The sequence below is a fragment of the Cognatishimia sp. SS12 genome (assembly GCF_028369055.1).
Classification (GTDB): domain Bacteria; phylum Pseudomonadota; class Alphaproteobacteria; order Rhodobacterales; family Rhodobacteraceae; genus Cognatishimia.
Genome location: NZ_JAQNCZ010000002.1, coordinates 280,969 through 335,509, shown reverse-complemented (window position 1 = coordinate 335,509; position 54,541 = coordinate 280,969). Strand labels below are relative to the sequence as shown.

Annotated in this window: 65 protein-coding genes and 1 tRNA gene (2 of these 66 running past the window's edge); 42 read left to right on the top strand and 24 right to left on the bottom strand. The window is 57.5% G+C overall.

What is annotated here, in order from left to right; translation table 11 throughout:
* Positions 1–104 carry the beginning of a phosphoserine transaminase gene (locus tag N6L24_RS06275; protein ID WP_271843806.1) on the bottom strand. It extends 1,036 nt beyond the left edge of the window, so the window shows 104 of its 1,140 coding nt (coding positions 1–104); it begins with the start codon at positions 102–104; its stop codon lies off the left edge, out of view.
* A 228-nt stretch (positions 105–332) separates the two neighbouring features.
* On the opposite strand from N6L24_RS06275, the gene serB reads away from it, so the two are divergent.
* The 5 genes from serB to N6L24_RS06250 all read left to right on the top strand — a co-directional run bounded on the left by serB (position 333) and on the right by N6L24_RS06250 (position 4,493).
* Positions 333–1,208, top strand: a complete 876-nt coding sequence (gene serB, locus N6L24_RS06270) for a phosphoserine phosphatase SerB (RefSeq protein WP_271843805.1) — start codon at positions 333–335, stop codon at positions 1,206–1,208.
* A gap of 2 nt (positions 1,209–1,210) precedes the next feature.
* Complete coding sequence (locus N6L24_RS06265; RefSeq protein ID WP_271843804.1) at positions 1,211–1,993, top strand: TSUP family transporter; 783 nt, start codon at positions 1,211–1,213, stop codon at positions 1,991–1,993.
* Positions 1,994–2,077: 84 nt separating this feature from the next.
* Complete coding sequence (locus N6L24_RS06260) at positions 2,078–3,142, top strand: bifunctional transcriptional activator/DNA repair enzyme AdaA (RefSeq protein ID WP_271843803.1); 1,065 nt, start codon at positions 2,078–2,080, stop codon at positions 3,140–3,142.
* The gene (locus tag N6L24_RS06255) at positions 3,139–3,903 is read left to right on the top strand and encodes an isocitrate lyase/PEP mutase family protein (protein ID WP_271843802.1); all 765 of its coding nucleotides are present in this window, start codon (positions 3,139–3,141) and stop codon (positions 3,901–3,903) included. Before N6L24_RS06260 ends, N6L24_RS06255 begins: the two co-directional genes overlap by 4 nt.
* Positions 3,904–3,959: 56 nt before the next feature.
* The gene (locus N6L24_RS06250) at positions 3,960–4,493 is read left to right on the top strand and encodes a DUF2478 domain-containing protein (protein WP_271843801.1); all 534 of its coding nucleotides are present in this window, start codon (positions 3,960–3,962) and stop codon (positions 4,491–4,493) included.
* Here N6L24_RS06250 and N6L24_RS06245 read toward each other — a convergent pair.
* Genes N6L24_RS06245 through N6L24_RS06235 form a run of 3 tightly spaced genes read right to left on the bottom strand, consistent with a single transcriptional unit; the run spans position 4,447 to position 6,465 of the window.
* Entirely contained in the window at positions 4,447–5,244 is a 798-nt protein-coding gene (locus N6L24_RS06245) for an iron chelate uptake ABC transporter family permease subunit (RefSeq protein WP_271843800.1), read from the bottom strand. The two genes, N6L24_RS06250 and N6L24_RS06245, sit on opposite strands and share 47 nt — an antisense overlap.
* Positions 5,237–5,977, bottom strand: coding sequence for a metal ABC transporter ATP-binding protein (locus N6L24_RS06240; protein ID WP_271843799.1), 741 nt, complete (start codon positions 5,975–5,977; stop codon positions 5,237–5,239). Before N6L24_RS06240 ends, N6L24_RS06245 begins: the two co-directional genes overlap by 8 nt.
* A gap of 2 nt (positions 5,978–5,979) precedes the next feature.
* Positions 5,980–6,465, bottom strand: coding sequence for a transcriptional repressor (locus N6L24_RS06235; protein ID WP_271843798.1), 486 nt, complete (start codon positions 6,463–6,465; stop codon positions 5,980–5,982).
* A gap of 86 nt (positions 6,466–6,551) precedes the next feature.
* On the opposite strand from N6L24_RS06235, the gene N6L24_RS06230 reads away from it, so the two are divergent.
* The 5 genes from N6L24_RS06230 to N6L24_RS06210 all read left to right on the top strand — a co-directional run bounded on the left by N6L24_RS06230 (position 6,552) and on the right by N6L24_RS06210 (position 13,389).
* Positions 6,552–7,595, top strand: a complete 1,044-nt coding sequence (locus tag N6L24_RS06230; protein ID WP_271843797.1) for a zinc ABC transporter substrate-binding protein — start codon at positions 6,552–6,554, stop codon at positions 7,593–7,595.
* 89 nt (positions 7,596–7,684) lie between these two features.
* Positions 7,685–8,737, top strand: a complete 1,053-nt coding sequence (locus N6L24_RS06225) for a glycosyltransferase family 2 protein (RefSeq protein ID WP_271843796.1) — start codon at positions 7,685–7,687, stop codon at positions 8,735–8,737.
* Positions 8,738–8,771: 34 nt separating this feature from the next.
* Positions 8,772–11,006 (top strand): glycosyltransferase family 2 protein, encoded by a 2,235-nt coding sequence (locus tag N6L24_RS06220; protein WP_271843795.1) that lies wholly within the window; start codon positions 8,772–8,774, stop codon positions 11,004–11,006.
* A gap of 59 nt (positions 11,007–11,065) precedes the next feature.
* Entirely contained in the window at positions 11,066–12,064 is a 999-nt protein-coding gene (locus tag N6L24_RS06215; protein ID WP_271843794.1) for a hypothetical protein, read from the top strand.
* Between the two features lie 485 nt (positions 12,065–12,549).
* Positions 12,550–13,389 carry a class I SAM-dependent methyltransferase gene (locus N6L24_RS06210; protein ID WP_271843793.1) on the top strand — a complete coding sequence of 280 codons (840 nt, stop codon included), beginning with the start codon at positions 12,550–12,552 and terminating at the stop codon, positions 13,387–13,389.
* On the opposite strand, the gene N6L24_RS06205 is transcribed toward N6L24_RS06210, so the two are convergent.
* The 3 genes from N6L24_RS06205 to N6L24_RS06195 all read right to left on the bottom strand — a co-directional run bounded on the left by N6L24_RS06205 (position 13,386) and on the right by N6L24_RS06195 (position 15,103).
* A complete protein-coding gene (locus tag N6L24_RS06205; RefSeq protein ID WP_271843792.1) occupies positions 13,386–14,405 on the bottom strand; it encodes a LacI family DNA-binding transcriptional regulator in 1,020 nt (339 codons plus the stop codon). The genes N6L24_RS06210 and N6L24_RS06205 overlap by 4 nt on opposite strands.
* Before the next feature lie 171 nt (positions 14,406–14,576).
* Positions 14,577–14,696 (bottom strand): entericidin A/B family lipoprotein, encoded by a 120-nt coding sequence (locus N6L24_RS06200; protein WP_271843791.1) that lies wholly within the window; start codon positions 14,694–14,696, stop codon positions 14,577–14,579.
* A 173-nt stretch (positions 14,697–14,869) separates the two neighbouring features.
* Entirely contained in the window at positions 14,870–15,103 is a 234-nt protein-coding gene (locus N6L24_RS06195; RefSeq protein WP_271843790.1) for a hypothetical protein, read from the bottom strand.
* A gap of 165 nt (positions 15,104–15,268) precedes the next feature.
* On the opposite strand from N6L24_RS06195, the gene N6L24_RS06190 reads away from it, so the two are divergent.
* Positions 15,269–15,457, top strand: a complete 189-nt coding sequence (locus N6L24_RS06190; protein WP_271843972.1) for a PLD nuclease N-terminal domain-containing protein — start codon at positions 15,269–15,271, stop codon at positions 15,455–15,457.
* A 167-nt stretch (positions 15,458–15,624) separates the two neighbouring features.
* Here N6L24_RS06190 and N6L24_RS06185 read toward each other — a convergent pair whose 3' ends face one another.
* Entirely contained in the window at positions 15,625–16,122 is a 498-nt protein-coding gene (locus N6L24_RS06185; protein WP_271843789.1) for a Dps family protein, read from the bottom strand.
* A 694-nt stretch (positions 16,123–16,816) separates the two neighbouring features.
* Positions 16,817–17,629, bottom strand: a complete 813-nt coding sequence (locus N6L24_RS06180; protein ID WP_271843788.1) for a response regulator — start codon at positions 17,627–17,629, stop codon at positions 16,817–16,819.
* Positions 17,630–17,718: 89 nt separating this feature from the next.
* On the opposite strand from N6L24_RS06180, the gene N6L24_RS06175 reads away from it, so the two are divergent.
* The 12 genes from N6L24_RS06175 (at position 17,719) to N6L24_RS06120 (ending at position 24,307) form a co-directional block, all read left to right on the top strand.
* Positions 17,719–17,898: a NepR family anti-sigma factor gene (locus tag N6L24_RS06175; RefSeq protein ID WP_271843787.1), complete on the top strand. Its 180-nt coding sequence runs from the start codon at positions 17,719–17,721 to the stop codon at positions 17,896–17,898.
* A complete protein-coding gene (locus tag N6L24_RS06170) occupies positions 17,888–18,436 on the top strand; it encodes an RNA polymerase sigma factor (RefSeq protein ID WP_271843786.1) in 549 nt (182 codons plus the stop codon). Before N6L24_RS06175 ends, N6L24_RS06170 begins: the two co-directional genes overlap by 11 nt.
* Positions 18,437–18,592: 156 nt before the next feature.
* Positions 18,593–19,168: a PRC-barrel domain-containing protein gene (locus N6L24_RS06165; protein WP_334312315.1), complete on the top strand. Its 576-nt coding sequence runs from the start codon at positions 18,593–18,595 to the stop codon at positions 19,166–19,168.
* A gap of 145 nt (positions 19,169–19,313) precedes the next feature.
* Entirely contained in the window at positions 19,314–20,039 is a 726-nt protein-coding gene (locus tag N6L24_RS06160; RefSeq protein WP_271843785.1) for a Crp/Fnr family transcriptional regulator, read from the top strand.
* Between the two features lie 268 nt (positions 20,040–20,307).
* Positions 20,308–20,556, top strand: a complete 249-nt coding sequence (locus N6L24_RS06155; RefSeq protein ID WP_271843784.1) for a hypothetical protein — start codon at positions 20,308–20,310, stop codon at positions 20,554–20,556.
* Between the two features lie 180 nt (positions 20,557–20,736).
* Positions 20,737–20,898 (top strand): DUF1328 domain-containing protein, encoded by a 162-nt coding sequence (locus N6L24_RS06150; protein ID WP_271843783.1) that lies wholly within the window; start codon positions 20,737–20,739, stop codon positions 20,896–20,898.
* 48 nt (positions 20,899–20,946) lie between these two features.
* On the top strand, positions 20,947–21,225 hold the full coding sequence (locus tag N6L24_RS06145; protein ID WP_271843782.1) for a hypothetical protein: 279 nt from the start codon (positions 20,947–20,949) through the stop codon (positions 21,223–21,225).
* Between the two features lie 151 nt (positions 21,226–21,376).
* Positions 21,377–21,562, top strand: a complete 186-nt coding sequence (locus N6L24_RS06140) for a PLDc N-terminal domain-containing protein (RefSeq protein ID WP_271843781.1) — start codon at positions 21,377–21,379, stop codon at positions 21,560–21,562.
* 123 nt (positions 21,563–21,685) lie between these two features.
* On the top strand, positions 21,686–22,120 hold the full coding sequence (locus tag N6L24_RS06135) for a hypothetical protein (protein WP_271843780.1): 435 nt from the start codon (positions 21,686–21,688) through the stop codon (positions 22,118–22,120).
* Positions 22,107–22,502, top strand: coding sequence for a phage holin family protein (locus tag N6L24_RS06130; RefSeq protein WP_271843779.1), 396 nt, complete (start codon positions 22,107–22,109; stop codon positions 22,500–22,502). Before N6L24_RS06135 ends, N6L24_RS06130 begins: the two co-directional genes overlap by 14 nt.
* A complete protein-coding gene (locus N6L24_RS06125; RefSeq protein ID WP_271843778.1) occupies positions 22,495–23,259 on the top strand; it encodes a hypothetical protein in 765 nt (254 codons plus the stop codon). The genes N6L24_RS06130 and N6L24_RS06125 overlap by 8 nt, the downstream gene beginning before the upstream one ends.
* A 4-nt stretch (positions 23,260–23,263) precedes the next feature.
* Complete coding sequence (locus N6L24_RS06120) at positions 23,264–24,307, top strand: AI-2E family transporter (protein ID WP_271843777.1); 1,044 nt, start codon at positions 23,264–23,266, stop codon at positions 24,305–24,307.
* Here the strand turns inward: N6L24_RS06120 and N6L24_RS06115 are convergent, their stop codons facing one another.
* On the bottom strand, positions 24,308–25,654 hold the full coding sequence (locus N6L24_RS06115) for a mechanosensitive ion channel domain-containing protein (protein WP_271843776.1): 1,347 nt from the start codon (positions 25,652–25,654) through the stop codon (positions 24,308–24,310). It lies immediately after the preceding gene.
* 288 nt (positions 25,655–25,942) lie between these two features.
* On the opposite strand from N6L24_RS06115, the gene N6L24_RS06110 reads away from it, so the two are divergent.
* The 8 genes from N6L24_RS06110 to N6L24_RS06075 all read left to right on the top strand — a co-directional run bounded on the left by N6L24_RS06110 (position 25,943) and on the right by N6L24_RS06075 (position 32,089).
* Positions 25,943–26,308 (top strand): hypothetical protein, encoded by a 366-nt coding sequence (locus N6L24_RS06110; protein ID WP_271843775.1) that lies wholly within the window; start codon positions 25,943–25,945, stop codon positions 26,306–26,308.
* Between the two features lie 250 nt (positions 26,309–26,558).
* Positions 26,559–28,181 carry a sensor histidine kinase gene (locus N6L24_RS06105; protein ID WP_271843774.1) on the top strand — a complete coding sequence of 541 codons (1,623 nt, stop codon included), beginning with the start codon at positions 26,559–26,561 and terminating at the stop codon, positions 28,179–28,181.
* 17 nt (positions 28,182–28,198) lie between these two features.
* On the top strand, positions 28,199–29,644 hold the full coding sequence (locus N6L24_RS06100) for a phospholipase D family protein (protein ID WP_271843773.1): 1,446 nt from the start codon (positions 28,199–28,201) through the stop codon (positions 29,642–29,644).
* 76 nt (positions 29,645–29,720) lie between these two features.
* A complete protein-coding gene (locus N6L24_RS06095; protein ID WP_271843772.1) occupies positions 29,721–30,581 on the top strand; it encodes a YihY/virulence factor BrkB family protein in 861 nt (286 codons plus the stop codon).
* A 43-nt stretch (positions 30,582–30,624) separates the two neighbouring features.
* On the top strand, positions 30,625–30,837 hold the full coding sequence (locus tag N6L24_RS06090) for a hypothetical protein (protein ID WP_271843771.1): 213 nt from the start codon (positions 30,625–30,627) through the stop codon (positions 30,835–30,837).
* The gene (locus N6L24_RS06085; protein WP_271843770.1) at positions 30,827–31,291 is read left to right on the top strand and encodes a host attachment family protein; all 465 of its coding nucleotides are present in this window, start codon (positions 30,827–30,829) and stop codon (positions 31,289–31,291) included. Before N6L24_RS06090 ends, N6L24_RS06085 begins: the two co-directional genes overlap by 11 nt.
* 83 nt (positions 31,292–31,374) lie before the next feature.
* A complete protein-coding gene (locus tag N6L24_RS06080; protein ID WP_271843769.1) occupies positions 31,375–31,572 on the top strand; it encodes a CsbD family protein in 198 nt (65 codons plus the stop codon).
* 1 nt (position 31,573) lies between these two features.
* Positions 31,574–32,089: a pyridoxamine 5'-phosphate oxidase family protein gene (locus tag N6L24_RS06075; protein ID WP_271843768.1), complete on the top strand. Its 516-nt coding sequence runs from the start codon at positions 31,574–31,576 to the stop codon at positions 32,087–32,089.
* A 75-nt stretch (positions 32,090–32,164) separates the two neighbouring features.
* On the opposite strand, the gene N6L24_RS06070 is transcribed toward N6L24_RS06075, so the two are convergent.
* The 10 genes from N6L24_RS06070 to N6L24_RS06025 form a co-directional block, all read right to left on the bottom strand.
* Positions 32,165–34,753 (bottom strand): HWE histidine kinase domain-containing protein, encoded by a 2,589-nt coding sequence (locus tag N6L24_RS06070; protein WP_271843767.1) that lies wholly within the window; start codon positions 34,751–34,753, stop codon positions 32,165–32,167.
* The gene (locus N6L24_RS06065) at positions 34,708–35,268 is read right to left on the bottom strand and encodes a hypothetical protein (protein ID WP_271843766.1); all 561 of its coding nucleotides are present in this window, start codon (positions 35,266–35,268) and stop codon (positions 34,708–34,710) included. The genes N6L24_RS06070 and N6L24_RS06065 overlap by 46 nt, the downstream gene beginning before the upstream one ends.
* A gap of 237 nt (positions 35,269–35,505) precedes the next feature.
* Positions 35,506–36,321 (bottom strand): Pnap_2097 family protein, encoded by an 816-nt coding sequence (locus tag N6L24_RS06060; protein WP_271843765.1) that lies wholly within the window; start codon positions 36,319–36,321, stop codon positions 35,506–35,508.
* Positions 36,318–37,574 carry an MSMEG_0569 family flavin-dependent oxidoreductase gene (locus N6L24_RS06055; protein WP_271843764.1) on the bottom strand — a complete coding sequence of 419 codons (1,257 nt, stop codon included), beginning with the start codon at positions 37,572–37,574 and terminating at the stop codon, positions 36,318–36,320. The genes N6L24_RS06060 and N6L24_RS06055 overlap by 4 nt, the downstream gene beginning before the upstream one ends.
* Positions 37,575–37,584: 10 nt before the next feature.
* Positions 37,585–37,863, bottom strand: a complete 279-nt coding sequence (locus N6L24_RS06050; protein ID WP_271843763.1) for an MSMEG_0570 family nitrogen starvation response protein — start codon at positions 37,861–37,863, stop codon at positions 37,585–37,587.
* Positions 37,856–38,839, bottom strand: coding sequence for a sll0787 family AIR synthase-like protein (locus N6L24_RS06045; RefSeq protein ID WP_271843762.1), 984 nt, complete (start codon positions 38,837–38,839; stop codon positions 37,856–37,858). The genes N6L24_RS06050 and N6L24_RS06045 overlap by 8 nt, the downstream gene beginning before the upstream one ends.
* Positions 38,839–39,387: an MSMEG_0567/Sll0786 family nitrogen starvation N-acetyltransferase gene (locus N6L24_RS06040; protein ID WP_271843761.1), complete on the bottom strand. Its 549-nt coding sequence runs from the start codon at positions 39,385–39,387 to the stop codon at positions 38,839–38,841. The genes N6L24_RS06045 and N6L24_RS06040 overlap by 1 nt, the downstream gene beginning before the upstream one ends.
* Positions 39,384–40,484 (bottom strand): MSMEG_0568 family radical SAM protein, encoded by a 1,101-nt coding sequence (locus tag N6L24_RS06035; protein WP_271843760.1) that lies wholly within the window; start codon positions 40,482–40,484, stop codon positions 39,384–39,386. Before N6L24_RS06035 ends, N6L24_RS06040 begins: the two co-directional genes overlap by 4 nt.
* Complete coding sequence (locus N6L24_RS06030) at positions 40,477–41,457, bottom strand: Nit6803 family nitrilase (protein ID WP_271843759.1); 981 nt, start codon at positions 41,455–41,457, stop codon at positions 40,477–40,479. The genes N6L24_RS06035 and N6L24_RS06030 overlap by 8 nt, the downstream gene beginning before the upstream one ends.
* Positions 41,458–41,564: 107 nt before the next feature.
* On the bottom strand, positions 41,565–42,047 hold the full coding sequence (locus tag N6L24_RS06025) for an MSMEG_0572/Sll0783 family nitrogen starvation response protein (protein WP_271843758.1): 483 nt from the start codon (positions 42,045–42,047) through the stop codon (positions 41,565–41,567).
* 267 nt (positions 42,048–42,314) lie between these two features.
* On the opposite strand from N6L24_RS06025, the gene N6L24_RS06020 reads away from it, so the two are divergent.
* Positions 42,315–43,685, top strand: coding sequence for an aminotransferase-like domain-containing protein (locus N6L24_RS06020; protein WP_271843757.1), 1,371 nt, complete (start codon positions 42,315–42,317; stop codon positions 43,683–43,685).
* Positions 43,686–43,734: 49 nt separating this feature from the next.
* Here N6L24_RS06020 and N6L24_RS06015 read toward each other — a convergent pair.
* Positions 43,735–43,811 (bottom strand) — tRNA-Arg (locus N6L24_RS06015).
* Between the two features lie 185 nt (positions 43,812–43,996).
* Here N6L24_RS06015 and N6L24_RS06010 point away from each other — a divergent pair.
* From N6L24_RS06010 to N6L24_RS05995, 4 genes are all read left to right on the top strand, one after another.
* Positions 43,997–44,284 carry a hypothetical protein gene (locus N6L24_RS06010; protein ID WP_271843756.1) on the top strand — a complete coding sequence of 96 codons (288 nt, stop codon included), beginning with the start codon at positions 43,997–43,999 and terminating at the stop codon, positions 44,282–44,284.
* A 63-nt stretch (positions 44,285–44,347) separates the two neighbouring features.
* A complete protein-coding gene (gene aroC, locus N6L24_RS06005) occupies positions 44,348–45,454 on the top strand; it encodes a chorismate synthase (protein ID WP_271843755.1) in 1,107 nt (368 codons plus the stop codon).
* A complete protein-coding gene (locus N6L24_RS06000; protein WP_271843754.1) occupies positions 45,454–46,119 on the top strand; it encodes an HD domain-containing protein in 666 nt (221 codons plus the stop codon). Before aroC ends, N6L24_RS06000 begins: the two co-directional genes overlap by 1 nt.
* A gap of 168 nt (positions 46,120–46,287) precedes the next feature.
* A complete protein-coding gene (locus tag N6L24_RS05995) occupies positions 46,288–47,214 on the top strand; it encodes a DMT family transporter (RefSeq protein WP_271843753.1) in 927 nt (308 codons plus the stop codon).
* Between the two features lie 65 nt (positions 47,215–47,279).
* Here the strand turns inward: N6L24_RS05995 and N6L24_RS05990 are convergent, their stop codons facing one another.
* A complete protein-coding gene (locus N6L24_RS05990) occupies positions 47,280–48,149 on the bottom strand; it encodes a branched-chain amino acid aminotransferase (protein ID WP_271843752.1) in 870 nt (289 codons plus the stop codon).
* A 168-nt stretch (positions 48,150–48,317) separates the two neighbouring features.
* Here N6L24_RS05990 and N6L24_RS05985 point away from each other — a divergent pair, with 168 nt between their 5' ends.
* From N6L24_RS05985 to dxs, 6 genes are read left to right on the top strand one after another with little or no spacing between them, the layout of a single operon-like run.
* Complete coding sequence (locus tag N6L24_RS05985; protein WP_271843751.1) at positions 48,318–48,815, top strand: MarR family winged helix-turn-helix transcriptional regulator; 498 nt, start codon at positions 48,318–48,320, stop codon at positions 48,813–48,815.
* Positions 48,815–49,513, top strand: a complete 699-nt coding sequence (locus N6L24_RS05980) for a response regulator (protein WP_271843750.1) — start codon at positions 48,815–48,817, stop codon at positions 49,511–49,513. Before N6L24_RS05985 ends, N6L24_RS05980 begins: the two co-directional genes overlap by 1 nt.
* Before the next feature lie 26 nt (positions 49,514–49,539).
* Positions 49,540–50,475, top strand: coding sequence for a histone deacetylase family protein (locus tag N6L24_RS05975; RefSeq protein WP_271843749.1), 936 nt, complete (start codon positions 49,540–49,542; stop codon positions 50,473–50,475).
* Positions 50,472–50,714 (top strand): exodeoxyribonuclease VII small subunit, encoded by a 243-nt coding sequence (locus tag N6L24_RS05970; protein WP_271843748.1) that lies wholly within the window; start codon positions 50,472–50,474, stop codon positions 50,712–50,714. The genes N6L24_RS05975 and N6L24_RS05970 overlap by 4 nt, the downstream gene beginning before the upstream one ends.
* Before the next feature lies 1 nt (position 50,715).
* Positions 50,716–51,585 (top strand): polyprenyl synthetase family protein, encoded by an 870-nt coding sequence (locus N6L24_RS05965; RefSeq protein ID WP_271843747.1) that lies wholly within the window; start codon positions 50,716–50,718, stop codon positions 51,583–51,585.
* Between the two features lie 14 nt (positions 51,586–51,599).
* Positions 51,600–53,528 carry a 1-deoxy-D-xylulose-5-phosphate synthase gene (gene dxs, locus N6L24_RS05960; RefSeq protein ID WP_271843746.1) on the top strand — a complete coding sequence of 643 codons (1,929 nt, stop codon included), beginning with the start codon at positions 51,600–51,602 and terminating at the stop codon, positions 53,526–53,528.
* Here dxs and N6L24_RS05955 read toward each other — a convergent pair.
* Both N6L24_RS05955 and N6L24_RS05950 read right to left on the bottom strand, forming a co-directional pair.
* Positions 53,525–54,385, bottom strand: coding sequence for an SDR family oxidoreductase (locus N6L24_RS05955; protein ID WP_271843970.1), 861 nt, complete (start codon positions 54,383–54,385; stop codon positions 53,525–53,527). The genes dxs and N6L24_RS05955 overlap by 4 nt on opposite strands.
* 66 nt (positions 54,386–54,451) lie before the next feature.
* Positions 54,452–54,541: the 3' end of a DUF1810 domain-containing protein gene (locus tag N6L24_RS05950; protein ID WP_271843745.1), read on the bottom strand. It continues 339 nt past the right edge of the window; the window shows 90 of its 429 coding nt (coding positions 340–429); its start codon lies beyond the right edge, outside the window — the gene reads right to left on this strand; its stop codon occupies positions 54,452–54,454.

Below are 54,541 nucleotides of genomic sequence, written 5' to 3'. Positions count from 1 at the left end.
GGGGCGTCAGCGAGTTTGGACAATTCGAATGTAGGGGGTTTGGCACATGGGCCAGAGGAAAAGCGCGGGTTTGCCGGGCGCGCTGCCGGTTGCTGAGTAGCCATTGCTGGTATCCTTACAGATAAATGCCTCTCGTTGGGGAGAGGTGTCCCACCGCCGCTCTTAGAGGGCGCGCGCGCCTGTCGCAACAGGGAAAATAACGCCCCGACACCTATTATCGCTAAAATCATGCGCCGCAGGTTTACGATCGGAAACAACGCGCCAGACTAGAATTCAGCAACGTCATAGGATAGTTGGCCTGCAAAACCACGCATCTTTCGGACACACGCCCCATGTTTATCGCCACGCTTCTGACCTCTCCTGCCAATCCCGCTTTGGACGCTGCAACCGTCGAAAACCTGCGCAATGCCTGGGGCGGGGGCACGGCGCAGTGGCTTGCAACGGGCGAAGCGGCCGAATTTTCCTTGGCCCAAAAGCCCGACAATCAATGGGACGTATGGGCGGATCTTCAGACGCTTGGCATTGATCTGATCATTCTGCCCGCTGAGGAGCGCCAAAAGAAAATGCTGCTGGCGGATATGGACAGCACTATGATTGAGCAAGAATGCATCGATGAGCTTGCCGATGTCGCCGGGGTTGGCGCGCGCGTCAAAGACATCACCGCCCGCGCGATGAACGGCGAGCTGGATTTCGAAGGCGCGCTGACCGAGCGCGTCGGCCTGCTGAAAGATCTGGATGAAAGCGTCATCTCAGAGGTGATCGACACCCGCATCAGCTTTATGCCCGGCGGCAAGGCACTGCTGGCCACCATGAAAGCCAATGGGGCCTATGCCGCGCTGGTTTCGGGCGGGTTCACCGCGTTTACGGGGCATGTCGCGGCGACGCTGGGCTTTGACGAAAACCGCGCCAACACATTGCTGGTGGAAAATGGCAAGCTGACCGGCGATGTCGGGCGGCCGATTTTGGGGCGCGAAGCAAAAGTGTCCGCCCTCAAAGAGATCACAGAGCGTCTGGGCCTCTCTCATGATGAGGTGATGGCCGTTGGCGATGGGGCCAACGATCTGGGCATGCTGGGTCTGGCGGGCGCGGGCGTGGCCCTGCACGCCAAACCTTCGGTGGCCGCTGAATGCGATATCCGCATCAATCACGGCGACCTGACCGCGCTGCTTTATATCCAAGGCTACGCCAAATCTGACTTTGTCGCATAGCTATGTTTGAGGTCACGCTTGAGGTCCTGGCGCTGTTGTTGCTGGCCGGTTTCGCGGCGGGCTTTGTGGATGCCATTGCCGGGGGCGGCGGGTTGATCACAGTGCCGGTGCTCTTGCTGACCGGGGCCAACCCTGTGACGGCGCTGGCAACCAACAAGGTACAGGGCGTTTTTGGCGCGGCCACCGCTGCGCTGAGCTACGCCCGCGGCGGTCATGTCGACCTGCGCAGCCAGATCATCCCCGCGCTGATATCGTTTGCCGCCTCCATCGGCGGGGCGCTTTTGGTGACGGTTCTGCCGACCACACTCATTCGGGTGATCTTGCCCGCTGTTCTTGTGGGTATTGCCGTTTTCTTTGCGACCAAACGCGGGTTGGATGACAGTGACCGGGCACGACGCATGGCACCGGGCATCTTCATGCTGACACTGGTGCCGCTGATTGCCGGCTATGACGGGCTGCTTGGGCCCGGCACCGGCAGCTTTTTCATGCTCGCCTTCGTGTCGCTTGGCGGTTACGGCATCCTGAAAGCGACGGCGCACACAAAACTGCTCAATTTCGCCTCAAACGCCGGGGCACTGCTGGCCTTTGCGGTGGTGGCCACCCCCTGGTGGCTGACTGGGCTGGCGATGGGCGTGGCGCAGATTTTCGGCGCGCGTTTGGGGGCCCGGCTGGCGCAGCGCATCGGGGCAAAATTGATCAAGCCGTTGCTGGTTGTCACCTCTTTGGTGCTGGCAACAAAGCTCTTCTGGGACATGTTTCAAACCTCGGCCGCTTCACCTTTTTAAAAACACTCAAACACGCGCCTGCAAAATGACTTCAACGCCCGATTTTAGGCGGCACGGCACAGCGACTCGCGTTAATCTTGGCGCATGATGTTTGACCTGCCTGATCACCACACACTTTATGATGCGCTCTGCGCCCGGGATGACCGTTATGATGGCCGCGCCTGGGTCGGCGTCAGCTCGACCGGGATTTTCTGCCGCCTGACCTGTCCGGCGCGCAACCCCAAGCCGGAAAACTGCCAATTCTTTCCCAGCATCAGCGCCTGTATCGAGGCCGGGTTTCGCCCCTGCAAACGCTGTCGCCCGCTTGCGCCTGCCGCAGCCGCAGAACCGGTGATCCAAATGTTGCTCAACGCGCTCGAGGCAGACCCGTCCTATCGCTTTCGCGAAGAGGATATCGCCGCCATGGGGCTGGATCCCTCAACCGTGCGGCGCGCCTTCAAACGCCACTATGGCATGACCTTTCTGGAAATGGCGCGCCAACGCCGGTTGCGCGACGGGTTTACCACCCTGGCCAATGGCGGGCCGGTAATTGACGCACAGCTCGACGCTGGATTTGAAAGCGCCAGCGCCTTTCGCACCGCGTTTGGCAAGCTTATGGGGCAAAGCCCGGGCAGTTTTGCCAAAGACGCACTGTTGCGCGCAGATTGGATCGACACGCCACTGGGCGCGATGGTCACGGTCTGCGATGCGCGCACCGTGCATCTGCTCGAATTCATTGACCGCAAGGCGCTGCCCAGATCGCTCAAGAAACTACAAAGCTACGCCAAAGGGTCGCTTGGCTTTGGCAGTTTTGACGTGACCGCGCAGCTGAAAGCAGAGCTCGCGGCTTTCTTTGCCGGACAAAACGCTGCCTTTTCAGTACCGCTTGCTTATCACGGCAGCGCGTTCACCCAGCAGGTCTGGCGCGCATTGCGCGAAATTCCTGCTGGCGAAACCCGCTCTTATTCGGATATGGCTCAGGCGATCAATCGACCGACAGCAATGCGCGCGGTGGCGCGGGCCAATGGTGCCAATCAAATTGCCCTGATCATTCCCTGCCATCGCGTGATTGGCGCGGATGGGTCGCTGACCGGCTATGGCGGCGGGTTATGGCGCAAGCAACGGCTGATTGAACTGGAACAGAACTATAGGACCACATCGCCACGATGACACAGGCAGAACAGGCCGTCGCTTTCGCCGCGTTGCACCAAAAGGGCAACCCTCTGAACCTTTACAACATCTGGGACGCCGGATCGGCCCGGGTGATCGTCGGGGCGGGCGCAAAGGCCGTGGCCACCGGCAGTTGGTCGGTCGCCGCATCGCAGGGGTTTGACGACGGCGAACAGCTGCCGCTTGAAATGGCCTTGATGACAATTCATCGCATCTGCAAATCCGTGGATGTTCCGGTCAGCCTGGATTTCGAAGGCGCCTATGCCACAGGGCCGACGGCGGTGGCCACCAATGTCACCCGCGCGATGAAACTCGGCGTTGTCGGGATCAATCTGGAAGATCAGGTGGTGGGCGGCAAAGGGCTTTATAAACTGGCCGACCAGGTCAAACGCATTGCCGCGGCCCGGGCTGCCGCGCAAGAATTTGGCATTGAGCTTTTCATCAACGCGCGTACGGACGTGTTCCTGAACGAGCCAAATCGTGAGTGGCACGCAGGCTTGATGCCGCACGCCATGGAGCGCCTCAGCGCCTATGCCGACGCCGGGGCCAGCGGGCTGTTTGTGCCCGGACTGGTCGACGGAGCGCTGATTGGCCGACTTTGCGACGCCTATGATTTGCCGCTGAATGTGATGCGTGTGCCCGATGCTTTGCCTTTGGCAGAGTTGACTGAGCTTGGCGTTGCCCGCATCAGCCATGGCCCCGGCCCCTATCGTCAGGCGATGCACGATCTGGCCCTCAGCTATCTTGCAGGCATGACATAACCGCTGACATTCCGCGCGCGCCTGCCTATATCTGCGTCAGGACAAAGGACGCAAATATGAAAATCGCCTACACAATGACCGAAGGCAAAGGGGATCTGGATCAGATCCTTTACACATTCGCCATGGCTGAGATTGCCAAAGGTGCAAAGCTGGCGGGGGTGGTGCAGGTTAACAGCGATCGCGAGGATTGCGCGCTTTGTGATATGGATGTGCAGGTGCTGCCCGATGGGCCGACCATCCGCATATCGCAATTTCTCGGACGGGACGCAAAGGGCTGCCGGCTTGATCCAGCCGCGCTGGAGCAGGCGGTGCGCGAGGTGGAAACGCGCCTGTCCGGCGACACCGCGCTTTTGGTGCTCAACAAATTTGGCAAACACGAAGCTGGAGGCCGCGGCTTTCGCCCCATGATTGCCCAGGCCATGACGCTGGACATTCCGGTTGTCTGTGGTGTGAACGCACTGAATCTGGAGGCTTTTCAGGAATTTTGCGGCGGCACGGCCGAACTCGTGCCGCCAACGGCTGAGGCGCTATCGGCCTGGACCGCTAATGCGCTCGCACGCGAAACCGCCCCAGCATCAGACCCAGAATAAAAAACCCCGCTGCAGCGCAGACAATACTGGGGCCGGTCGGCGTGTCATAGACATAGCTCATCCGCAGCCCCAAAAAGGCGGAAAGCGCGCCGATCAGCGCCGCGCCCACTGCCATAGATTCCGGATTACGCGCTAAGGGCCGGGCCGCGGCGGCCGGGATGATCAACATCGCCACAATCAGCAAAACGCCGACAACTTTGATCGCCACGGCCACAACCACGGCCAGGCAAAGCGTCAGAACCAATTGCTCGCGTTTCGGGTCAATGCCGCTGGCATGGGCCAGATCCGCATTCAAGGTTGCCGTCAGCAGCGGCGACCAGCGAAAGGCCATCACGGCTGTCACCAGCGCCGCGCCAATCCAGATCACCGCAAGATCCGCATGGGCCACTGCCAGAATGTCACCAAACAGATAGGCCATCAGATCTATGCGTACGTCAGAGATAAAACTGGTGGCCACCAGCCCGGCGGCCAAAGCCGAGTGGGCCATGACGCCCAGTAACGTATCCATGGCAAATCCCTTGCCCGACAGCGAAGTGACCACCAAAGCCATGATCAAGGCCACCGCCAAGGTGCCCGAGACCAGCGGCAGTGAAAACGCAAGCGACAGCGCCACTCCCAAAATGGCTGCGTGGCTGGTGGCGTCGCCGAAATAGGCCATCTTGCGCCAGACAACGAAACATCCCAAGGGCGCAGCAGCAATCGCAACGCCAATGCCGGCCAGCACCGCGCGCACCAAAAAATCGTCAAGCATGGGTGCACCCTTCGTGGTTTTCGTGCTCATGGGTGTGGTCATGGTCATGGCGGTATAGCGCCAGCGCGCCATGTGTGCCGGTGCCAAAGAGCGCGCGATATTCCGGGGCAGAGGCGACGATATCTGGCGTGCCATGGCAGCAGACATGTCCATTCAGGCAGATCACCCGGTCGCTGGAGCTCATGACCACATGGAGTTCATGGGACACCATCAGGACCGCGGCGTTGAGCTCGCGGCGGATCTCTTCGATCAAGCGATAAAGCGCCGCAGATCCGGGCTGATCCAGGCCGGTTGTCGGTTCGTCCAAGATTAAGAGCTGCGGGTTGTCGAGCAGCGCGCGCGCCAACAGCACACGCTGAAACTGCCCGCCGGACAGAGCAAACATCTGGCGTTCGAACAACTCCTCTGCGCCGACACGCCGCAGCGCCTGGTGCTTTGCCGCGCGGCCGCGTCGCCCGGGGAGGTCAAGGAAACGCTGCACGGTAATCGGAAGCGTTTCATCTATCTGAAGTTTTTGCGGCACATAGCCGATCCGAAGACCCGCTTGCCGTTTGACCGTTCCTGAATGGGGTTTCAGCGCGCCGACAATGGCGCGCAGCAAGCTGGATTTACCGGACCCGTTGGGGCCGACAACGGTGACGATTTCGCCCGCATCAATCGCAAAATCCACATTGCGCAGCGCCACGTGGCCGCCGATGCGGATCGACATATCCTGCGTTTCAACTAGGCTCATGATCAGCGCGCCACAGCGTCGGGCGACTGGCAATTGGGGCATAGCCCCTCTGCCTCAACCACCCTCGCCTCAATGGCAAAACCGATATCCGCGGCCGCGCCATCTAGGCCACTGGACACCTGCGCAGGCGTTTCGACCACATGGTGGCACGCCCGGCAAATCATGAATGCCGGTGAATGCGTCGCCCCCGGGTGGGCGCAGGCAATATAGGAGTTGAGCCGCTCAATCTTGTGCACAAACCCATGGCCAACCAGAAAATCCAAGGCGCGGTAGACCACAGGCGGCTGGCTGCCGACGCCTTCAGCGGCCAGAATGGCCAAAATGTCGTAGGCCCCCATAGCCTTGTGTTCGCTCAGCAAAATTTCGAGCACCCGGCGCCGGGCTGGTGTGAGCTTGAGTTTGTTTTCGGCGCAAAACCGCTCTGCCGTATCCAGCGCCGACCCCACGCAGCGCGCATGATCATGGCGCTCAAATCCGTGTACACCCAATTTACTGCTCCCCAAATCAAGACTTGATACAGAATAACATTTCAGTTAGAGGACTTCAAACTGTTATAACATATCATGGATGCCCGATGTTCAAACACGCCCTCGCCCTGAGTTGCCTGCTGTCAGCCCCCGCCCTTGCGGATGCCCCCAAAGTCACCACCGACATTGCCCCGGTGCATGCGCTGACAGCGCGGGTCATGCAAGGCGTGGGTACACCCGATCTGTTGCTGCCGCCCGGTTTGTCGCCGCATGATTATGCAATGCGCCCGTCCGATGCGCGAAATCTGCAGTCGGCGGATCTGGTGATCTGGATGGGCGAGGCGCTCACCCCTTGGCTGGAACATCCGCTGGAGACCTTGGCCCAGAATGCGCGCCAGATCGAATTGCTGCATCTGGATGTGACCGAAGTGCTGCCAACGCGCACAGATGCCGTGTTCGCTTCGGGCGATGACGATCACGGCGATCATGACGATCACGATACGCACCACGATCAAGAGCACGGCGATCACCATGAGGATGATCACGACACAGATGCGCATCACGACCATGACCACGAAGAGGCGCATGAGAGTCACGAAGATGCCCATGGCCAGGATGACGGCCACAACCACGGCGCCGAAGACCCACATGCATGGCTGTCGCCTGAAAACGCGCAAGCTTGGATGATCGAAATCGCCGCGCAATTGGCCGAAATTGATCCCCAGAACGCCGAACTTTACATGACCAATGCCAAAGTTGGGGCCAGCGAAATCGCAGCCCTGACCGAAGAATTGCAGACCCGCCTTGCCCCGCTGAGCGGCACAGAGTTCATCGTCACGCACGACGCTTTCCAATATTTCGAACACAGCTTTGGGCTGACCTCTGCGGGGGCGCTGCAGGTCTCAGACGCGGTACCGCCCAGCGCCGCGCGTCTGGCCGCCATCCAGCACGAGATTGAAGAGCATCAGATCACCTGTATCTTTTCCGAACCGCAGCTGAGCGACGCGGTGCTACGCTCTGTCGCGCCCAAAGGCACAGTAAGCGCCACGCTTGACCCGCTTGGGAGCCGCCATGCCATCGGCGCGACACTTTATCTGGGTCTGCTGCACGATCTCGCAGAAGCAACCGAAAGCTGCCTGACCGCAAACTAAGACCCGCGACCTCTTGCGCCGCTCACAACATTGCCCATGGCCAAGCCGCCATGACATGTTAGGGTGGCGCAAAAAGAGGCACCCCAGTCTTGAAACTGACATGCGTGACATCCGTTCGGGACGAAGGCCCCTATCTGCTGGAGTGGATTGCCCACCACAAAGCGGCCGGGGTGACAGACTTTCTGGTCTATTCCAACGACTGCAGCGACGGCACAGATGACATTCTGAAAATATTGCAACGCGCCGATGTGGTGCGCCATGTCCCGCAAGAAAAGACCAGTGGCCAATCTGTGCAGTGGCAAGCGCTGAAAGCGGCCTGGAAACACCCTTTGTGCAAAAAGGCAGATTGGATCTGGGTCGCGGATTGCGATGAATTCATCAATGTCAAAACCGGGTCACATCGATTCCAGGATCTGATCGCCGCTGTCTCCCCCGAGGCAGACGCAATTGCGCTGCAATGGCGCCTCTTTGGTCACAACGATATCGTTGATCTGGCCGATGCCCCTGTTACGCAGCAATTCACCCGCGCCATTGCCCCCGACGCGCAATACCCGATTGCCGCAAGCCTTTGCAAAACGCTGTTTCGCCCGGCAGGGCCCTTCAACATGCTGGGCGTCCACCGGCCCAAACAGAAAGACCTGTCCAAGGCCCGGCGGCCGATCTTTGTGGACGGAGGCGGGGCATTCCTGCCCGAAAGCTTTGCGAAAAACCCGGCGCGCATTTCGCTATATGGGATGCCCGCCGGACGCGGCCTTGCCGAGCTCAATCACTATGCTATCCGCTCGGCCATGGCGTTCCTGCTTAAGCGCGCGCGCGGTCTGCCCAATCGCAAAAAGAGCATTGATCTTGCCTATTGGGTTGATCGCAACTTCAATCAGACAGAAGACCGGTCCATTGACGCCATGCGCCCCGCAACAGAAGCGGTGCTGCAGGACCTTCTGAAAATTCCCGGCCTCCAATCCCTGCACGAGGCTGCAGTGGCACATCATCGGGCGAAATTTGAAACCCTGATTGCAGAGCCAGACAATCAAAAGCTGATGACACAGATCTTGACCGCCGGCAGCAGTGTCACCCTGCCTGCGGATTTGCAGAAGCGTCTGATTTCATGGTACCATCAGGCCCAATCAAACAGTGGTGATTAAGCCCACGTAAAGCAGGCCGCAGGTACACAGGCATATGACAGCCGCCTTTCAGACCCGCACCATCTGTCATCAGATGGTTGGCGACAGCCTCCTTTTGGATGCCGTGTCAGGGGCTGAACACGCGCGGGTTTTCTTTGCCAGTGGCCCTCCCGTCAGCGGCGCAAAAGCGGGCGTGGGCAGCAAAGTTGTCGCGCGCCAAACCATCGGGGGCGCTTTGGTGCTGACGGTGCGTGCGGGTGATCCCATGATCCTCAAGACAGATGCAGGCCGCGCCAAAATCGCGCTCAGCGCGCCGGAGCTTGGGCTGTTTGAAGATCAAAATACGCTTTTGGGCATCCGCAACGGCGAAAGCGCGGGCATCACCGGCGACTGGCTGCGATGGCATGTCGAAAATCACGGCGCAACCGCCGCGCTGATCGTGGATCGCGCCAAACCCGAGGGCAACAGCGCCTACCTGAACACTCTGCGCAAAACGGTCGCTCAGATAAAGGGGCTGAAAACCGTCACAGTTGTGCAATTTGACGCGCCGCTCGGACGCGCCGACCTGCCAGCAGAACACCACCCGTTCTGTGCGCCCGACGCGCCCGGCAAAGATCGGATGAAAGTGCCCGCCCCTGCCCCGTGGCAGGCCCCGCTGGGCCAGCTCAGCCTGTTTGAAATATTGCGCCACAGGTTTCTAGATCGCGCGCGGGCCGTCGCCTTTCTTGAAATATCGGACCTCTTGCAACCGCAGAGGGGCGACACTGTGTTTGACACCGCGCAGAATGACCCTGGCGGCTTTGTCCCTCTGATCGGACAACACGTTTACCCCTGGCGCGTGCGCAAAGGGGAGGACGCGCATTTTGCTGATCATATCTGCCAGCCCTTTGACAGCACCAACCAACGCAAACGCTGGTGTGTCGCCCCCGCAGTGGCCGGGCCCGGTGCCACCTGGCGCTATGTCCGCATCACCGGAACCCCCTCCAGCCGCCAATCGCCTATCCCCTTCTGGCGCTTTATGGGGCTGCGCCATCCGGTGGATTCGGTGTCAAAAATCGTGCCCAAAACAGCGCTGATTGAACATGACGCCTTGCTGGCGCTGGCACAGGACACATTTGGGCATAAACCTGTGCGTATGCCCGAAATGAAGGCACCGAAAGTGAACCGGGCCCGCAACTCGGTCACGATCATCACCACGATGAAAAACGAAGGTCCGTTTATTTTGGAATGGATCGCCTATCACCGGGCCATCGGGGTCGATAATTTTCTGGTCTACACCAATGATTGCACCGACGGCACAGATGCGTTTCACGCGCTTTTGCAGGACAAGGGTATTGTGCAACACCGCGATAACCCGTTCAAATCCACAGGTCTAAAGCCGCAACACGCGGCTTTGCAGGCCGGAGAAAACGAAGAGATCATCAAATCTGCAGATTGGGTGATCTGCATGGATGTCGATGAATTCATCAATATAAAAACCGGCGACGGCACGCTGAAAGCTCTGTTTGACGCGGTCCCCAATGCCAACATGATTTCGCTGACCTGGCGACTGTTTGGCAATTCCGACATCCATGATTTTGCGGACCGGCCAATCATCGCAGACTACACGCGCTGCGCGCCAGAGATGGCCCGCAAGCCGCATCAGGCCTGGGGGTTCAAGACCCTGTTTCGCAATATCGGCCTGTTCAAAAAACTTGGCGTGCATCGGCCCAAGGGCCTGAACCCGCAACTGTGGGAGCAAATTCATTGGGTCAATGGATCAGGCGCGGCGATGCCCAAAGAATTTTATCGCAATGCCTGGCGCAGCACGCAAAGCACCGTGGGTTACGATCTGGTGTGCCTTAATCACTATGCGGTGCGCTCCGCTGAAAGCTTTCTGGTCAAACGCGACCGCGGCCGCGTCAACCACGTCGATCGCGATCAGGGGCTGGCCTATTGGTTCCGCATGAATTTCAACGTTGAGGAAGACAGGTCCATTCAGCGCATGCTGCCGGCGCTGCAGCGCGAGATGGACACGCTCTTGGCCGATCCGGATATCGCTGCAATGCACGCGCGCTGCGTCACGGCGCACCGCGCCAAGATTGATGCGCTGAAAGCCACAGACAACTACGCCGCCTTTTTTGACGAGCTGACAGGCCCGCGCATGCAACGCCTGTCACGGATGTTGCCCAATTTCGGGGCCAATGTGTTCCTCGCCGGTCCCAGCGTCATCCCGGACGAGGTCGCATTTGGCGATCAGGATCCGGACTTCTTCTTTACGGTGGCGCGTCAGGACACCACCGCACATTAACGCAAGACAAGTGGAAACAGTGCGCGTAAACTGTTTCCAATTAAGAAAAAGAGCAGAGCATGGCAAAGCTACCTGAAATCGCAAGCCTCTGGATTGGCAAGGAATTGTCGTGGCTTGAGCAGCTTTGCCTGAAATCTTTTGCCGACCACGGGCATCACATCACGCTCTATAGCTATGAACCCATCGCCAATGTGCCGCCCGGCGTTGATGTCGGCGATGCGGCCGAAATCTTCCCGGCAGAGCCGATGTTTCGCCATGCCATCACAGGCAGCCCGGCGATCCATGCCGATCTTTGGCGGCTTAATTTGCTGAAGCAGACCCAGAAAATCTGGGTGGATGCGGATGTCCTTTGCTACCAGCCCTTTACCTTTACGCGACAGTCGGTTTTCGGCTGGGAGAAGGAGGGGCTGGTGTGCAACGCCGTGCTTGGCCTTCCGAAAACCAGCCGCACGCTGAAGGGGTTGATGGAATTTTTCAAAGACCCCTATGCCATTGGCCCTTGGCTGAAACCCCATCAGATCGCGGAGCTGGAAGAACAGCGCGATGCCGGCACCCCAGTGCATATGACAGAGCAAAACTGGGGCTTCACCGGCCCTGCCGCTGTCACCTGGTTCCTGCAGCAATCTGGGGAAATCAAATATACCGAACCCAAAGAGGTGTTTTATCCCGTCAGCTTCAAACATCGCAATCACATGATTCTGAGCCGGTTTAACCCCGAAGAAAATCTAACGCCGGACACACGCGCCATTCACCTTTGGGCGCGACGCCTTAAGCCACGAGTGAGCGAATTTGCGGGCGGTAGACCGCGGCGCGGCTCCTTCCTTGATCGGCTGTTAACTCAACATGAGGTAAACGCTGATGCTGCGCCAATTGCGCCACGGCAATTGAAGCTTTCTGGCAGTTCCGAAGATCCACGCTTTCGGGCGATGATCGCCATAGAAGCCCTGAAGGGGGACAGCACGATCCGCGAATTGGCGAAAAACAATAATGTTGAACCTAAGCAAATCCGCCGTTGGCGCACACAACTGGTGTCCGATGCCGCCAAGTTGTTCAAATAGGGCTGACACGAGCGACGAGGCGCAAGACATTCAACGCTCACTCCGTGATCTTGTGGGCCCAGATGGGTTTTTAACTGGTTCAAAAAGGTCGTTTTTTATAATGCGTCCATGTGGCACTCTGCTATGACGTGGGCTCTGCAGAAAACTGGAGAAATCAAAAGCGCGGAACCAGTTTTTTCATGTTATCCTGTCTCCTTAAAGCATCGAAACCACCTAATTATTAGTAGATTTGATCCCGCTGAAAAATTCAAATTTCACACACGCGGTGTATACTTTTTGGGCGCGTAGAATGAAACTAGGCCTTGAAGAGAAGCATAATAACATCCCTCGTCGCGGATCGTCTATGGATCAACCGCTATTGAAACATGAGATCGAAGGCAAGCAGGCTCCCATTTTTCCGAAGGAAAGCGCTCGCCGAGAACAATCCCTTGCCCCCTTGCCCCCTTGCCTTCAAAAGTTGAGAGTTTGACGACAGGAAAAAAATATTGTTTGCAGAGGATGAAACGTTCATCAAGGAAACAGATTGCCAAATAATCAAAAACGACGCATTCCCGATAGAAAGAGCCGGGGCAAATCCCGTCGTGAAAACCACAAGAGGAACAGGAATGAAAAAACCAGAAATTGACAGCTCAGTTTTTGACGACCGGGACTACTTAAACATCATATTACAACGCAGCGAGGTTATGCATGATGTGTCAAAAGCCGGTAAGCTCGTCAAAGCATGGTCAGAGGGTGATGAAACGGGGCTGCTCAAGGTTGTCTCTGAAAAAGGCTCCTTACTCGCCGAACGCGCATTTGCAGATATTTCCGAAGAATTTGAAGTAATACTAAGCTCCCTTAACGGTTGGGTTCCCAAGTCGGTAGCGGATGTTGGATGTGGATACGGGTTTTTCTCATTGCTTTGTGCCCGTGCCTTCAATTCGAATTTATTCCTAATTGACGTTGAAGAGAACGATCATCGGCATTTTGGGTTCTCCAAGGAAGGCGCAGCATACTCCAGCCTGCAACGTGCAGAACAATTTCTGGCCAAAAATGGTGCAGGAAATGTAAAGGTAACCTCACTCAATCCTTTGGAAACTGATGTCTGTTCAGCCGGAGATATTGATTTGGCTGTAAGCCTTTTGGCTTGCGGGTTTCACTTTCCGGTCGACAGTTACCTGGAATTCTTCGAAGAAAATGTCGTTCCAGGCGGCAGAATCATATTAGATATTCGGCAGAAGAAATTTGAGTCACAAGTTAATACTTTAGCACATCTGGGCCATATAGAAGTTATTAGTGACGCTTGGAAGAATCGGTCTCGTATTATGATTACAAAGCCTTCCTAGCGGCGCTTAAGCGTATCCCCAAAGGCGATGGTTGGGGAAAGCTCAACGAAACTCTCGACGTCTTCGTTGTTCACCCGCGCGGTGATAATTTCGGCGGCGCGGCGGCCGGATTCACGGCGGCAGGCATCCATGCTGGCCAGTTTGCGCGGCAACCCTTGCAACAACTCAACCCCGTTAAAGCCCGCCAATCCGATCTGGCCGGGCACATCAATGCCCTGATCCAGCAGATACAGCAGACCGCCCGCGCCTATCATATCGTTTGAATAATAAAGGAAATCCAGATCCGGCGAGCGTGCCAGCATCGCTTCTGTCATCTCGCGCCCCTTGGCGAGCGCGGAGCCGCCGGAATAGAATTCTTGGTCTTCGACCTGAACCCCGCCCTTGGCAAGAGCCTCGGTGAACCCTTCAAAGCGTTTGCGCGCACGGTGATCTAGCGGCATCTTGGTGCCAAGGAAGCCAATTCTGCGATATCCTGCCTTCAGAATAGCGTTCGCCATCTCGCGCCCGGCGCGGCGATGGGAAATACCAACAGCCGCATCCACCGGGCGTCCGTCGACATCCATGATCTCAACCACCGGAATACCCGCAGCGCGCAGCATGGCGCGGGCGGCATCCGTATGCTCCAGCCCCGCAATGATCACCCCGGACGGGCGCCATGAGAGCATTTCATAAAGCACCTTTTCTTCTTTTTCCGGCATATAGTCGGTGACACCGACCACCGGTTGCAGATCCGTGCTTTCCAGCACTTCGCTGATGCCGCTGAGAACCTCGGGAAAGACCATGTTGGACAAAGACGGAATGATCACCGCCACCAGGTTGACCCGCTGGCTGGCCAAGGCCCCCGCGATCTTGTTGGGGACATAGCCCAGTTCTTTCGCGGCCTGCAGAACCTTTTGCCGCGTCGCTTCAGAGACATCGCCCCGGTTGCGCAATACGCGACTGACAGTCATTTCAGATACGCCGGAGGCTTCGGAGACATCGCGCAGGGTGAGCGAGCGGTGTGCGTCTGTGGTCACGAAATGAATTCCTTTGCAAGTTATCGCAATGATATCGCGAGGTCTTTGCAATGATCAAGCAACACGCAGGCTTGTGGCGCATTTCCTTTCGGGCCGCGTCAAATGCGCAATGAAAAACGGCGCCCCCATAAGGTGCGCCGTCAAAGGTCATTGGTCATACCACGCAGAGGATCAGTTTGCGCCAGCTTGAATGGCTTCACCTGTATTCTCGACGTCTTGGCCAAACCCTTCGATGGTTTCACAAGCGGTGACGCCCATCAGAGCAAACATAATCACAAATGCACGTAGCATGGTTTTTCCTTTCATGATGCGTTGATCATTTCACTGTAAAGAGACAACCCCCGTGGGTGCATAAAGTTCCCACCAGGCTTTCTGCGCGCAGCCTGCCGGCACGAAAAGGCCCCGCTTTTTCAAACGGGGCCAGAGAATTTCGCCACATTGTTCGCTGGGCGAAGACAGGTGAATTAGTTGCCCTCTGCAGCGCCTTCGACAGCCTCAGCTGCGCCTTCTACGGCTTCGCCTGCACCTTCGACGGTGACTGTTACGCTGTCTGACGCTGTATCGGTCCCCCCGGCGAATACGAAGTATGCCAGGATAGCCACGACAACGACCAAGGCACCGATGATTACGCCCATGCCCGCGCCACCTGTGGTGGTGGTGGTGGTCGTCACGTGTTCGCTTCGGTCTGGTTGTGCCATCTTTTCGATCCTTCTGTAGGTCATGTGATGTGGGGTAAACCCGCTAGAGCAGGGATATGTTCCATCAAAACGACTCCGTTGGGCATCGCAGGGCCACGCGCGCAAGGGAACAAAACCCCCCGCATCCGTGTTGATCTCTTAAGGAACAAACGAATGGAGACGACCATGGACGTCGCAGGAATTGGCGGTTTTTTTGTACTGGTGCTGAATGTCTGGGCCATCGTTTCGATTGTTGGCTCAACCGCATCGACCACCCGTAAAGTCATTTGGACAATCCTCGTCCTTCTGTTGCCGGTGATTGGCTTTGTCATCTGGCTGGTGATCGGTCCACGCCCGGCAAAAAGCAAAGCCTGATCACTTTCAACATCCGCAGACAACCAAAGGGGCCACACGGCCCCTTTTTGCTTTTCGCCCTTCTGGGGCAGTCTGATGCCAAACAAAAAACCCCGGTCCAATGGACCGGGGCTTGGGACTCTGTTCACTCGTTACACAAAAAAACAAAAACTGATCCGTCGCCGGAATTACTTCGCGGCCATAGAGCGCAGCATCCAAGCGGCCTGTTCATGGAAAGCAGAGCGCGCAGTGGCCAGATCCTCGGTCACTGGGTCGTTTTGATCCCCGGCGATCTTGATCAGCGCGTGCAGACGATGAGCGACACGTTCGTGATCGGCGGCCAGGATTTCACACATTTCACCTGCAGAGGGGGCGGTGTTGTCGTCCTCGATCACGGAATTGCTCACGATCTCAGCCATGGTCATCGGCGCAATCTGGCCAATGGCGCGCATCCGCTCGGCCAAGACGTCGGCGGCCGCGAACATATCTTCGTATTGCCCTTCGGTCAGATTGTGGATGGCATAAAACAGCGGCCCTTCAACATTCCAATGGAAGGCATGGGTTTTGAAAGTCAGGCGATAGGTATCTGCCAGAACCTGCCCCAGACCGCTCGCAATCGTTTCCGGTTGGCGTACACCTGAAGAAATTTCTTTGGTGGAGGGAACAACGTTTAATGGCTGTGTCATAACTCGTCCTTTCAACTAAGGGGCAGCGGCGGCGTATTGCAGATACGGGTCCTGCATGATCCCAGCGCGGCTGCCCACGTGGCTTCACAGGCACAACACCAACAACAGCGGCAGCGTTCCGAAAATTTGGGGATTAATTCTGGGAACTTTGCCGCGCGCCGGACGTTCGAGCACGGGCGCCTGGTCGCCATCCAGAAAACAAAGAAAGTGGCCCGGCGGAAGTCCCACCGGGCCAAGCACACATTCCCTAGGTCTAGAGATACTCTTTATCGCACTATCGGTGACTCACGCATTGTTGCGAGGATCGACCTTTCGGGCAGACCCCTGTCGGGGCCTGCCCTATCGGCACCATGACAGGCAGTTTTGCTGGCGTTTTCGGCACGAGGTAATTACCCGAAACCGCCGACAAAATTGCTTCCATGATACGACCGTGAAACTGTTTCAACTCAGGAAGGAACCGCTTTGAGATCGCGCGTGTTGCGTTTTGATACCCTTTCATATTCCCCCCCTTTGCGCCGCTGGGCGCTGTCAAATTCTGTCTTTCATCCATTGGAAAACGCGCACTTGTGGTTTTGGTTCCCACAAAGCGCACATTTTTTTCAAAGTTTGAAATCAGCCCGCAGAAATGCGCAAACCGGCCTGCAATAGGCCGGTTTGCTGTGGTCTTCTGAGCCAGATAAAGACTGCGATTTTGTCAGAGACTGACCGCTTCGGCCGACGCAAAGAACATCGCCTGGCTGACGGCAGAGCGCACCTGATCTTCGGTGTAAGGCTTGGAAATTAGAAACGTTGGCTCCAGCCCATCGCCGGTCAGCAGACGTTCTGGGAAGGCCGTGATGAAGATCGTTGGGATATTGCCATGTTCTTTCAAAATGCGCCCAACGGCATCCGTGCCGCTTGAATTATCCGCAAGCTGAATGTCCGAAAGAATGAGATCCGGCAGTTCCTTGCGCGCCAAGTCCATCGCGCCGGTTTCAGTGCGGGCAACACCCGTGACCTGATGGCCCATATCGGCCACAATACTTTCAAGGTCCATCGCAATCACCGCTTCATCTTCGATGATCATGACTTTGCCGGCGACGGCCTCGTTCATTTCTTTCAAAGCTGTCTCGACCAACTGTTCCGCCTCCGTCGCGTTGATTTGCATGACCCGTGCCACCTCATCAAAGGAAAATCCCTCGATCGTGTTCAGCAACAAGGCTTCGCGTGTGTTTTCCGTCAAACGGGCCATGTGCGCTTGCGCGCGCGCAGCGAGCCCGGTTTCGCCTGCAGCGTTGACCGGCATGCCGGACGTGCTCCAGATCGCGTGGAAGGCGCGGAACAAGGACACTTTGGGTGTCATGTCCGAGGCGAATAGCGACGGGTCGCTGATAATGGCCTCAAGTGTCGCAGCGGCGTATTTGTCGCCGGTATCCTGCTGCCCGGTCAGTGCCCGCGCATATCGACGCAGATAAGGTAAGCTCGCTCCGATCAGCGTGCTCATGTCAGCAGAGGAAGGGTTGCTCATGCGCTAACTCCAAAAAATTTTTCAGTTCGTAGGAACTATACGCCGACTGATGCGTTATGGTTCCGAGATTAATTGGGCAAAGTGAAAAAATGTCGAGTGAAAAGCGCACCCCAGCGAAAGACCGCGTCGCTGATGAAATCGACCGCAATCTGAAGAAAGCGTTCGAAGGTATGGCAGAGGAACCGCTGCCAGACCGGTTTACCGACCTGTTGGCCGATCTGCGCGCCGCCGAAGAAAACCGAAAAAAGGTATCTTCCAATGACAGTTGATCCGCGCGATGAACTGACAGAGCATTTGGGCGCGTTGCGTGCCTTTGCCTTGAGCCTTACCCGTAATGCCGCCACGGCAGATGATTTGGTGCAAGACACCCTTGTGAAAGCCTGGACCAACATCGAAAGTTTCAAGCCCGGATCGAACATGCGGGCCTGGCTGTTCACGATCCTGCGCAACACATTTTATTCCCTACGCCGCAAACGCAAGCGCGAGGTCGAAGACGCCGATGGGTCGCTCTCGCTTGCGCTGGCCTCAAAACCGGACCACGACGGGCGGTTGAACATGCGCGATTTCATGCAGGCCTTTAATCAATTGCCGGACACCCAACGCGAAGCGCTGGTTCTGGTCGGGGCTGGTGGGTTTTCATATGAAGAGGCTGCCGCAACCTGTGATGTCGCCGTCGGCACCATCAAAAGCCGCGTTGGCCGGGCCCGGGCCACCTTGGCTGAAATGCTGCAATTGAATGACGATGAGGCGATGGAACTGACAGACAGCGTGACCGCGGGGATTGTCGGAAAACAACCTGCAGCCTGATCGATCCATCATGATGAAAACTATTTAACGCCCTCAATCATTGGGGGCGTTATTTATTTAAATACAGAATGTTACGATAAAAAAATGTAGGTTTCTTGGAACCAATTTTGCCCCCTTGGGGTTGGATAAGTACAAACTTATGCAAGGAGGCAAGACATGAAACTCTTTACGAAAACTGCAACTCTCGCTGCTGTTCTGACCGCGACCACCGCGCTGGCGGGCACCGAGACTGGCATGACCACTGAAGGTAAAGTCGAAGCCAACGTTGGCGTAGAAGCTGACACCAATATGATGGCAGATGCCGACAAAAAGCTGAAGCTGAAGACCGATGCTGCAGCTGACGCAGAAACCACCACTGTGGCCGAGGCGGAAACCAACCTGGATGAAAATCCAAAGCTGATCCGCACCCGCGACATCACCGGCGGTGCAATCTACACGCTGAACGAAGCCAATGACGAAGGCTGGGAGATGGATTTTGCGTTTTCCGAAATGCGTGAGAACCTGAATGAAATCGGCGAGATCGAAGACATTGTTCTGAGCCCAAATGGCGATTTCAAAGGCATTGTGGCTGAGATCGGTGGCTTCCTTGATATCGGCGACAAACACGTGATGATCCCTGTTGCTGACGTCAAACTGATGGCTGTGGACGATCAGACCTATGCCTATGTCACGCGCCTGAACGAAGAACAGCTGGAAAGCATGGAAGGCGTTGATGAGGGCTTTTGGGACTAACACCCCCCTTTGAAAATTCGGACCGGGCCGCAGCAATGCGGCCCGCATCCACGTTTAAGCGGTCGTACCGCTGCCGGCAAAAAAATCGCGTTCAAAGGGTCTGCTACACAGAGCCGGGACAAGCGCTCAAGAGGTGAGGCTATTTATGGTTACGAAATGTACGAACTGTCCGCTCAGGGGATTGCCACTATTTCTTGAATTTTCTCAAGACGAGCTGTCGTTCATGCAACGGTTCAAAACCGGCGAGATGGAGGCGGAGCCCGGCACCCATCTTTTATCGCAGGGCGAACAATCACCACAGCTATTCACAGTTTTGACCGGTATGGGGCTGAAGTACAAAATGCTCCGGGATGGCAGCCGGCAGGTGGTTGGGTTTGTGATGCCCGGGGATTTTCTGGGCCTGCAAGCTGGCGTTATGGGTGAAATGGGCCATTCCGTCGAAGCGGTGACAACCATGACCCTTTGCGTGTTCAACCGCGCAAATGTCTGGGACCTTTTTTCAAAACATCCTACGCGCGGCTTTGACATCGCGCATTTGGCAGCAGTCGAAGAACATTTTCTGGGCGATGCTTTGGCCACGGTGGGGCAGCGCCCAGCCTATGAAAAAATCGCATGGGCGATGGCGCGATTTTTCAACCGCGCGCTGGCGATTGGTCAAGTTGTCGACAATAAGACTTCGCTGCCCTTCACGCAGCAAGATTTGGCAGATGCCTTGGGGCTTTCGCTTGTGCACACCAATAAGCAATTGGCGCAGCTGCGGCGCGATGGGATCTTAACCTGGCAAAAAGGCGAGCTAAGCGTCGACGATATGGACGCGCTCACTCATATGCTTGGCGATGATGGCGAGGTTCAGACACGCCCCCTCGTTTGATTTTTTTTGCGACCGACTGCAATTTTTCGGGAACCTTATGCCGCGGCGCGCGTCTTACATCAGACTGCAGATGTCCTGCGTCACCGGGCCGTCCCCGATCTGGCCCACCGCCTGAACCCCCGCAATTGATCTGCGGGGGTTTTTTCTTTTTTTACAGGTATTTATAAATTTTTTTTCCCCACATCTATGTCAAAAAACATACCTCTGACGCGGAACAATTGGCATCGGCATACGTTGAGTATGTGAAGCAACCTGAAAGGATAAGACAATGAAACCATCCATCATTATCGCCGCGATCGTCGGCGTTGCAGTGCTGGTTTTCGGTATCTACATGATCGACGTCGACCAAACTCAGGAAACACGCCTTCCTGACGTTGATGTCTCGGTTGATGGCGGCCAGCTTCCCAAATTTGACGCTGAGGTCGGCGACATTGAAACTGGCACCAAAGAGGTGACTGTGACGGTCCCAACCGTGGACGTTCAGAGCCCGGAAGAAGACGCCCGCGACGACAGCTAACGTCAAGGCATACCGAAATTTTTGAAAACGCGCAGCGCCGGCCGCCGCGCGTTTTCTTTTGCCTTATTGGCCCTAAAGCTGACTGAAAAGGCGCTGTAATCGAGGAACCAATCGGGGCGCCAACCGTTGACTCAGCAGATGATGTTCAACGCATAGCGAATGACTGGAAGGAGAAATCACATGCTTGGATGGGCAATTACATTTCTGATCGTCGCGCTTGTTGCCGCGCTCTTTGGGTTCGGCGGAATTGCAGGTGCCAGTGCCGGGATCGCACAAATACTCTTTGTTATCTTTCTCGCGCTGTTTGTCGTTTCGATCGTTCTCCGCGTGATCCGGCGCTGATTGCGCGGCTGCCACGCAACGACCCAATCACACTGAAGGAATTTAACCATGACCAGCACAGCAGACGTATCACAACCGAAAAAGACCAAGGCCGAAGCGACCAAGGAACAGGCGGTACAGATGGCCGAACGCGCAAAAGATCACGCCAGCGAAACCGTCAAGCAGGCGCAAGAGCAACTGGACGCGGGTCTGAAATACGGTGCAAGCGAACTTGAACGCCTCAGCAAAGACGGGCAGGAATTTGTCCGCAAGAATCCCGGTGTGGCCATCGCGGGCGCAGTGGGTGTGGGTCTGCTGATGGGGCTGGCCATGCGCCGCCGCTTCTAAGTCTGCGGCCATGAGAACAAAAAAGCCACGCTCGCGCGTGGCTTTTTTGTTTTTCAAAAATATATATTTTTCAAAAACTTATACCAAAACCGGAACCGAATGACTGTGCGCAGAGTTCCTTTAATAGACGACACACCGAAGGGAGAATGTCATGGAATTTGGAATTATTGGCCTGTTGATCTTGGTCGCAGATATCTACGCAATTATTCAGGTGCTCGGCTCAGGCTCTTCGACAGGTGCGAAAATCCTCTGGGTTCTGGGGATTCTGATCCTGCCAGTTATTGGGTTCATCGCCTGGTTGATCGCAGGGCCGAAATCCTCCGCCGCTAATATCTAAATCGGCGACGAGACGACGCAAATGACCCGGCCCAGCGCCGGGTCGTTTTCTTTTGAAATCGGGAACCGTACTGGCCAGCCGTGCGTTTCTTTTCTGAACCCGGATAGCAGAAAGGCAAATGAAATGACCGACACTCCTGATCTGGAATCACAAGCGCGCAATTACGCCAAAGATCTTGGCGACAAAGCCAAGAGCGCCATTTCCGACACCGTCCGTGAAAAAACCGATGCTGCGCAGCATCAGGCCGCTGCCGAGGTCCAGACCACGGCAGATGCTGCCCATGCGGCGGCGGACACCTTTGATCCAGGCTCGATCCAAGCGCAGGCCGCGCATATGGTCGCCGGCCACCTCGAGGACGCAGCGCGCCGTGTGCGCACCCTGGATATCGAACAAACCGTCACGGATGTCAGCGGCTTCGCACGGCGCAATCCGCTCCTGTTTCTTGGTGCGGCCGCGCTGGCTGGTTTTGCCGCCACACGGTTTCTGAAGGCCAGCGAGCCGGAAACCCAGCCCTACGCAACCCATCACCATAATGGAGGTACCTATGGCTCATCCTGATCTGCGACAGGTGCCGGAACTGTTTAAGGACACCCTGCGCCACTTCTCCTCGCTGCTGCGCAGCGAAGCTGCCTTGGCCAAAGCCGAGCTGAAAGAAAACGCCACCCGCGCGGGCATCGGCATTGCCATGTTTGCCGTGGCTGGCCTGCTGGCCCTTGTGGCGCTCAACGTACTCGCAGCTGCTTTGGTGGCCTGGATCGCTGCTGCTGGTATCAGCGCCGGCCTATCCGCGCTGATTGTGGGCGGCATTCTGCTGGCCGTTGCCGCTGTGCTGGTTGTGATCGGTAAATCGCGCCTAGACGCGGATGCGCTCATGCCCAAACGCACCATTCGCAACGTCCAGAAGGACGCGCATAGCATCAAGGAGGCAGCCGATGTCTGATACTGATAAACTGCAAAAGCAAGTCGAAGAAGACCGTCGTCGCCTCACCGCATCCTTGTCGGGTCTTTCCGACACGGTCGCGCCGCAGACGCTCGGTGAACAACTCTCCGCTGCGGCCCATGGCCTGAGTGGAGAATTCAGCCGACAGGCGCTGACGGCCGCCAAACGCAACCCCGTTGCACTGGTGATGGCGGGGGCCGGGCTGGCGCTGATGTTCGCGAATAACACCGCCCGGACCCAGCCACGCCAACCCGCGCCGCCAACGGCGGTTCCACCCGAACAAGCCTTTATTGGCTTTTACGAGCGTGTTGAAGCCGCCGACGCCGCCATGAAGAAGGAGATGACCGGTATGAGCACCGAATCCTACCGTACGAGCAAAATGCGAGAGACGCTGAATGCCGGGCTTGAGAGCCTGCCAGAGTCAGCGCGCAAGCGTGTGCTGAAAGCGCGCAAAGCTGCAATCAAAGCGCAGGAGCAAGTGGAAGCCCACGCTGCCCACGCCGCGGCACAGTCCCGGACCTACTACAATCAGAACCCGCTGTCCGCCGGTGCCATCGCACTGGGTCTCGGCGCGCTGATAGGCGCGATGATCCCATCGACCCGTCGCGAAGACGAACTTTTGGGCACGCACCGCGATGCGCTCGCCGCTAAAGCCGAGGCCGCATTGCACGAAGAGATGGACCGCTTGCACGAAGCGGCAAGCGCCAGCCTAAAAAAGTCCACTGCGCGTGATCCAAATCGCACGGCACTGAACTAAGGTAATGCCCGGCTTTTTCGCAACGGCGCTGCGCACCAGCGGCGTTCGTGTGATGGTGCTGATCTTAACGATCATCGCCATCACAACCGCATTGAACCTCGCTCAGCAAATCCTTGCGCCTATGTGCTTCGGACTGGTGCTTGGCGTGGTTGTATCGCCGCTCGCTGACCGGCTTGAGCGACTGGGCATACCGCGCTTGGCGGTGGCCCTATTTCTGTTGATATTCTCGACCCTCATCATTGCGACCATCATGCTGTTGATAGAGCCGCTGGTGAACGTGCTGATTTCGGAGCTGCCACGCATTAAAGCGGTGATGCAGTCCCTTATTGATCGCGCGGCATCGCTGTTGCGCGGCATCGAGGCGATCAGTCAGGAACTGGAAGAAACCGTCGGCGGCAACGGCGCTGGCGAGGACGCTGGCAAAGAAACAGCTTTGCCCACGGTCAGCGATGCGCTGTGGCTTGCACCCAGTTTTGTATCGCAGGTGTTTACCTTCATCGGGACATTGTTTTTCTTTACGCTGACCCGCAATCAACTTTATCAGCAAGCTGGCGCATATGAGCACCGCCTGAAACGTGCTGACAAAATTGTATCGCGTTATTTCGCGGCGATCACATTGGTAAACGCCTGTCTGGGCACCGTAACGGCCCTGGCCATGATGGCACTGGGAGTTGAATATGCCATCCTCTGGGGATTGGCAGCCGGGCTGATGAACTATGTGCTCTACCTCGGCCCGCTGTTGATCGCGGTCGGGCTTGCCCTGGCAGGCATGCTGCAATTCAGCGGGGTTTACGCCGTGCTGCCGCCGATCACATTTTTGCTGATCAACCTCACAGAGGCCAATGTGGTCACACCGCTGTTTGTCGGCCGGCATATGGCGATGAACCCGCTGCTGATCTTTCTGGCAATCGTGTTTGGCCTGTGGCTTTGGGGTCCGCTCGGGGCGTTTGTCGCGCTGCCTTTGCTGCTGTGGCTTGGGGTATTGATGGAGCCCATGCCAGACGCCGCGGTCACAGATCCACGAGAGGCCGCGCGGCGCGTGATGTGATCACTCGGCCTTTTGGCTTTCATCAAGAAGGTTTTCACCGCCATCCGCATCGCGGCGCTCACGCTCTGCGGCGCGGGTGGTTTCGTCATCGGTCGACTGCGGGTCTGCAGCCTCGGGCAAGGCCGCTTGCGGCTTTGCGGCGGGTGCAGGCCCAGTCGCTGGCGCTGTATGCTCACCCGCATTTGCAAGCGCAGGCCCGCCGTCCAGACGCACGCGATAGATTGGTTCGGGCAGACCAAAGCCCGCTGATTCCAGTGCCGTTTTGGCAGCCCGGATCGCCTCGCCGCGTGCCTTGGCGAAATGCACAACGCTTTGATCCACCCAACCTGTGAAGGTCAGCACCACATTTGAATCGCCCACCTCAGTGATCCATGCCCCCACTTCGGGATCATCCAGAACAAACTCCTGCGCTTGAAGTGCCGTCACCGCTGTCGCCAGCGCACCGGCCAGATCCGCATCCGCGTCCACACCAAGGTCAAAATCAAACCGCCGCCGCGGATCGCGGGTGAAATTCACGATCCGCCCTTTGAAGACCGTGGCATTGGGAATGCGTATATGATTGCCCTCTGGCGAAATCAGAATCGTCGCCCGCGATGTCAGGCGCGCCACGGTGCCTTCCTCGCCCTGAATATTCACATAGTCATTGGGGCGAAAGGGCTGGCGCAGACTCAGCAAAATCGAAGCGATGAAATTTTCAACCGTGTCGCGCACGGCAAAGCCAAGCGCCAGGCCAACCACGCCAGCTGCGCCCAGTACCGCGCCGATCAGCGCCGTGGCATTCAGGATATCAAGCGCCAAGACCACGCCGACCAAGATGAACAAGATACGCGCAACCGCGCGGTACACATCGGCGATGAAGGCGTTGGGCGCGATCCACGTCCAGATCCCGATGCGCGTGGTCAAAAGCCAGCCGCCAAGCGCGGTCACCAGAAACGCCACCAGCGCCACCAGGAAAATAGGCCCATTGGCCAGAATATTCTGCACGCGGTCAGATATGCGCTCCATGGCCGGGGCCAACCGTTCCTCAAGCGTGCCAGCAATACGGGTTTCGTTTTCAATGGCCACCACCCCGGACACGCGGTTGACGATCTGGGTCAGGCGGTCTTGCGCGGTATTGTCAATCACGTCCCCTTGCAGGCGCACCACCCCTTCGGAGACGGTCACGCCGATCTGACCGTAGCCCTCGATCTCCGCCAATAGGTTATCGATGCGCTGCAAAATTTCGGCGTCGCCAACGGTGGCGTCACCGACCTCGATCGGGGCCTCAGTCTGAACCGGATCGCTTGTGGTCTGGGCCTGCACAACGCCAGCCCAAGCCACAATCCAAACGAGCAGGATCAGAGACACATACCTGCGCAAAAAATGCACGGTATGAACCACGACATATGGTTTTTCATTGTCGGGCTGAGGTTTGCTGGTGCGCACGGCATGGTCTCCCTTTCGAAAGCGCGGCGATGCGCGCCCTGATTACGCGAAAATATGCAGCTTAAACGGGTGCGATACCACGGTTACGCCCATCCAGCCAAAACATAGGCCATGACGATGGTTCGTCAAATAATTCAACGCGGTATGTCATAGATTAATGCCGGGCCGCCGCATGGGTGAGATGACAGCGGCTCAATAACAGGAAGACCTATGAATACCCATGAAGTTGGCGTGAATGCGCCTGTCGTTGTCCTCTCACCCAATGCGCTGGAGCTGGCTGATGTCAGCGACTATTTGTTGCGGCGCGGCTTTCCCATTGTCATCAGCGAGACGCGTTTAGACGGCCTCGCAGCGCGCCTCAGCACTGCGACCGACAAGCCGCGTTTGGTGTTTTTCGCATTTCCATTGGAGGCGGCCGGCGCGCGTGATTGGTTGATGAGCGCGATCAACAAAGGCTGGCGCATTGTTTTGATTAATGGCGACACAACTGAACCTGAGCTGCAATCCCTGCCCATGCTGAGCCGCCCGTTTGATACACCGCACCTGGATGCTCTGATGAAAGACATCGGAGAGTAATGCGCTGGCGGCGGCGCGACCTGCGTCGTCGCAATTCCTATTTCGGGCATCAATAAATTTTGGAACAAAGTGTTTGCATGGCGCGTTACCCTCCGTAAATAGGCGTGCACATTCGCTACAGTGCGCCATGAGATTGAGGCCACCAACTGTCCATAAGTTTCCGGACCAGTTAAAAATCAGGAAACAACGCACTTTCGCCATGACGTTCAAACGTTTCTACAAAACCATTTTTTTCAGACTCGCAGGGCTGATGACCCTGGCGATGCTGCCTTTGGCGTTTATTGCAGTCTATCAAACCCGCGTTGTTTTGAACGACGCGCATGCGCTGTCCAGTTCCGCGCTGCTTGCCCGCACAGTGGCCTCCGCCGCGGAAGAACGCGAGTTGATCAAAAACACGCTCGGCGTGGCCGAAGGGCTGGCGTCGATCTTGCCCGAAACCGCAACAGAGCGCTGCCGCAATGTTTTGGATGCACTGGTGGACGAACATCCTCTGGTCATCGGGGCGCGGGTTACGGATACCGATGGAGAAACCGCCTGCCGCTCAACCCGACAAGAGGCTGATTTTTCCCTCTCTCCCATTTTTGAGGATGTGCTCGGGCGCAGTGAACCTTTTGTCAGCCTGCTTCCGGCCATCAACATTCCGGGGCAATTCATCACGCTTGTCACCCAGCCAATCTCATCCGATGACGAGATTGAAGGGTTTTTGACACTGTCGATCCCGCACTCTGAAGCGAATGGCGCACTGCAGGTGCCAGAGACCGAAGCGGGGCTGACCTTGGCCTCCATCAACCTGGAAGGCGACATTATCGCCGCCAGCACAGGCCGTGAGAATGCGCAGAGTTTCCTGCCGATGGATCAGCCTGTCACATATCTGCCCATTCGCATGGGCCAAAGCTTTCGCGCGACCAGTCGCACAGGCGAAGACCGTTTTTATGCTGTTGTGCCGATGATCGATGAGGCCCTATTTTTGGTGGGCAGCTGGCCCAGCGACACGATGCCCGCCGAAAAGCAGCGATTGCAGGTCCTGACAGCGATATCCTTCCCACTGCTCATGTGGGTTGCGGGCGTGGGTGTTGCCATGTTCGGGATGCAACGCATTGTCACCCGCCATATCACAGAGCTTCGGTCCGCGATGCGGCGTTTCGCATTGGGTGAACGCGGTGGCGCGCAACTTGCTATGAGCAACCCCCCCATTGAACTCGAAGAAGCAGAACGTGCATTCAATCGGATGGCGCTCTTGCTGAGTGATGCAGAAGCGCAGCGTGAAAGCGACCTGCAGGACAAAGAAGTCCTGCTGCGCGAAGTGCACCACCGCGTCAAAAACAACCTGCAGCATATCGCGTCGTTGGTGAATTTGCAGGCGCGTAAAACCCGTTCCGACGAGGTGCGCGATTTTCTGACGGGTCTCAACCGACGTATTCGGGGGCTGGCGGTTTTGCATCGGTCGCTGTTCAATACGCCCAATACCGCCACTGTGGATGCCGCAGCGCTGGTCGAAGCGGTCATCGCCGATCTGCGTGATTCCTTTGGAGCCACCGACTTGGCGGAAATTTCGACGGATCTGGACAACACGCCACTTTATCCAGATCAGGCGATACCGCTGTCACTCTTGACCCAGGAACTGATGACCGAAGTCTTTGGCCCGGACGGGCAGAGCGCCGGGGATCGCGGCGTGTCAGTCTCGTTGCGCGAAGAGAGTGACAGCACTGTTTTGCTCAGCGTGACAGCGCCCGGCGCAACGCCGCCCGCCGACCCAGACCCGATCACACAACAGCTGATCCGGGCGTTTGCACGTCAACTCGATGGAAAAGTTGAAACAAACAGCGGAGCTTCGGGTTATTCTTATACAGTGGCGTTTCCGCGCCAAGGATAGCCGACGAAGGGGGACTCATGCAGTCCGATTTTACCGTTTTGGTTACGGCTGAAGAGGCCTTTCCTGCATTTGAGCGGGCGGTATTGGGCGCGCGCGCGCATATTATTGCGGGATTTCGGATCTTTGACATGCGCACCAAATTGCGCAGCCCCGAAGCGCAGAAAATTGGCGAGACCTGGTTTGATCTGCTGGCCTATGTGGTCGGCAAAGGGGTGCGGTTTGATCTGGTCGTGAGCGATTTTGATCCGGACATGGCGTCAGATCTGCACCGTACCGCGGCGCAGACGGTTCAGCAGGGGCGCGATCTGGCCAAGGCGACCGGAGCTGACGATAACCAATTGCGCGTACGCAGCCATTTGCACCCGGCGCGCGCGGGTCTGTTGCCGCGTCTCTTCTTTGCACCCGCTGCGCTGCGGTATCGCCGCAAATATCAGGACGATGGAGAGGCGCAGACCAGCGGCCTGCCGGAATTGCACACGGTTTCACACCACCAGAAGGTCGCCGTGATCGACGACGAAATCCTGTATGCAGGCGGTTTGGATTTGAATGAACGTCGCTTTGACACCAAAGATCACGAACTTCCGGCGCATCTGTCGTGGTCTGACGTGCAAGTGATCGCGCGCGGACCTGCGGCGCGCGAAACCCGTCTGCATTTGGAAAGTTTCGAAGATGTGGTCGCAGGTAAGGCCGCCCCGTCACCCGCGCGGCATCTTATGCGCACGCTATCCACGCCGCGCAAAGTGCAGATACCGTTTCTGTCCCCGCGCACTTTGCTGCGAGAAATCGAACAGGCGCACATCGACGCCTTTCGCAACGCGCGGCATCTGATCCATATTGAAACCCAGTTCCTACGCTCAGCCCCTATCGCCGAGGCGCTGGCAAAGGCGGCCGAAACAAACCCCCATCTGCGCGCCATCATCGTTTTGCCGGGCACGCCGATGGAACTTGCCTATGAGGAACACACTGGCCTTGACGTACGCTATGGGCTGGCACAGGCGCGGTCCGCGCTGGACCGGCTGCGCGATAGTCTGGGCGAGCGTCTCTTGCTATGCGCGCCAGTGCGCCCGGTCATGGCCGCGCGGGAAACACGGGCTACGCTGGCCGGCTCTCCGCTCATTCATGTGCACAACAAAGTTCTCGTCAAAGACAGGGACTATGTGCTGATTGGCTCTGCCAATTTGAATGGGCGCTCAATGCGGTGGGATACCGAACTGGCAATTGCAACCACCGATCCTGCAGCGGTCGATGCCGCGCGCCGCAAGCTGGCGCAGCATTGGTGGTTTGACCCTTTGCCGGATGTGGCACGTGACCCTGAGACGGCCTTTGATTGGTGGAAAGACCGGATCATCAAAAACGGCCATATGCTGCCTGAGAAACGCTCAGGCTATCTGGTGCCATATGATCTGACGGCCAACGCTGAGTTGGAGCAACCCCTGCCGGGCGTGACCGAAGACATCGTCTGACGGTGCCAGCAAGACCGGAACCGACACCGCTGTCTGCGCGTTGATTACGTGAACCCAACAACGATGGGAGCACGCCATGGCCGTACAAGAGACCAAAGCAAGCAACAGCAAACTCCAGCTCAAAGCAGGATATGATCTGTTGCGGCGGGTCTGGGCGCGTCAGGGCGATGCAAATGCCGGTCTACTGGCCGCTGGGATCGCATTTTATGCGCTGCTGTCGCTCTTTCCGGCAATTACCGCCGGGGCCGCACTGGCCGGGATGACCATTTCACCACAGGTGCTGTCCGAGAATTCGCAGGAGCTGGCCCAAGTCCTGCCAGAGGACGCCAGCGCCATCATATTTGATCAACTGCGTGATGTGCTGAACGCAGATAACAAAACACTGGGCTTTGCTGCGCTGATCACTCTGGGCATGGCGCTTTTCAGTGCCTCAAAGGCGACAGGTCAGGCCATGACTGGCCTCAATGAAATTTTTGATCTCGAGGAATCCCGCGGCTTTATTATGCTGACCGTTCTCAAGGTCGGGCTGACGCTGTTTGCCATTCTGCTGTTGGTGCTTGCCGTGAGTGTGACGGGGCCTTTGCCTGCACTCGCCGATTGGTTTGGCAATGCACAGCTGGAAACTGTTCTTGAGCTTATTCGCTGGCCAATTCTGCTGCTGGTTGGGGCCTTTGGCGTCACCATTCTTTATCGCTATGGGCCGGACCGAGACAAGCGCACACACCGCTGGGTGACGATTGGCGCAATCGTGGCATGTCTGCTTTGGTTTGCGGCGAGCGTCGGTTTCACGATCTACGCGGAATCCTTTGGATCTTACAATCAGGTGTTTGGGGCCCTTGGCGGTGTCATCATCTTACTCACTTGGCTGTGGCTTTCGGCATATGCCGTTTTGCTGGGTGCAGCCTTGGACGCGGAGCTGATCAAAGGTCAGAGCTGACCCAGCCCCGCAAATCGCAACATCAATGAAAGGAGCAAAAGCCATGGCCGAACGCCACAGGTCCAAAGATGGACGCAAAGAAACCGAAGAAATCCTCGGTGCCGAGGGCAAGATCTCCCATCAGGGGCGCACGGGCGGCACCTTGGCGCGCGATGTTGGCACAGAAGATGAATTGAAACGCGCCGAAGAGCGCCCGGCCGGGGCGACCCGCGTGACCAAATCAAAAGAACGGGAGGGCGGCAACCATGGCAGTTAATGGCCTCCCCCACGGCACTTGGGTGCTGATCGCCGATGGCGAAAAAGCGCTCTTTCTGGAAAACAAAGGCGACGAGCAGGACATGCACCTGACCGTGCGCCGCAAAGAAGAACAGGACAATCCGAAAGCGCAGGACTGGGCCGCCAACCGGCCTGGCCGGTTCAATGATGGGCCGAGCGTACATCGCTCTGCCGTCGATGACACCGATTGGCATGAGCTAGAGAAAGCGCGTTTTGCCAAGACCGTCGCAGAAGATCTCTACCAGGCGGCCCATGCGGGCAAATTTGACAAACTGGTCATCGCGGCCAGTCGCCCGGTGCTGAGTGAGCTGCGCGCAGAAATGCACATGGAGGTGACAGACAAGCTGCTGCTGGATGTGCCCAAAGTGCTGACCAACCATCCGCTTGATGAAATTGAAAAAGCCATCGCACGCGAAATGGAAAACGCCGCCTGAGTACGGAACTTCGCAGCCGGGGCTGCGTTGACTCCACAGAGGCTGCACCTGCAGCAAAACGCTAATTCAGAGGAGAATTTCACATGGACGACGATCGTATCAGCGGCAAATGGACAGAACTCAAAGGCCAATTGCGCGAGACCTACGGCGACTTGACCGACGATGAGCTGGAGCAGACCAAAGGCGAACGCGAACAGCTGGAAGGTCTGTTGGAACAAAAGCTTGGCAAAACCAAGGATGAGGTGCGCCAGACCATCGACCGTTTCTTGGATAAGGTCTGATATGGCCCACAAACCGGAAACAGACGCCGACGCGGCCAAGCAGCTTTGGAAGCGGCTTGAAGATACGCGCACCGGCATGCTGTCGGTTGATGACGACAGCATGCTGCCGCAGCCGATGACCCATTTCATCGACCCAGAGGGGGAGGTGATTTGGTTCATTACCTCGCAAGACACCGAGCTTGTGGAAGCGCTGAAGGCCGGGGCGGATGCGACCTATTGCTATCAGTCGCAAAAGGGCGATTACCACGCTTCCATCCGTGGCCCGCTTGTGCTGCACAAAAGCGAAGAGAAGCTGGATGAGTTGTGGAGCGTCCCGCTTGCGGCCTGGTTTGAACAAGGGCGCGATGATCCCAAAGTGACGCTCTTGCAGTTTACGCCGCGCAAGGCCGCGATCTGGGCCTCGGACGGCAATCCCGTTCTGGTCGGACTGAAGATGATCAACGCGGCGATGCGCGACGATGTGCATGAACCTGATGTCGGGATTTCGAGGGTCATTGATTTCACCAAACTCGCCTGACCCAATATCTGTGAACGAGAAACGGGCGCGCCAATCACTGGCGGGCCCGTCGCATTTTCAGCATCCGGCGATAGGTCAGGTGGTGTTGTCCGTCCCCAAGACCTGCGACAGCACTGAGGACAGTTGCTCAATTGTGTAGGGCTTTTTCAGAATTTTCAGGTCTTTATAGCTTGCGCGTACCGAAGCGGTGATTTCATCGGTATCCGCATAACCCGTGGCCAGCACCACAGGGACACCCGAGGCAACGCACTCTTCAACAACAGGCAGCGAGGTTTCACTGCCAAGGTTGAGGTCCGCCAGCACAAAATCCACTTGTCCGTTTGCTAGAATATCCCGCGCGGTTGAAACGCGGCTCGCGGTTTCAACGCTGCGCGCCCCTAGATGGGTCAACATATCCACGACATCCAGGGCAATGATCATATTGTCTTCGATCACCAGGGCGTTTCCGTGAAACTTCACCGGCATATGGTCTACCTCTTGCGCGGAATCTCTGGGCACTGTGACTTCCCCTTCCGCCGGCCGCGCTTGCGCCTTGGGGATCGTGAAGTCTGCTTCAAGTCCAGTGGTTTCATATCGCACCTCAGCCGTACCGCCGAGTTCAAAGGGAATGGATTTTTCAATGATGGTCGTGCCAAACCCCTTGCGCTTAGGAGGGGCAACTGCTGGGCCATCACGCTCGCGCCACGTCAATGACACTGCGCCATTCGGCAACATGTCAATTGAGATATTCACCTGACCGGAGGAGTCACTCAGCGCGCCATATTTGGCCGAGTTCGTCACCAATTCATGCACGACAAGCGCAAGGCAGGTGAAGGCATCGGGCGACAATTCCACGGCGCTGCCGGTCACGCGCACGCGGCTTGCCTTCCCAGCAAGAAAAGCATCCGTTTCGGCAGCAATCAGCCCAGCCAACGGGCTCCAATCCCATTCCGATTGGTTCAGCTGATCATGCGCCCGCGCCAAGGCGTGAATGCGTTCATCAAGCACCGCACCGAATTTTTCGACGCTGCCTTCGGTCTCACGCCCTTGCGAGACAAGCCCGCGGATGAGGTTCAGAATGTTGCGCACCCGGTGGTTTAATTCCGCAATCAGCAGTTCCTGCTGGTCCTGCGCGCGCTTGCGTTCAGCGTTTGTCTCGTCCGCTTGTTTCAGCACCGCTTCGATCAACGTGGTGCGCAGGGCCTCAGCAATGCGCAGTTCGCGCGGATGCCACGGCTGGCTTTGACCACGCGCCATTTCTTTCCAGGCCTGAAAGCTTTTGCGCGGCGTCAGGCGGCGACCATTTTCATTGGTCTCAACGGGTTTTGTTGGATTGCCGGCCCAGACAACCGATTTCACCACCTCGCGCCGGAACAGCACAAGATAATCGCGGGGCTTGCGTGAGATTGGGATCGCCAGTAGCCCGGCAACACGGTCGGCAATGGCACCTGCGCCGTCATAGAACGCCCCGAGCTGATCGGTCGTATAGATTTGCCCTGGAGGGCAGGCATTGAGAAACCGCGCAAGCGCGTCCATCTCGGCCAGAGTCGGCACCGTTCCGGTGTGGCGATAGTCACCGTCAGAGTAGATCACCGCCCCATCAAACGCCACGGCGCCACTCATCTCACGGCAGAGATCCTTGAAGACGTCGACCAGCCCGCGCCCGCTGGAGAATTGCGGCAATAGACGATCATGCATGCCGCGGGCGCGTTCGACATCGCCCAATTCATCCTGCATTTCCAGCTGCGCAAGTTCGTAGTTGAAGAGTTGCGCAAACAATTCCACCGAAGTGCGTTTTTCGTAGCTGATGTAATGCGGCGCATAATGGTGGCAGGCCAACAGCCCCCATAGCTCCCCATTGCGCAGAATAGACACTGACATGGACGCCGCCACGCCCATGTTCCCCAAATATTCCAAATGAATCGGTGACACGGCCCGCGTCACCGCCAAGGACATATCCAAAGGCGCGCCCATCGGGTCACGTTCGGGCCGGACCGGATGCACTGGGGCATCGACATCTGGTATGATCCGCAGAAGGCTGCGTTTATAAAGTTCGCGCGCTTGTTTGGGAATATCACTGGCCGGATAGCGCAGCCCCAAAAACGGTTCCACATCCGGCTTGCGGGCTTCGGCAATCACATGGCCGCTGCCGTCCTCTTCGAATTTATACACCATCACCCGGTCAAACCCACTGAGGTTGCGCAAGCCGCGCGCGGCCTCATGCGCCAAAGCGTCCAGTGTGTCGTGCCGCTGCACCCGCGCAATCAAGGCCTGCACCAAGGCCGGATCGTAAACATCCTGCGGCGACGTGCCCCGAGGTTCGAATTCAAAAACGAACCGCCGTTCAGAGGTGTGCACAGAGATATCAAACAGCTGCCCATCACCTTTGAGGTCATAAGCAAATACCCGCACCGGTTTGTCGTCGATCTGCAACATCTGCATGCGCGTGCGCAAATCGTGCAGGGCCTGCGGTGTCAGAAATTCGCTGATCGGTCGGCCCAGCATATCGCCATCACAGCCCAGGATCTCTGGGCAGTTGGCGGAAAAATGCGTCACAATCCAATCGGTGGACACCGCCAACAGGCAGCCGAAATCCTGCACCGTGCCGATAATATGGATCGGCTCCTGATCACATGTGGTCAGGTCGTACTCGGGCTCAGGTCCTGAGGTGTTATGATCCGACATTCCAAGCCCTCCTCGGTCGATTGGGCATTCAGCAAATCTGCACAAAAATTAAAAAGTTGTATAGCGTTCTCAACAATATTCAGCACCACTTCGGGTTCAGGCGGCATGGTTTCCGCCGCTGCCAGAAACCCGCGCCAATGTTCAAGATAATCGGGTGCCGACAAATAGGCATCCGCTGTCGATTGGCTTGTGACACCAGCGTCGCGCCACATGCGCCGTAGAATCTGATTGCCGAGGCGAGATCCCGCAACCAAGTAGTCAACAGCCAAAGGATGCGGCGCGAAGGGCAAAGGTCGTTCATCAGCGTTGATTTTCATCACCCGCAGGTCCGCCAACGCCCGCGCAGCCAGTTCCATGCTCACCGGTTGGGTTTTCGCCCCGCTCACCTGACTGAGCGCTGAAAACAATTGCCATTGCGTCACGATAAAACGCCGATACCCCGCAGCGCCCTCCTGGCACAACTGCGTGATCTGCGCATCCAGAATTTTATGACTGTCTTGGGTGTCCTGCCGCAACCGCGCGCGCAGGCTCTGACATCCCTCTCCGGCCAATTCACCCTCCAATTCATGAGTGGTGATACCCAAATGTAGCACAAGTCAGCTGGCCGTTTATGTACTATGACATATGAAGGTCCGGTTTTCGCGACGCTTGAGGCAAATCACACGTATTTTCGGCCACATTGTTACCGCACATTGGTGAAGTGTCACGTCGCTTTTGTCCAATTTACGGAGGCTCGATTCTTTGCGAGCGCCTCAGAAACGGGTTAGCGTGCAATTTGCAAGAATGATGGGCGCTGTTTCTGCTGTCTCAGTTTTCCAAAGCTCAAAGGCATGGCCATGGGCACGGGGCACCCCACCGATGACTGCGTCGCCAGCTTCGATATTCCCAAAATAAAGAACGCTGCGCTGCATCACCGGACGCCACCCCAATGCATCGCAGAGGACCGCTTCAGTTTGCTCAAACAACCGGGTGAAACTGGGAAAGTACAACAAACCCACGGCGTTAAAATCCATCCCGATATGGGTGGGCAAAACAACTTTGTTTTTGGCATGGTAAATCGACTGCCGATCACGCTTTGCCGCCGCGGACGCCCGTTTTGCAAAATCATCTGGCGCAGGCTCAAGCACGGGGATCAAATAGGGTGTCGCGCGCCTGACACTGGCGTTGATGCCGGCCTCCATATGGGCCACGAAGGTCGAGACGAGCTGAATACGCGCCACTTCGACCCCGCCGACAAAAAGGCGATGGTTAGACTGTATTCGGCTCCTTCCAGCGGCCCAAAGCTCGGATTGCACATCCAAAGCCTGCCCGAGCCCCACCAAGTCGGGCTGGACCTGCGTAAACTCGCTCGCGCAGAACGCGGCGTAGAGCTGCCGCCCCTGCGCGTCGCGAAACACGGTTGTATTTTGCCCGACGGCCGCCGCGATCAATTGCCAATGCACATCGCCGCAGTGTTTGAGCCACCAGTCTTCTGATATGCCTCTTGGGGCAAGCTGCGCCATGCCAAGTGTCATGGTGCTGCGGCGTGCAAGCGATGGGCTGTTTTGCGCAAATGCGGCGCGAGTCATGACGCGACCTGAAGCTCTGATTTTGCCTTGGCCGCGATATGCGCCACCAAGTGGCGGGAGTCTTCGTCAATCCCAAGGAAGCGCCCGGATCCCCAAGTGTTCAACCACCCAAGACCGATGAAATAGAACCCATCTTCCTGACAGACACCGCGCTGATAAACCGGGCGCCCGCGTTCGTCGAATACATCAACGTCAATCCAGCTGTAGTCGGGACGGAAACCAATGGCCCAAAGAATGGATGTGATGCCTTCCTTCTCGCAGTCGATTTCCGTGATCTCGCGTTCAGGCCGCCACACTTTTTCAAATGCGGGCTCAAGGGGCGCAGCAATGTTGTTCTGCGCGATATAGGCGTCGATGGCATCGCGGATGCCAACATAGGCGTCATCCGCATCATCGAGGTTTTTCTCAAGGTCCGGCAGGAATTGTATGGTCTTTCCATCCATTCCGCATACGGAGCCATAAAGAGAAACGCCTTGCCGCGCGAATTTGCGCAGGTCGATCTCATGCCCACCGTCGCGACCGGTCATGTAGTGATTGGTTTTGGTCACAGCATGTTCGGGATTGGGATGCTGGTCGATCGTGATGGCATACTGCCCCATATCATAAAGCCAATCGGTGCTATCGCGCCCCCGGTACATGCGCGGCGCACGCGGAGCAGGGCCAACCGCCAGATGCACATCGCGCCCCTTGAGGTGCAAATCCTCCATCAACTGCACACCAGATTGACCCGTTCCGACCACAAGCGTGCCACCATCTGGCATCTGCTCGGGGCGGCGATAATCCACCGAGTGCATCTGCAAAATCGATGGATCCAGTTGATCTGCATAAGGCGGCACAATCGGGTTATCATAGCCGCCGGTCGCGATCACAACTTGATCAGCAGAAAAGTGCCCCTGGCTACTATCAACCAGATACCCGCCACCCGGACGTTTGGTGATCTTTGTCACGACGCAGTTTTCGATGATCGGCGGGTTGAACGTCTCGGCGAAGGCATCAAGATAATCCGTGATCTCCTCCTTCACCATAAAGCCCTCAGGATCGTTGCCTTTGTAGGGAAATTCCGGGAGGCGGCATTGCCAGTTCGGTGTCACAAGACAAAACGTATCCCAGCGGTTTACGCGCCATGAATGGAATTTTTGGTGGCGCTCCAGAACAACGTGATCCAATCCCGCTTGGCAAAGGTAATAGCTGACAGACAATCCGGCCTGACCGCCGCCAACGATGACGGCCGATTTATGTTCGCGATGAATCATGGTGCGTTCCTTAAGAAATGGAGAGGCAGGTCACATCCGCCGGGCTGGTGAATGTGCTGGCTTTCTGCTCGATCGCCGCAAGCTGTGCCTCGGCACTGGTGCAGCGATAGCCGAACTTGGCTTCGACGCGCCCGCTGGCTTTTTCCAAAGCAATGCGGCAGCGGGTCACAAACTCGTCCAGCGGGTATGTGGTCTCAGCGGATAGGAACTCCTGCACCACGGTTGAGGGCGAATAGCATTGCGCGACCTGGCCATCGGGCCAACGCACGGTAAAGCGGGTCTCAGGCATGAGCGGTCCCTTTTGACGATAGGTTAAGATATGGGGTGCGGTCGTGGTCCCAGAACAAGGCCGTTCCATCGCGCCCCGTCAGATGCAGGGCGCTGCCCGCGCGGATGTCGCCACAGGCCGTCGCGGCGATGCCGGACTGTGCGAAGGCAGCGCAAACAGCGGCGGCATTTTCCGGCCTGACCGAAAGCAAGAAACCATAGCTCGGAAAGCTGCGCAGCCAGCGCGCCATGTCGACGCCTGCCGGTTTTGGCAAAGCTTCAAGTTGGATTTCAATTGCAACGCCCGAGGCCTCTGCCAGCATCAATGCCGTGCCAGCGATACCACCTTGGCTGATGTCCTTCCCTGCCGCGACCAAACCCGCCTCGGCGAGTGTGGGCAGAATGTCCATACAGGCCCGCAATGTCGCGGGCGGTGTGGTCAACGCGGCGTTCCAATTGTCAAACGGCTCCCGATAACTGCCGCGCAGGTCGATTGCGCAGATCAAGACGTCACCTGGCTGCGCCTCAAAGCTTGAGATAAGTTTTCTGGCCTGACCGATGATCGACACCGAGAGCTGCAATTCATCCGTGTGCAGGTTGGTATGCCCGCCAACAATCGGAACACCATAGGCCTGAGATGCCGCTTTCATACCGGCCAAAACAGGTTGCGCCTGCTTTGCGTTCGGGGCCCATATTGCATTGGTGATCGCACGTGGCCGCCCGCCCATGGACAGAATATCCGATATATTCACCATCACGCCGCACCACCCCGCGAACCAAGGGTCGGCTTTGACGAAGGCATTGATAAAACCTTCGCAAGAAAACAGATCAAAGCCGCTTTGGTTTGGCAGAACAGCGCAATCATCGCCCGGTTGGCCCACGCTCTGCGCCGTCAGCCCAAGGGTTTCTGTACTTTGGGCAATATCAAGTTTGCTGCGAATAGAGGGGTGTTCACGCAGGTCGCGCACCAGGGTGCGCAGGGGAAGATGCGGTTTCATCACAGGGTCCTCCGTCTTGGCGCGAGCGCTTTCCAGCCACAGAAAGGATCGGGAATTGGCGGATAGGCTGCCAAATCAGCCTGCATTTCCATATGCCGCACCCCGTGCACTTCGATCTCGCGCAGCGGCGCCCAGCGCAGGCGTTTGAAGAGGGGTACGTTCTGCAGCTGTACCTGCGCCAGAAACCGCTCACAGCCGCGACCATGAGCGGTGCAGACGGCCAAACGGATCAGCTCTGCGCCAAGACGACCCATGCGGCGATGACTTTTGGCAACCGCCAACCGAGAGCCGCGCCAGACGCGAGGGGCGTCCTCATGGATGCGCACAGTCCCGACCACCTGATCAGCCTCAGAGGCAAAGGTGCTGATCGCGGCCAAAGGCATGGCAATCTGATCAATTGCATCACGATCATGCGTTTCAAAGATACCCTGCTCCTCAACGAACACCTGCTGCCGCAGGGTTTTGATGCCTTCGTGCTCCCAGGGGTGTGCTGCGGCGCGGATGATAAAATCTGGCGACAGAAAGGCTTTGTGGCTCTGAAAACTCATGACACCCTCAGCTTTTCGTAAACAGAAAGGGCTGAGCAGGCACCGCATTTGGCGCAGCCTGCTTTTGCACTCTCAGCGCTCATGCCGGCGCGCAGGATCATGCCTGACAAAGGCTTTAGAATGCGGGACATAAAATCTGCATTTGGCGCCGGGTGGCTTTCCATTGGCGTGCCTGAAACCGGGACAAATGGAACCACAAAGGGATAAACCCCGATTTTGCAAAGCTCTTGTGAGGTTTCCAAAATCGCTTCTGGCGTATCGCCAAGACCCGCAATGATATAGGTCGAGACTTGCCCACGCCCAAAGACTTTGACGGCGGCTTTGAAGCTGTCGAAATATTTCTCCAGACCAACCTGCGCTTTGCCCGGCATGACACGTTCGCGCACTTCGGGTGTGACGGCCTCTAGGTGCATACCAAGATTGTCGATCCCCGCAGCGAACATATGTTCGTGCCAGATGTCGTCTTCGGGTGGTTCACATTGCCCTTGGATCGGCAAAGCTACCGCTGCTTTGATGGCTTTGGCGCTTTCAGTCATGACCAAAGCGCCGCGATCTTTGCCTGCAGGCGTTCCCGTTGTCATGACCATGTGCTTGACGCCATCCAAGTCAACGGCGGCCTTTGCGACCTCTGCCAGTTGCTGCGGGGTCTTGTGCGCGATGGTGCGACCCGCCGCCAGAGATTGCCCGATTGAGCAAAATTGACAGGTCTTTTTACGGCTTGCGTAGCGGATACAATCCTGAAGAACCGTGGTCGCCAAGACATCCTTTGAATGCAAGGTGGCAATCTTGTGATACGCGATCCCATCCGCAGTTTTCAGATCGTAGAACTTTGGCCGCATGGGGAATTTCACTTGGCCCAGAGACACGCCGGATTTGGTGACTTCTGCCATGCCCTCTGCATCAGGGGCCTGCACCAGATAGGGGCTATCAAACGCCGGGGCTGTATGCACCGGAACCATCACGGTTGATCCGCCGATCGTGACCGCTTTGTGATCCGTTGGACCTGCACCGCCCCGGCGGCTTTCCATGCCGACAGATGGGTCAACCATCCGCATGCCATGGGTCTGCAATTCATTGATCAACGTGGCTTCAGACATTGTCGGCCTCCACTTCAGGCGCGAGCGAAATGTCTTGCGCTTCCTCGATACGGCGCACGGGTTGCGCCGGTCGTGCATCATGCACCAAATGCAGCAACTCAGGCCGCGCATAATGGCCAACGCTGTCCATCATACGCTTGCGTTTTGTCACCAGTTTCATGTCGAGATCCGCAATCAGAATGCCTTCGCCCTCGGTCAAAGGGGGCACAACATGGCGACCTTCCGGCGAGATGATGCAGGTCATGCAGCCATCGCGCAGACCCTTTTGCAGCTTTAGATCTTCGGTGACGGCGTTGATTTGCTCTTCGGTCAGCCAGCCCGTGGAGTTCACCACAAAGCATCCCGCCTCAAGCGCATGGTGACGCATGGTGACTTCGATTTGCTCGGCAAAGATCGGGCCGACAAGGCTGCCGGGGAAGTGACCGACGTGAATCTCTTCGTGCTGCGACATCAGCGCATAGCGCGCCAGCGGATTGTAGTGTTCCCAGCACGCCAGGGCACCAACGCGGCCAATTTTGGTCTCGACAACCTTAAGGCCTGCGCCATCGCCTTGGCCCCAGATCATGCGCTCATGATACGTCGGGGTGATCTTGCGACGCTTGAGTGCCAGGGTGCCATCAGCATCAAAGATCAATTGCGTGTTGAACAAAGACCCATTGTCGCGCTCGTTGACCCCAAGCACGACAACCACGCCGCGCTTGCGCGCTGCATCGGCCACAGCCTGCGTTTCCGCCGAGGGGACAACAACCGCTTCTTCATAAAGTCGCAGGTGTTCCGGACCTTGCTGGATCGGTGGCAAAACGAAGGAAAAATATGGGTAGTACGGCACAAAGGTTTCCGGAAACACAATCAGCTCTGCGCCCTTGTCGGCCGCGTCGGCAATCGCGTTCAGAACCCGTTCGATTGTACCTGCGCGGCTGGTCAGATCCGGGGCAATCTGCACAGCAGCGGCGCGAACAATTTGATCGGTCATTGTGTCATCCTTTGTGAAAGACTGCGCGACACCTGTGCCGCCCGCCGGGATTAGGGAAAAGAATGATCATGCCGAGGTGGCGCTGTCGCCACCTCGGTGATGGATTGTTACAGCGTCCAAGTGTCGACGATGACGGCATCATCGCGCACGTGAAGCAGTTTGAGATCCAGGACATCTTGTGGCGCGATTGGCGTGATGCCCGGCAACAAGGAGGGTTCGCCATGGCCCATCAACATCTGCAGGGCAAAGCGGCAGGCATAGACTTTGCCGCCTTCCTTCATGAACTTCTTTAGGTTGTTCGCAAAGTTTTGCGCGCCTGGAAACGCCTCATCCCCAAGCGTTGGGAAGCCCCGCTGAATGCCAAGCGAGACCCCCGGACCATACAGCAGGATCGAGGTCTCAAACCCTTTGCGCTGCAGGCGGATGGCTTGCAGGATATTGACCAAACCAATGGAGCCTTCAAAGGCAACCGTGTGGAATGTCACAAGTGCTTTCTGGCCCTCTTCGGCCTGCACGTCTTCAAACAGCTTCTCTTCATAGTCGACGAAAAAGTCACCGTCTTTGTGGGCGGGTGTGGTTACTGCTGGCATTGCGTTCTCCTGTCAGTCGCAGTGATGTTGATCATTGCTAGACCGGAGTTCGAAAGGACCACCATTGATTCATACAAATTTACATACAATGTAATTGTATTGATTGTATGAATGCGCTTAATGCGTGAGCAATCCTGCGCCTTTATGGTAATTTATTGCACAAAGATTGCCTGAGACCGCTATTTTCGCCTCTTTCAGCCCCCAACACATTGTCCGCAAAAGATGCATACAATATGTCGGACCCGTAACCTCCCTCTAGGTGAAACAATGGAAAACTGGACCCAACGAATCGAGAGATCGGCAAAACCGCGCTACCTGGCAATTGCCGACTGCATTGCACAGGACATGAAAGACCGCGTCTTACTGCCCGGAGATCGTCTGCCCCCTCAGCGCAAGTTGGCCGATTTGATTGGTGTGGATTTTACGACCGTCTCGCGCGGGTACACCGAAGCCATCAGCCGAGGCTTGATTGAATCTCATGTCGGCAAGGGGACATTTGTCCTACCGCAGCAAAGCTACAGCGCGATCAGCGACGAACGCCGCGCGCTTGCACATGACCTCACCATGAATGCGCCGCCCGAACCCACCGACCCGGAGCTGATCGAGCGGATGCGTTCAGGCCTGTCCGCTGTTTCAAACGATCTGGTGCACCTGCTGCGATACCAAAACCCGATCGGCGGGGAGATCGACAAGGAAGCTGCCTCAATATGGCTGTCCATGCGCGGGCTTGTCCCCAATCTGGACCGTGTTGCCGTCACCCCGGGTGCCCATGCCACGATGCTTGCCATTCTAACCATCCTTTCGCGACCCGGAGATTGCATTCTCTGCGAAGACATCACCTATGCAGGTTTCAAAAAAATTGCAGCGCAGCTTGGCCTTCGTTTGATCGGCCTGCCGATGGATGCGGACGGTATCCTTCCAGACGCGCTTGAAGCGGCAATCAAAGAGCATCATCCCAAGGCGCTCTATCTCAATCCGACCTTGCACAACCCCTCGACGTTGATCGTGCCTCAAGATCGCAGGCTTGAAATCACCAACGTCATGAAGCGCCATGATCTGCCGCTGATCGAAGATGATGCCTATGGGTTTGTGCTGCCCGATGCGCCACCGCCCATGGCTGCAAGCGCCCCAGAACTCACGTGGTACATCGGCGGTCTGGCAAAATGTATCGGGGCCGGGTTGCGCCTGGCCTATGCCATCGCGCCGAGCGCCCGTGGATGTTTTGCCATGGAAAACGGCATTCGGGCTGTCTCTGTCATGGCCTCCCCGGTGTCCATGGCCTTGGCCACACGCTGGGTGCTGGATGGCACAGCCGATCAAATCCGGCGGTTCATCCGCAGCGAAACGGCGATCCGCCAAGAAATCGCCGCCAAGACAATCACCGAAGTCGTGTTCGTTTCAAATCCCCACGCCTTTAACATCTGGCTGCGCCTGCCAGACAACGTGACCTGTGCCGCGCTGATGTCAAACATGTCCAATCAGGAAATCGGCATCTCACCGGAAAGCGCGTTCAGAACGACGGGCAATCAAGACCGTTTTGTCAGAATCTGTCTCGGCGGTAGACTGCACCGCAATGTGCTGCCGCAGACACTGACTCACTTGAACAATCAGCTGTGGCAACTCTCCAAAGGGGCGTAGTGGTGCTTAGGGTGACGCTTTGACTTGGGTTTGCGAAACTAGCAGTTCCTGGCGACCCCGGCAGGATTCGAACCTGCAACCTGCCCCTTAGGAGGGGGCTGCTCTATCCAGTTGAGCCACGGGGCCGCGTGCTGATTGGTTAAATCAATCACGCCGCAAATTCAAAGCGGTTTTGCAAATGCGCAAAGGTCACGGAAACGCCCGCGCCATTGCCGAAAGCGTGACAGGAAATGATCGGCCTGCATATGGAAGTTTGCAACCATTTCCCCACATAGGCGTTATCCCGACAGTCACGATCGAAAGGACACAGCATGACCTGCCTCAGTTCGCTTTTCAAAGGTGCTGCGCTAACGACTGCTTTGCTTCCTCTCGCACTCGCAACCGCAGTGTCCGCCCATTCAGCCCATCAGCGATTTGAAACCCATGTGACCCTCACCGGCTTCAGCCCGGTTGAACTTGCCCGCAAGGGGCACGGCCTTGCCCCGGATGAACTGGGGCCCTATCCGGGGCCATTGTGGCCGTTGTTTCACTACGAAGCGGTGATCCATCCCGAGGCGCAGGTGCCAACAACGCGCAGTGCCCAGAAGAGCGCGCAATAGGCCGGCGAAAGGCTTTTCCATCGTTGCGTTGTCAGATAAAGGGGACTGAAACAGGAGTCCCCCATGTCACTCAACAGTTTTGGCCATCTTTTCCGCGTTACCACCTGGGGCGAAAGCCATGGGCCTGCCCTGGGGGCCACCGTTGACGGCTGCCCGCCCAATGTGCCGGTCACACCGGAAATGTTGCAGGTCTGGCTCGATAAGCGGCGCCCGGGGCAGAACAAGAACACCACGCAGCGCAATGAGCCGGATGCGGTTAAGATCCTGTCTGGTGTTTTTGAGGGGAAAACGACGGGCACGCCCATTCAGCTGATGATCGAAAACACCGATCAACGCAGCCGGGATTACGGCGAGATTTCCCAAACCTTTCGGCCTGGCCATGCGGATATCACCTATCATCAAAAATATGGCAATCGCGACTATCGCGGCGGCGGCCGGTCATCGGCGCGCGAAACAGCGGCCCGTGTGGCTGCAGGCGGGGTTGCGCGCGCAGCAATCAAAACCCTCGTGCCTGGTCTTGAGATCAAAGGCTATATGACCCGCATGGGCGAGATGGGCATTGATCGCAGCACCTTTGACTGGGATGCGATCGATCAGAATGATTTCTGGATTCCAAATGGTGCCGCAACCGCCCAGACCTGGGAGGAATATCTTCAGGCGCTGCGCAAGGCCCATGATTCCGTTGGGGCTGAGATCGAGGTCGTGGCCCGCGGGCTGCCGGCGGGTCTGGGTGCGCCGATCTATGGCAAACTCGACACGGATCTTGCCGCAGCCATGATGTCGATCAATGCTGTCAAAGGTGTTGAGATTGGCGAGGGCATGGCCGCTGCACGCCTGAAGGGCACCGAGAATGCCGACGAAATTTTCCTCGGCGACGATGGCCAGCCAGTCTATTCCTCAAACCATGCGGGCGGCATTTTGGGGGGTATCTCAACCGGGCAGGATGTGGTTGTGCGCTTTGCGGTCAAACCGACCTCGTCGATTCTTAGCCCACGCAAATCCATCCGCATTGACGGCAGCGCCACAGAGGTGATCACCAAAGGGCGCCATGACCCATGTGTGGGCATTCGCGCCGTTCCGGTCGCCGAGGCGATGATGGCCTGTGTCGTGCTTGATCATCTTCTGCTGCACCGCGGTCAGATCGGCGAAAATCAGGGTCGCATTGGCTGATGAAATCCCTAAGAGCACAGCTGCGCGATGTGATCAGCCAAGAAATGGTGCAAGATGCCGCGCATGACATGGGCCATCTGGATCGTGTCTGGGCAAACGCGCGCCGCATTGCCAAAGACGAAGGCAACGCCAATCTGCGCGTCTTGATGGCGGCGGCCTATCTGCATGATTTGGTGAACCTGCCCAAAGATGCCCCCAATCGCAAAGACGCTTCGCGTCTCTCGGCGCAAAAAGCAGAGCCTATTTTGGCTCAACTTGGCTTTTCCGCAGATGAAATTGCGGCCACGGCCCATGCCATTACGGCCCATAGTTATTCAGCTGGTATTCCACCAGAAAGCGCCGAAGCGGAAATTTTGCGCGATGCAGATCGGCTGGATGCCTTGGGCGCTGTGGGCATCGCCCGCACCTTCATGGTGGCGGGCACGATGAACCGGGCGCTGGCCGATCACAATGATCCGTTTGCCGCGCAGCGCCCGCTTGATGATCAACTTTGGTCGATTGATCACTGGCATCTGAAACTTTTGCAATTGCCGCAGGCGATGGTGACGCGCAAGGGCCGCAAGATCGCGCGCAAACGCGCCCGGTTGATGTTGGCCTATCTTGAACAATTGGCCAAAGAAATGGATTGCGATCTGCCAGAGCATTGGTCGAATCTGCTAAGATAAAACCGCTTGGCGTGCGGGGACAAACATCGCGGGCTTTCGACCCTAATGCAGCTTGAAGCGGCGCAATTTAATGAACTAACGGCTGGTGTTGTTCAGCCAATACAGTTTGTCCTGCTTGCCATTTCGTGATGCACCCGTCACGATTTGCGGAACCCAAAGAGACGATTCATGAACCCACTCCGTGGCATATTTTTCAAAGTCACAGCGCTATTTCTGTTCGCCATCATGGCGTCACTGATCAAAGCGACCAGCGCGCATGTTCCGCCTTGGCAGGCGGTATTCTTTCGGTCGTTTTTCGCGATGTTCATCATTATCGCTTGGCTGATCCACCGGAAAGAATTGCAGACCGGCCTAAAAATCACCAACCCGATGGGCCATTTCTGGCGCGGCTTCATCGGCACCACGGCCATGGCACTCGGCTTTGGCGCGCTGGGGCTCTTGCCCTTTCCTGAGGTGACGGCGATTGGCTTCACCTCGCCGCTATTAATTGTCATTTTCGCGGCGATGTTTTTGGGCGAACGCATTCGCGTGTTCCGCCTCAGCGCATTGGCGGTCGGGTTGCTGGGCGTCGGCGTGATCCTTTACCCACGCATCACCGTCTTTGACCTGTCTGGGGGTCCGGCGACAGTGGCGCTGCTTGGGGTGATGCTTGCGCTTGGCTCGGCGCTCTTCCGGGCCATGGCGCAGATCCATATCCGCAAGCTGGTGCAAACTGATCAGACGTCGGCGATCGTGTTCTACTTTTCGCTCACCGCGTCGCTTTTGTCATTGTTGACCCTGCCGCTGGGCTGGGTGATCCCAAGCGCGCAGGAAACCCTGTTTCTGATCTTGGCCGGGCTGATCGGTGGGGTGGCGCAAATCTTCCTCACGACGGGGTATCGCTATGCCGAGGCGTCTTTGCTTGCCCCCTTTGACTATGCTTCGATGCTGTTTGCGATCCTGATCGGCTATTTCGTGTTCAGCGAAATTCCAACCCTCAGCACGCTGATGGGTGCCGCCTTGATCATTGGCGCAGGCGTCGTCATCATTTGGCGCGAACAGAAATTGGGTCTCAAGCGCGGCAATGCCCGCCAAACCATGACGCCGCAGGGCTAAGGCAGACCCAAACAAAAAGCCCGGCGCAGTTGGCACCGGGCTTGATGATTTGCTGTTCGGTTCGCTTAAGCGCGAACTAGCGCTTCATAGCTTTCGGCGATATCGCGCGTCAGCGCCCCGACCTCAAAAGTATGTTCACCGATCTGTCCAACTGGGGTCACTTCGGCGGCGGTCCCGGTCAGCCAGCATTGCTCAAAGCTTGCCAGTTCTTCGGGCATGATGTGGCGCTCATGCACTGTGATGCCCTTGTCTTTCAGCATCTCGATGATGGTCTGGCGGGTGATGCCATTCAGGATCGCATCCGGGATCGGCGTGTGCACTTCGCCGTCTTTGACAAAGAACACATTTGCGCCGGTCGCCTCAGCGACATAACCGCGATAGTCGTAAAACAGCGCGTCAGAGCAACCTTTCGCTTCAGCCGCGTGTTTGGACATGGTGCAGATCATGTAAAGACCCGCAGCCTTTGCAGCCGTTGGGATGGTTTCCGGGCTGGGGCGTTTCCATTTGGCGATGTCGAGCTTGGCACCCTTCATCTTGGCGTCGCCATAATAAGCGCCCCATTCCCAGCACGCGACAGCCACGCGCACCGGGTTCTTGGCCGAGGCCACCCCCATATCTTCGCCCGCCCCGCGCCAAGCAACGACGCGCACATAGGCGTCTTTGAACCCATTGGCCGCCAGCGCGTCGTATTTCGCTTTTTCAAGCTCATCGACAGTATATGGGATCGGCATGTCCAGCAGCTCGCCAGATTTCAACAGGCGCTCAGAATGCGCGACGCTTTTGAAAATTTTGCCATTATACGCACGCTCGCCTTCAAAAACGGAACTCGCATAATGCAATGCATGCGAAAGAATGTGCACGTTGGCATCGCGCCATTCTACCAGCTGGCCATCCAGCCAGATTTTACCATCGCGATCATCATAGGAACCGGCCATGCTCTATTCCTTCTCAGCACAGGTGATTTTTCATTTGTTGCGCAACCAGGTCAGTCGTCGCCACAAAGTTTCGTGAAAACTGCTGCTCGCTACCAATTCGCTATTGGAGTGTCAACAAGGCTGACTTAATGTACAGCCAAACAATGGCAAAACAGGTGGAAAATCGCAATGGGTGACACCCTCGGCAGTGACAGTCTTCTCTTCCTCACCGACGAACAGATTCGGCAAGGAATTGAAGGTATGTATTTCGCCTATCGCGGATTGACCTCAGAGCCGGACCGCATTCTTGCGACACTGGCCTATGGGCGGGCGCATCATCGGGCCATCCACTTTATCAATCGCGCCCCGGGCACCACTGTCACCAATCTGCTGGAAATTCTGGGCGTCACAAAACAGTCGCTGAACCGTGTTTTGCGCACCTTGATCGAGGACGGTCTGGTGGAAAGCCGGGTCGGCAAGATCGACAAACGCGAGCGCAACCTCTTTCTGACAGAAGCCGGAACTGCGCTTGAAGCACGGCTCTCGGACGCGCAGCGCACGCGCATGCGCGCCGCCTATCGCGAGGCCGGGCCAGAGGCAGTGTCGGGCTTTCGAAAAGTGCTCGAGGCGATGATGGATAAAGAGCTCCGCCAAAAATACGCATCTCTTCGCGAGGCAAACACCTGATGGATCTTCAGCCGCACCTTTTGATCGTCGACGATGATGAGCGCATTCGCGGTCTTTTGCAAAAATTCCTGATCCGCAGCGGCTTTCTGGTGTCCGCCGCCCGCGATGCTGCCCATGCGCGCCGCATTTTGGAGGGGTTGGATTTTGACATGATCGTGCTTGATGTGATGATGCCGGGCGAAGATGGCATCAGCCTGACCCGCGCGATCCGCGAAACCTCCAGCACGCCGATCATGTTGCTGACCGCCAAGGGCGAAACCGAAGATCGGATTACCGGGCTGGAAGCCGGGGCTGATGACTATCTGGCCAAACCATTTGAACCAAAAGAATTGCTTTTGCGGATCAACGCGATCCTGCGCCGCATCCCCGAGGCGGATACAAGTGATGCCGCGCCGAAAATTCTGAAACTTGGCCCGATCCGCTATGATATCGAACGCGGCGAGATGTGGCAGGGCGATGACCTTGTGCGGCTGACCGCCACCGAGAGCCAGCTGATGAAAATCTTCTCGGCCACCCCGGGTGAACCGATCAGCCGAGCAAAGCTCGTCGAAGACCTTGGGCGGGACCGCGGACAAGCGCAAGAACGCGCGGTGGACGTTCAAATCACGCGGCTGCGGCGCAAGATTGAAACCGATCCCAAACAACCGCGTTACCTTCAGACCGTACGCGGTGCGGGCTATATGCTAGCCCCCGACTAAACCGCCCAAACCTGAAAAGGTCCGCCATGACAACAGCAGTCTACAGGCATGACGCCTGCCTTCATCACGTGATGCCTGATGGGCACCCAGAACAGATCGCGCGGCTGGAAAGCATTTATGACGCGCTTGACGATGACAGCTTTGCTGGGTTGTCGATGCGGTCGGCCCCGCTGTGCAAAGATGATGACATCTTGCTGTGCCACCCGGCGCACTATCTGGACCGGCTGCGCGCCAATGCCCCCGCTGCCGGGCTGATTGCGCTGGATGCCGACACCCATATGTCAGCGGGCACATTCGAAGCGGCGCAGCGCGCTGTCGGGGGCAATATTGCGGCGGTCGATGCCGTTCTGTCCGGGGATGCCCGCAACGCCTTTGTTGCGACGCGCCCGCCGGGCCACCACGCTGAACAGGCCACACCAATGGGGTTCTGCCTATTTGGCAATGTCGCCATCGCAGCCCGCCATGCGATGGAGCGCCACGGGCTGGAGCGCGTCACCATTGTCGATTTTGACGTACATCACGGCAATGGGACCCAAGCGCTGTTGTGGAACGAGCGGCGCGCGCAGTTCATCTCCAGCCACCAAAGCCCGCTATGGCCGGGCAGCGGTTCTGAAAACGAAACCGGCGGGCATAACAACATCTGGAATTACCCGCTGCCCCCGCATTCAGACGGGGCCCACATGCGCAAAGTATATGAGGACGAGATTTTCCCCTCAATCTCGCGCTTTAACCCGCAGTTGATCCTGATTTCGGCGGGATTTGACGCCCATGCCGCCGACCCGCTGGCGCAGCTCAATTGGCAGACCGAAGATTTTGCATGGCTCACCCAGCAGATCTGCGACCTCGCGTCAGTGCATTGCGACGGGCGCGTTGTCTCGACTCTTGAGGGTGGATATGATCTGAGGGCTTTGGCAGCCGCAACCGCTGCCCATGTTAAGGTTTTGATGGAGAGCGCCGCATGAGCGAGACACCCGTTGCAGAAATGAGCTTTGAACAGGCCATGGCCGAACTGGAACAGGTCGTGGGTCAACTGGAACGTGGCGACGTTGCACTAGAGGATTCCATCAAGCTTTATGAACGCGGCGCGGCCCTGAAAGCGCGTTGCGAAACCAAGCTGAAAGAAGCCGAAGAAAAAGTCGCCGCCATTACATTGGACAGTGCAGGCACACCAACTGGCCTGACGCCTGTTGACGGGCACTAACATGTTCAGATCCCGGCTGGCAGAGACCGCAGCTGCGGTGCAAACGCATCTGGATGGCGTCATTGCCCCGATGGGCGACCTGCCAGTTGTGCAGGCCATGCGCTATGCCAGCGCGGGCGGCAAACGCCTGCGCGCCTTTTTGGTGCTGGAAAGCGCCCAGCTGCATGACATCCCGCAAAGCCAGGCGATTTGGCCTGCCGCCGCGATCGAGGCGATGCACGCCTATTCGCTGGTGCATGATGACCTTCCCTGTATGGACGATGACGACATGCGGCGCGGTCAGCCAACGGTGCACGTAAAATGGGACTATGCCACGGCCGTGCTGGCAGGGGATGCGCTTCAGACCATGGCGTTTGAACTCGTCAGCCACGCTGGATGTTCACCAGTGGCCGAAGTGCGCGCCAATCTGGTCCACAGTTTCGCCCGCGCGGCCGGCGCGAGCGGCATGGTGCTCGGCCAGGCGCTGGATATGGCCGCCGAAACCGCCGAAACCCCGCTGACGCTTGATGAAATCATCGCGTTGCAAGAGGGCAAAACCGGCGCGCTCATCAGCTGGTCCGCACAATGTGGTGCGCGACTGGCACAGGCCGAAACCGCCCCGCTGGAACTCTATGCCAAGGGCCTCGGCCTGGCCTTTCAGATCTGGGATGACGTTCTGGACATCGAAGGCGACGTGAGCAAAGTTGGCAAAACGCTTGGAAAAGACACCGTCGCGGGCAAGGCCACCTTTGTTTCCTTGCTCGGGATGGAGGCCGCCAAGGCCCGCGCCCGCGCGTTGATCGAAGAAAGCTGCACTGCGCTTGATCCCTATGGCCCGCGCGCCGACACCTTGCGAGAAGCGGCGCGCTTCGTTATCTCGCGGGAAAGCTAACGAAAGAACGCGCCATGTCTGTCAGACCAGAAACACCGCTTTTGGACCGGGTGAACACACCCGAAGACCTCAAGAAGTTCTCTGACGCCGAACTCACCGAATTGGCGCATGAACTGCGGCTTGAAACGATTTCGGCTGTTTCGGAAACCGGCGGCCACCTCGGTGCGGGTCTGGGTGTTGTCGAGTTGACGACCGCGCTGCATGCTGTTTTTGACACGCCGCGCGACAAGATTATCTGGGACGTCGGCCACCAATGTTACCCGCATAAGATCCTGACCGGTCGCCGCGACCGTATTCGCACGCTGCGGATGAAAGACGGGCTATCCGGTTTCACCAAACGCGCGGAATCTGTCTATGACCCCTTTGGGGCGGCGCATAGCTCGACCTCGATCTCTGCGGCGCTTGGCTTTGCCGTGGCGCGCGATCTGGGCGGTCACTGCGACGGCGGGCTGGGCGATGCCATTGCGGTCATTGGCGACGGGTCGATCAGCGCGGGCATGGCCTATGAGGCGATGAACAATGCCGGGCATCTGGGCAAGCGTCTGTTTGTGATCCTGAATGACAACGACATGTCGATTGCCCCGCCGGTTGGCGCGATGTCTTCCTACCTGTCGCGCCTTTATTCAGGTGAGCCCTTTCAGGAACTCAAAGCCGCCGCCAAAGGCGCAGTGTCGCTGCTGCCGGAACCCTTCCGCGAAGGGGCCAAACGCGCGAAAGAAATGCTGAAAGGCATGGCCGTGGGCGGCACCCTGTTTGAAGAGCTGGGCTTTTCCTATCTTGGTCCCATTGACGGCCACGACATGACCCAGCTGCTGCCGGTTCTGCGCACGGTGCATGATCGCGCCACCGGGCCGGTACTGCTGCATATCGTCACCAAAAAGGGCAAAGGCTACGCCCCGGCAGAGCGCGCCCGCGACAAGGGCCACGCCACCGCGAAATTTGATGTGATCACGGGCGAGCAGAAAAAAGCGCCCTCAAATGCGCCCAGCTATACCAACGTGTTTGGTCAAACACTGACCGAACTGGCCGCCAAGGACGACAAGATCGTTGCTGTGACCGCCGCCATGCCTGATGGCACTGGCCTCAACCTATTTGCAGAACGATATCCCAGCCGCTGCTTTGATGTCGCAATCGCCGAGCAGCATGGCGTGACATTTTGCGCCGCCCTCGCAGCGGGCGGGATGAAACCCTTCTGCGCCATGTACTCGACCTTCTTGCAACGCGGCTATGATCAGGTGGTGCATGATGTCGCCATCCAAGGGCTGCCCGTGCGCTTTGCCATCGACCGTGCCGGTCTGGTCGGCGCCGATGGCGCAACCCATGCCGGGTCTTTTGACATCGCCTATCTCGCCAACCTGCCCGGTATGGTGGTGATGGCCGCCGCCGATGAAGCCGAGCTGAAGCACATGGTGGCGACCGCCGCTGCCTATGACGACGGGCCGATTGCATTTCGATACCCGCGCGGTGAAGGCGTCGGCGTCGAGCTGCCAGAAACCGGCGAGATCCTCGAAATCGGCAAGGGCCGCCTGATCCAAGAGGGCAAGCGCGTCGCGATCCTGTCCTTTGGCACCCGTCTCGGCGAGGTGCGGCAGGCCGCCGAAAACCTCGCGGCCAAGGGCATCACCCCCACCATTGCCGATGCGCGTTTCGCCAAACCGCTGGATGCCGACATGATCCTGCAGCTGGCACAGACCCATGAGGCGCTGATCACCATCGAAGAAGGGGCCGTGGGCGGGTTTGGCTCACATGTTGCGCAGCTTTTGGCAGAGAATGCGGTGTTTGACGGCGGCCTCAAATTCCGATCCATGGTGCTGCCCGATGTATTTCTGGACCAATCCAGCCCAAGCGACATGTATGCCACTGCGGCGTTGAACGCAGAGCATATCGAAGCCAAGGTTCTGGACGTCTTGGGGATTGCCCAGATTGGCAGCAAACGCGCCTAGGGCTGCGCTTGTTCCTCAGCCAACATGGCCTGCAGTGCAGCCTTGAAGGTCGGGTATTTCAGCTTTACGCCCAATTCGTCTTTGATCCGGTCATTGCGCACGCGCTTGCTGTCTGAATAAAAGCTGCGCGCCATCGGGCTCATCTCGGCCTTTTCAAAAGGCACGGCAGGGGGCGGTGCCATCCCCAACAGTTTTGCCGCATATTCAATCACCACTTCGGGCGGCTGCGGGTCATCATCGCAGACGTTATAAATGCGGCCCGGATTTGGAGCGTTCATCGAGGCGTGAAGCACCTGCGCGATGTCATCCACATGCGTGCGGCTGAACACCTGATTTTTCTTGATCACCCGATGCGCGATGCCCTTGCGCAATTTGGCAAACGGCCCGCGCCCAGCCCCGTAGATGCCCGCCAGACGAAAGACATGCACCGGCAGCCCCGGTATCGTCAGCCATTCCTGTTCGGCCTTGACCCGGCGCTGACCGCGCAGGGTTGCGGGGTCAAGCACCGAGTCCTCATGAACCCATCCGCCGTCGCGGTCGCCGTAAACGCCGGTCGTGGACAGATAGCCGACCCACGTCAGGTGATCTTTACGCGCGATGATCTGATCCCTGGCATGGCGCAGGATCGGGTCGCCCTCGGCGTCAGGTCCGGCGGAGGTCAACACATGGCTGACGCGGCCCAGCACCTCAGTCAGATCGCAAGGCCACAGCATCGGCGTGATGCCGGCGGCCTTGAGCGCCGCGAATTTTTCCGGCTTGCGTGTTGTGCCAATCACGCGCCAGCCCTGCGGTATAAGAAGTTTGGCCAAGGCGCTGGCTGAATAGCCGTGTCCAAGGGAGAGCAAAGTTTTCTGTATGGGGTCCGTCATGCGGCCAATTTGCGCAGGCGCTGACCAACATGCAAGCGCCAGTTTGTCGCTTGATCAGGGCACGGGCCCGTCCCCCAGCGCCGCTTTTGTTTGGGGGCAGGTCATCCCCATGAAAAAGGCCTTTAACACGTCCTCAAACACCAG

Coding starts and splice junctions, on each gene's coding strand:
- serB (WP_271843805.1), top strand. CDS start 333: ATGTTTATCGCCACGCTTCTGACCTCTCCTGCCAATCCCGCTTTGGAC.
- N6L24_RS06265 (WP_271843804.1), top strand. CDS start 1,211: ATGTTTGAGGTCACGCTTGAGGTCCTGGCGCTGTTGTTGCTGGCCGGT.
- N6L24_RS06260 (WP_271843803.1), top strand. CDS start 2,078: ATGATGTTTGACCTGCCTGATCACCACACACTTTATGATGCGCTCTGC.
- N6L24_RS06255 (WP_271843802.1), top strand. CDS start 3,139: ATGACACAGGCAGAACAGGCCGTCGCTTTCGCCGCGTTGCACCAAAAG.
- N6L24_RS06250 (WP_271843801.1), top strand. CDS start 3,960: ATGAAAATCGCCTACACAATGACCGAAGGCAAAGGGGATCTGGATCAG.
- N6L24_RS06245 (WP_271843800.1), bottom strand. CDS start 5,244: ATGCTTGACGATTTTTTGGTGCGCGCGGTGCTGGCCGGCATTGGCGTT.
- N6L24_RS06240 (WP_271843799.1), bottom strand. CDS start 5,977: ATGAGCCTAGTTGAAACGCAGGATATGTCGATCCGCATCGGCGGCCAC.
- N6L24_RS06230 (WP_271843797.1), top strand. CDS start 6,552: ATGTTCAAACACGCCCTCGCCCTGAGTTGCCTGCTGTCAGCCCCCGCC.
- N6L24_RS06220 (WP_271843795.1), top strand. CDS start 8,772: ATGACAGCCGCCTTTCAGACCCGCACCATCTGTCATCAGATGGTTGGC.
- N6L24_RS06215 (WP_271843794.1), top strand. CDS start 11,066: ATGGCAAAGCTACCTGAAATCGCAAGCCTCTGGATTGGCAAGGAATTG.
- N6L24_RS06200 (WP_271843791.1), bottom strand. CDS start 14,696: ATGCTACGTGCATTTGTGATTATGTTTGCTCTGATGGGCGTCACCGCT.
- N6L24_RS06195 (WP_271843790.1), bottom strand. CDS start 15,103: ATGGCACAACCAGACCGAAGCGAACACGTGACGACCACCACCACCACC.
- N6L24_RS06190 (WP_271843972.1), top strand. CDS start 15,269: ATGGACGTCGCAGGAATTGGCGGTTTTTTTGTACTGGTGCTGAATGTC.
- N6L24_RS06185 (WP_271843789.1), bottom strand. CDS start 16,122: ATGACACAGCCATTAAACGTTGTTCCCTCCACCAAAGAAATTTCTTCA.
- N6L24_RS06180 (WP_271843788.1), bottom strand. CDS start 17,629: ATGAGCAACCCTTCCTCTGCTGACATGAGCACGCTGATCGGAGCGAGC.
- N6L24_RS06175 (WP_271843787.1), top strand. CDS start 17,719: ATGTCGAGTGAAAAGCGCACCCCAGCGAAAGACCGCGTCGCTGATGAA.
- N6L24_RS06170 (WP_271843786.1), top strand. CDS start 17,888: ATGACAGTTGATCCGCGCGATGAACTGACAGAGCATTTGGGCGCGTTG.
- N6L24_RS06165 (WP_334312315.1), top strand. CDS start 18,593: ATGAAACTCTTTACGAAAACTGCAACTCTCGCTGCTGTTCTGACCGCG.
- N6L24_RS06160 (WP_271843785.1), top strand. CDS start 19,314: ATGGTTACGAAATGTACGAACTGTCCGCTCAGGGGATTGCCACTATTT.
- N6L24_RS06155 (WP_271843784.1), top strand. CDS start 20,308: ATGAAACCATCCATCATTATCGCCGCGATCGTCGGCGTTGCAGTGCTG.
- N6L24_RS06150 (WP_271843783.1), top strand. CDS start 20,737: ATGCTTGGATGGGCAATTACATTTCTGATCGTCGCGCTTGTTGCCGCG.
- N6L24_RS06145 (WP_271843782.1), top strand. CDS start 20,947: ATGACCAGCACAGCAGACGTATCACAACCGAAAAAGACCAAGGCCGAA.
- N6L24_RS06140 (WP_271843781.1), top strand. CDS start 21,377: ATGGAATTTGGAATTATTGGCCTGTTGATCTTGGTCGCAGATATCTAC.
- N6L24_RS06135 (WP_271843780.1), top strand. CDS start 21,686: ATGACCGACACTCCTGATCTGGAATCACAAGCGCGCAATTACGCCAAA.
- N6L24_RS06130 (WP_271843779.1), top strand. CDS start 22,107: ATGGCTCATCCTGATCTGCGACAGGTGCCGGAACTGTTTAAGGACACC.
- N6L24_RS06125 (WP_271843778.1), top strand. CDS start 22,495: ATGTCTGATACTGATAAACTGCAAAAGCAAGTCGAAGAAGACCGTCGT.
- N6L24_RS06120 (WP_271843777.1), top strand. CDS start 23,264: ATGCCCGGCTTTTTCGCAACGGCGCTGCGCACCAGCGGCGTTCGTGTG.
- N6L24_RS06110 (WP_271843775.1), top strand. CDS start 25,943: ATGAATACCCATGAAGTTGGCGTGAATGCGCCTGTCGTTGTCCTCTCA.
- N6L24_RS06105 (WP_271843774.1), top strand. CDS start 26,559: ATGACCCTGGCGATGCTGCCTTTGGCGTTTATTGCAGTCTATCAAACC.
- N6L24_RS06100 (WP_271843773.1), top strand. CDS start 28,199: ATGCAGTCCGATTTTACCGTTTTGGTTACGGCTGAAGAGGCCTTTCCT.
- N6L24_RS06095 (WP_271843772.1), top strand. CDS start 29,721: ATGGCCGTACAAGAGACCAAAGCAAGCAACAGCAAACTCCAGCTCAAA.
- N6L24_RS06090 (WP_271843771.1), top strand. CDS start 30,625: ATGGCCGAACGCCACAGGTCCAAAGATGGACGCAAAGAAACCGAAGAA.
- N6L24_RS06085 (WP_271843770.1), top strand. CDS start 30,827: ATGGCAGTTAATGGCCTCCCCCACGGCACTTGGGTGCTGATCGCCGAT.
- N6L24_RS06080 (WP_271843769.1), top strand. CDS start 31,375: ATGGACGACGATCGTATCAGCGGCAAATGGACAGAACTCAAAGGCCAA.
- N6L24_RS06075 (WP_271843768.1), top strand. CDS start 31,574: ATGGCCCACAAACCGGAAACAGACGCCGACGCGGCCAAGCAGCTTTGG.
- N6L24_RS06070 (WP_271843767.1), bottom strand. CDS start 34,753: ATGTCGGATCATAACACCTCAGGACCTGAGCCCGAGTACGACCTGACC.
- N6L24_RS06060 (WP_271843765.1), bottom strand. CDS start 36,321: ATGACTCGCGCCGCATTTGCGCAAAACAGCCCATCGCTTGCACGCCGC.
- N6L24_RS06055 (WP_271843764.1), bottom strand. CDS start 37,574: ATGATTCATCGCGAACATAAATCGGCCGTCATCGTTGGCGGCGGTCAG.
- N6L24_RS06050 (WP_271843763.1), bottom strand. CDS start 37,863: ATGCCTGAGACCCGCTTTACCGTGCGTTGGCCCGATGGCCAGGTCGCG.
- N6L24_RS06045 (WP_271843762.1), bottom strand. CDS start 38,839: ATGAAACCGCATCTTCCCCTGCGCACCCTGGTGCGCGACCTGCGTGAA.
- N6L24_RS06040 (WP_271843761.1), bottom strand. CDS start 39,387: ATGAGTTTTCAGAGCCACAAAGCCTTTCTGTCGCCAGATTTTATCATC.
- N6L24_RS06035 (WP_271843760.1), bottom strand. CDS start 40,484: ATGTCTGAAGCCACGTTGATCAATGAATTGCAGACCCATGGCATGCGG.
- N6L24_RS06030 (WP_271843759.1), bottom strand. CDS start 41,457: ATGACCGATCAAATTGTTCGCGCCGCTGCTGTGCAGATTGCCCCGGAT.
- N6L24_RS06025 (WP_271843758.1), bottom strand. CDS start 42,047: ATGCCAGCAGTAACCACACCCGCCCACAAAGACGGTGACTTTTTCGTC.
- N6L24_RS06020 (WP_271843757.1), top strand. CDS start 42,315: ATGGAAAACTGGACCCAACGAATCGAGAGATCGGCAAAACCGCGCTAC.
- N6L24_RS06010 (WP_271843756.1), top strand. CDS start 43,997: ATGACCTGCCTCAGTTCGCTTTTCAAAGGTGCTGCGCTAACGACTGCT.
- aroC (WP_271843755.1), top strand. CDS start 44,348: ATGTCACTCAACAGTTTTGGCCATCTTTTCCGCGTTACCACCTGGGGC.
- N6L24_RS06000 (WP_271843754.1), top strand. CDS start 45,454: ATGAAATCCCTAAGAGCACAGCTGCGCGATGTGATCAGCCAAGAAATG.
- N6L24_RS05995 (WP_271843753.1), top strand. CDS start 46,288: ATGAACCCACTCCGTGGCATATTTTTCAAAGTCACAGCGCTATTTCTG.
- N6L24_RS05990 (WP_271843752.1), bottom strand. CDS start 48,149: ATGGCCGGTTCCTATGATGATCGCGATGGTAAAATCTGGCTGGATGGC.
- N6L24_RS05985 (WP_271843751.1), top strand. CDS start 48,318: ATGGGTGACACCCTCGGCAGTGACAGTCTTCTCTTCCTCACCGACGAA.
- N6L24_RS05980 (WP_271843750.1), top strand. CDS start 48,815: ATGGATCTTCAGCCGCACCTTTTGATCGTCGACGATGATGAGCGCATT.
- N6L24_RS05975 (WP_271843749.1), top strand. CDS start 49,540: ATGACAACAGCAGTCTACAGGCATGACGCCTGCCTTCATCACGTGATG.
- N6L24_RS05970 (WP_271843748.1), top strand. CDS start 50,472: ATGAGCGAGACACCCGTTGCAGAAATGAGCTTTGAACAGGCCATGGCC.
- N6L24_RS05965 (WP_271843747.1), top strand. CDS start 50,716: ATGTTCAGATCCCGGCTGGCAGAGACCGCAGCTGCGGTGCAAACGCAT.
- dxs (WP_271843746.1), top strand. CDS start 51,600: ATGTCTGTCAGACCAGAAACACCGCTTTTGGACCGGGTGAACACACCC.